Annotated in this window: 62 protein-coding genes; 54 read left to right on the top strand and 8 right to left on the bottom strand. The window is 33.4% G+C overall.

The annotated features are described in order from the left end of the window. The first annotated feature begins 234 nt into the window (after positions 1-234). The 5 genes from glmS to IEU88_RS12900 all read left to right on the top strand — a co-directional run bounded on the left by glmS (position 235) and on the right by IEU88_RS12900 (position 4,386). Positions 235-2,040, top strand: a complete 1,806-nt coding sequence (gene glmS, locus IEU88_RS12915) for a glutamine--fructose-6-phosphate transaminase (isomerizing) (RefSeq protein WP_096808739.1) — start codon at positions 235-237, stop codon at positions 2,038-2,040. A 256-nt stretch (positions 2,041-2,296) separates the two neighbouring features. Then, complete coding sequence (locus IEU88_RS13795) at positions 2,297-2,437, top strand: DUF2200 family protein (protein WP_250644972.1); 141 nt, start codon at positions 2,297-2,299, stop codon at positions 2,435-2,437. A 113-nt stretch (positions 2,438-2,550) separates the two neighbouring features. After that, positions 2,551-2,652: a DUF2200 family protein gene (locus IEU88_RS13790; protein ID WP_255201769.1), complete on the top strand. Its 102-nt coding sequence runs from the start codon at positions 2,551-2,553 to the stop codon at positions 2,650-2,652. 31 nt (positions 2,653-2,683) lie between these two features. Then, on the top strand, positions 2,684-3,484 hold the full coding sequence (locus tag IEU88_RS12905; protein ID WP_096808740.1) for an ABC transporter ATP-binding protein: 801 nt from the start codon (positions 2,684-2,686) through the stop codon (positions 3,482-3,484). Positions 3,485-3,534: 50 nt separating this feature from the next. Then, positions 3,535-4,386 (top strand): HAD family hydrolase, encoded by an 852-nt coding sequence (locus IEU88_RS12900; protein WP_115359562.1) that lies wholly within the window; start codon positions 3,535-3,537, stop codon positions 4,384-4,386. 96 nt (positions 4,387-4,482) lie between these two features. On the opposite strand, the gene IEU88_RS12895 is transcribed toward IEU88_RS12900, so the two are convergent. Then, entirely contained in the window at positions 4,483-5,571 is a 1,089-nt protein-coding gene (locus tag IEU88_RS12895) for a hypothetical protein (protein WP_108909225.1), read from the bottom strand. Positions 5,572-5,702: 131 nt separating this feature from the next. On the opposite strand from IEU88_RS12895, the gene IEU88_RS12890 reads away from it, so the two are divergent. Further along, complete coding sequence (locus tag IEU88_RS12890) at positions 5,703-6,434, top strand: metallophosphoesterase family protein (protein WP_096808743.1); 732 nt, start codon at positions 5,703-5,705, stop codon at positions 6,432-6,434. A 141-nt stretch (positions 6,435-6,575) separates the two neighbouring features. Here IEU88_RS12890 and czrB read toward each other — a convergent pair whose 3' ends face one another. After that, positions 6,576-7,526, bottom strand: coding sequence for a CDF family zinc efflux transporter CzrB (czrB, locus tag IEU88_RS12885; RefSeq protein WP_096808744.1), 951 nt, complete (start codon positions 7,524-7,526; stop codon positions 6,576-6,578). A gap of 17 nt (positions 7,527-7,543) precedes the next feature. Further along, on the bottom strand, positions 7,544-7,807 hold the full coding sequence (locus tag IEU88_RS12880; protein WP_174221777.1) for an ArsR/SmtB family transcription factor: 264 nt from the start codon (positions 7,805-7,807) through the stop codon (positions 7,544-7,546). Positions 7,808-7,994: 187 nt separating this feature from the next. On the opposite strand from IEU88_RS12880, the gene IEU88_RS12875 reads away from it, so the two are divergent. The 9 genes from IEU88_RS12875 to IEU88_RS12835 all read left to right on the top strand — a co-directional run bounded on the left by IEU88_RS12875 (position 7,995) and on the right by IEU88_RS12835 (position 16,305). Further along, positions 7,995-8,654 (top strand): SDR family oxidoreductase, encoded by a 660-nt coding sequence (locus IEU88_RS12875; RefSeq protein ID WP_096808746.1) that lies wholly within the window; start codon positions 7,995-7,997, stop codon positions 8,652-8,654. A gap of 329 nt (positions 8,655-8,983) precedes the next feature. Next, positions 8,984-9,682, top strand: coding sequence for a FadR/GntR family transcriptional regulator (locus IEU88_RS12870; RefSeq protein WP_096808747.1), 699 nt, complete (start codon positions 8,984-8,986; stop codon positions 9,680-9,682). A 556-nt stretch (positions 9,683-10,238) separates the two neighbouring features. After that, complete coding sequence (locus IEU88_RS12865; RefSeq protein ID WP_103373706.1) at positions 10,239-11,177, top strand: type I phosphomannose isomerase catalytic subunit; 939 nt, start codon at positions 10,239-10,241, stop codon at positions 11,175-11,177. Between the two features lie 23 nt (positions 11,178-11,200). Continuing rightward, on the top strand, positions 11,201-11,431 hold the full coding sequence (locus IEU88_RS12860; protein ID WP_096808749.1) for a hypothetical protein: 231 nt from the start codon (positions 11,201-11,203) through the stop codon (positions 11,429-11,431). Positions 11,432-11,639: 208 nt separating this feature from the next. Then, on the top strand, positions 11,640-12,620 hold the full coding sequence (locus tag IEU88_RS12855; protein ID WP_096808750.1) for a YeiH family protein: 981 nt from the start codon (positions 11,640-11,642) through the stop codon (positions 12,618-12,620). 71 nt (positions 12,621-12,691) lie between these two features. Beyond that, complete coding sequence (locus IEU88_RS12850) at positions 12,692-14,062, top strand: EVE domain-containing protein (RefSeq protein WP_096808751.1); 1,371 nt, start codon at positions 12,692-12,694, stop codon at positions 14,060-14,062. Positions 14,063-14,407: 345 nt separating this feature from the next. Further along, a complete protein-coding gene (locus IEU88_RS12845; RefSeq protein ID WP_096808752.1) occupies positions 14,408-14,791 on the top strand; it encodes a thiol-disulfide oxidoreductase DCC family protein in 384 nt (127 codons plus the stop codon). Between the two features lie 19 nt (positions 14,792-14,810). After that, positions 14,811-15,674, top strand: coding sequence for a ribokinase (gene rbsK / locus IEU88_RS12840; protein WP_096808753.1), 864 nt, complete (start codon positions 14,811-14,813; stop codon positions 15,672-15,674). Between the two features lie 181 nt (positions 15,675-15,855). After that, positions 15,856-16,305: a Dps family protein gene (locus IEU88_RS12835; protein ID WP_103373234.1), complete on the top strand. Its 450-nt coding sequence runs from the start codon at positions 15,856-15,858 to the stop codon at positions 16,303-16,305. A 410-nt stretch (positions 16,306-16,715) separates the two neighbouring features. Here IEU88_RS12835 and deoD read toward each other — a convergent pair whose 3' ends face one another. Next, a complete protein-coding gene (deoD, locus tag IEU88_RS12830; protein WP_103373233.1) occupies positions 16,716-17,426 on the bottom strand; it encodes a purine-nucleoside phosphorylase in 711 nt (236 codons plus the stop codon). A gap of 181 nt (positions 17,427-17,607) precedes the next feature. Between deoD and deoC the strand changes: the two genes are divergently transcribed. From deoC to IEU88_RS12810, 4 genes are all read left to right on the top strand, one after another. Next, positions 17,608-18,270: a deoxyribose-phosphate aldolase gene (deoC, locus tag IEU88_RS12825; RefSeq protein WP_096808756.1), complete on the top strand. Its 663-nt coding sequence runs from the start codon at positions 17,608-17,610 to the stop codon at positions 18,268-18,270. A 63-nt stretch (positions 18,271-18,333) separates the two neighbouring features. After that, positions 18,334-19,635 (top strand): pyrimidine-nucleoside phosphorylase, encoded by a 1,302-nt coding sequence (locus IEU88_RS12820; RefSeq protein ID WP_103372838.1) that lies wholly within the window; start codon positions 18,334-18,336, stop codon positions 19,633-19,635. Positions 19,636-19,646: 11 nt separating this feature from the next. Further along, entirely contained in the window at positions 19,647-20,834 is a 1,188-nt protein-coding gene (gene deoB / locus IEU88_RS12815; protein WP_096808758.1) for a phosphopentomutase, read from the top strand. Next, positions 20,831-21,184 (top strand): DoxX family protein, encoded by a 354-nt coding sequence (locus tag IEU88_RS12810; RefSeq protein WP_096808759.1) that lies wholly within the window; start codon positions 20,831-20,833, stop codon positions 21,182-21,184. Before deoB ends, IEU88_RS12810 begins: the two co-directional genes overlap by 4 nt. Positions 21,185-21,318: 134 nt before the next feature. Here the strand turns inward: IEU88_RS12810 and IEU88_RS12805 are convergent, their stop codons facing one another. Then, a complete protein-coding gene (locus tag IEU88_RS12805; RefSeq protein ID WP_096808760.1) occupies positions 21,319-21,789 on the bottom strand; it encodes an S-ribosylhomocysteine lyase in 471 nt (156 codons plus the stop codon). 253 nt (positions 21,790-22,042) lie between these two features. On the opposite strand from IEU88_RS12805, the gene IEU88_RS12800 reads away from it, so the two are divergent. The 3 genes from IEU88_RS12800 to IEU88_RS12790 all read left to right on the top strand — a co-directional run bounded on the left by IEU88_RS12800 (position 22,043) and on the right by IEU88_RS12790 (position 25,249). After that, entirely contained in the window at positions 22,043-23,227 is a 1,185-nt protein-coding gene (locus tag IEU88_RS12800) for a M20 family metallopeptidase (protein ID WP_103373480.1), read from the top strand. Then, positions 23,224-24,417 (top strand): L-aspartate--L-methionine ligase LdmS, encoded by a 1,194-nt coding sequence (ldmS, locus tag IEU88_RS12795; protein ID WP_103373481.1) that lies wholly within the window; start codon positions 23,224-23,226, stop codon positions 24,415-24,417. Before IEU88_RS12800 ends, ldmS begins: the two co-directional genes overlap by 4 nt. 166 nt (positions 24,418-24,583) lie before the next feature. Next, on the top strand, positions 24,584-25,249 hold the full coding sequence (locus IEU88_RS12790) for a DUF2750 domain-containing protein (RefSeq protein ID WP_103373367.1): 666 nt from the start codon (positions 24,584-24,586) through the stop codon (positions 25,247-25,249). A gap of 139 nt (positions 25,250-25,388) precedes the next feature. Here the strand turns inward: IEU88_RS12790 and coaW are convergent, their stop codons facing one another. Beyond that, positions 25,389-26,186: a type II pantothenate kinase gene (coaW, locus tag IEU88_RS12785; protein WP_096808763.1), complete on the bottom strand. Its 798-nt coding sequence runs from the start codon at positions 26,184-26,186 to the stop codon at positions 25,389-25,391. Positions 26,187-26,701: 515 nt separating this feature from the next. On the opposite strand from coaW, the gene IEU88_RS12780 reads away from it, so the two are divergent. The 3 genes from IEU88_RS12780 (at position 26,702) to pyrG (ending at position 30,174) form a co-directional block, all read left to right on the top strand. Next, positions 26,702-27,565, top strand: coding sequence for a GNAT family N-acetyltransferase (locus tag IEU88_RS12780; RefSeq protein WP_107644387.1), 864 nt, complete (start codon positions 26,702-26,704; stop codon positions 27,563-27,565). Between the two features lie 115 nt (positions 27,566-27,680). Next, positions 27,681-28,238: a DNA-directed RNA polymerase subunit delta gene (gene rpoE, locus IEU88_RS12775; protein WP_103373671.1), complete on the top strand. Its 558-nt coding sequence runs from the start codon at positions 27,681-27,683 to the stop codon at positions 28,236-28,238. 325 nt (positions 28,239-28,563) lie between these two features. Further along, entirely contained in the window at positions 28,564-30,174 is a 1,611-nt protein-coding gene (pyrG, locus tag IEU88_RS12770; protein WP_096808766.1) for a CTP synthase, read from the top strand. A gap of 281 nt (positions 30,175-30,455) precedes the next feature. On the opposite strand, the gene IEU88_RS12765 is transcribed toward pyrG, so the two are convergent. Further along, positions 30,456-30,977, bottom strand: a complete 522-nt coding sequence (locus IEU88_RS12765) for a DUF2529 family protein (RefSeq protein WP_103373673.1) — start codon at positions 30,975-30,977, stop codon at positions 30,456-30,458. Between the two features lie 213 nt (positions 30,978-31,190). On the opposite strand from IEU88_RS12765, the gene fdaB reads away from it, so the two are divergent. The 27 genes from fdaB (at position 31,191) to fabZ (ending at position 55,440) form a co-directional block, all read left to right on the top strand. Continuing rightward, the gene (fdaB, locus tag IEU88_RS12760) at positions 31,191-32,051 is read left to right on the top strand and encodes a class IIb fructose-bisphosphate aldolase FdaB (protein ID WP_096808768.1); all 861 of its coding nucleotides are present in this window, start codon (positions 31,191-31,193) and stop codon (positions 32,049-32,051) included. A 457-nt stretch (positions 32,052-32,508) separates the two neighbouring features. Next, on the top strand, positions 32,509-33,768 hold the full coding sequence (gene murA / locus IEU88_RS12755) for a UDP-N-acetylglucosamine 1-carboxyvinyltransferase (protein WP_096808769.1): 1,260 nt from the start codon (positions 32,509-32,511) through the stop codon (positions 33,766-33,768). A 90-nt stretch (positions 33,769-33,858) separates the two neighbouring features. Further along, the gene (locus IEU88_RS12750; protein WP_096808770.1) at positions 33,859-34,179 is read left to right on the top strand and encodes a winged helix-turn-helix transcriptional regulator; all 321 of its coding nucleotides are present in this window, start codon (positions 33,859-33,861) and stop codon (positions 34,177-34,179) included. Between the two features lie 404 nt (positions 34,180-34,583). Next, positions 34,584-36,014, top strand: a complete 1,431-nt coding sequence (locus tag IEU88_RS12745; protein ID WP_096808771.1) for an aldehyde dehydrogenase family protein — start codon at positions 34,584-34,586, stop codon at positions 36,012-36,014. A gap of 288 nt (positions 36,015-36,302) precedes the next feature. Continuing rightward, the gene (gene rho, locus IEU88_RS12740) at positions 36,303-37,619 is read left to right on the top strand and encodes a transcription termination factor Rho (protein WP_096808772.1); all 1,317 of its coding nucleotides are present in this window, start codon (positions 36,303-36,305) and stop codon (positions 37,617-37,619) included. Between the two features lie 131 nt (positions 37,620-37,750). Continuing rightward, complete coding sequence (locus tag IEU88_RS12735; protein WP_096808773.1) at positions 37,751-38,008, top strand: type B 50S ribosomal protein L31; 258 nt, start codon at positions 37,751-37,753, stop codon at positions 38,006-38,008. Between the two features lie 203 nt (positions 38,009-38,211). After that, entirely contained in the window at positions 38,212-38,811 is a 600-nt protein-coding gene (locus IEU88_RS12730) for a thymidine kinase (protein WP_096808774.1), read from the top strand. Continuing rightward, positions 38,811-39,887, top strand: a complete 1,077-nt coding sequence (prfA, locus tag IEU88_RS12725; RefSeq protein ID WP_103372577.1) for a peptide chain release factor 1 — start codon at positions 38,811-38,813, stop codon at positions 39,885-39,887. The genes IEU88_RS12730 and prfA overlap by 1 nt, the downstream gene beginning before the upstream one ends. Beyond that, complete coding sequence (gene prmC, locus IEU88_RS12720) at positions 39,874-40,710, top strand: peptide chain release factor N(5)-glutamine methyltransferase (RefSeq protein WP_103372578.1); 837 nt, start codon at positions 39,874-39,876, stop codon at positions 40,708-40,710. The genes prfA and prmC overlap by 14 nt, the downstream gene beginning before the upstream one ends. 96 nt (positions 40,711-40,806) lie before the next feature. Further along, positions 40,807-41,850 carry an L-threonylcarbamoyladenylate synthase gene (locus tag IEU88_RS12715; protein ID WP_103372579.1) on the top strand — a complete coding sequence of 348 codons (1,044 nt, stop codon included), beginning with the start codon at positions 40,807-40,809 and terminating at the stop codon, positions 41,848-41,850. Next, positions 41,847-42,269, top strand: a complete 423-nt coding sequence (locus IEU88_RS12710) for a low molecular weight protein arginine phosphatase (RefSeq protein WP_096808778.1) — start codon at positions 41,847-41,849, stop codon at positions 42,267-42,269. The genes IEU88_RS12715 and IEU88_RS12710 overlap by 4 nt, the downstream gene beginning before the upstream one ends. A gap of 142 nt (positions 42,270-42,411) precedes the next feature. Further along, on the top strand, positions 42,412-42,936 hold the full coding sequence (locus IEU88_RS12705; RefSeq protein ID WP_096808779.1) for a TIGR01440 family protein: 525 nt from the start codon (positions 42,412-42,414) through the stop codon (positions 42,934-42,936). Between the two features lie 22 nt (positions 42,937-42,958). Continuing rightward, a complete protein-coding gene (glyA, locus tag IEU88_RS12700; RefSeq protein WP_096808780.1) occupies positions 42,959-44,197 on the top strand; it encodes a serine hydroxymethyltransferase in 1,239 nt (412 codons plus the stop codon). 16 nt (positions 44,198-44,213) lie between these two features. Further along, entirely contained in the window at positions 44,214-44,843 is a 630-nt protein-coding gene (upp, locus tag IEU88_RS12695) for a uracil phosphoribosyltransferase (protein WP_096808781.1), read from the top strand. 22 nt (positions 44,844-44,865) lie between these two features. Then, positions 44,866-45,996 (top strand): non-hydrolyzing UDP-N-acetylglucosamine 2-epimerase, encoded by a 1,131-nt coding sequence (gene wecB / locus IEU88_RS12690; RefSeq protein ID WP_103372580.1) that lies wholly within the window; start codon positions 44,866-44,868, stop codon positions 45,994-45,996. A gap of 154 nt (positions 45,997-46,150) precedes the next feature. Next, entirely contained in the window at positions 46,151-46,501 is a 351-nt protein-coding gene (locus IEU88_RS12685; RefSeq protein WP_096808783.1) for an ATP synthase subunit I, read from the top strand. A 27-nt stretch (positions 46,502-46,528) separates the two neighbouring features. Then, on the top strand, positions 46,529-47,251 hold the full coding sequence (atpB, locus tag IEU88_RS12680; protein WP_096808784.1) for a F0F1 ATP synthase subunit A: 723 nt from the start codon (positions 46,529-46,531) through the stop codon (positions 47,249-47,251). A 40-nt stretch (positions 47,252-47,291) separates the two neighbouring features. Next, positions 47,292-47,498 (top strand): F0F1 ATP synthase subunit C, encoded by a 207-nt coding sequence (gene atpE / locus IEU88_RS12675; protein WP_002482721.1) that lies wholly within the window; start codon positions 47,292-47,294, stop codon positions 47,496-47,498. A gap of 97 nt (positions 47,499-47,595) precedes the next feature. Further along, positions 47,596-48,123, top strand: a complete 528-nt coding sequence (locus IEU88_RS12670) for a F0F1 ATP synthase subunit B (RefSeq protein WP_096811202.1) — start codon at positions 47,596-47,598, stop codon at positions 48,121-48,123. Continuing rightward, positions 48,123-48,662: a F0F1 ATP synthase subunit delta gene (locus IEU88_RS12665; RefSeq protein ID WP_096808785.1), complete on the top strand. Its 540-nt coding sequence runs from the start codon at positions 48,123-48,125 to the stop codon at positions 48,660-48,662. The genes IEU88_RS12670 and IEU88_RS12665 overlap by 1 nt, the downstream gene beginning before the upstream one ends. Before the next feature lie 20 nt (positions 48,663-48,682). Then, positions 48,683-50,197 (top strand): F0F1 ATP synthase subunit alpha, encoded by a 1,515-nt coding sequence (atpA, locus tag IEU88_RS12660; protein ID WP_096808786.1) that lies wholly within the window; start codon positions 48,683-48,685, stop codon positions 50,195-50,197. A 30-nt stretch (positions 50,198-50,227) separates the two neighbouring features. Continuing rightward, positions 50,228-51,094 (top strand): ATP synthase F1 subunit gamma, encoded by an 867-nt coding sequence (atpG, locus tag IEU88_RS12655; protein WP_096808787.1) that lies wholly within the window; start codon positions 50,228-50,230, stop codon positions 51,092-51,094. A 21-nt stretch (positions 51,095-51,115) separates the two neighbouring features. After that, the gene (gene atpD, locus IEU88_RS12650; protein ID WP_096808788.1) at positions 51,116-52,528 is read left to right on the top strand and encodes a F0F1 ATP synthase subunit beta; all 1,413 of its coding nucleotides are present in this window, start codon (positions 51,116-51,118) and stop codon (positions 52,526-52,528) included. 18 nt (positions 52,529-52,546) lie between these two features. After that, complete coding sequence (locus IEU88_RS12645) at positions 52,547-52,951, top strand: F0F1 ATP synthase subunit epsilon (RefSeq protein ID WP_096808789.1); 405 nt, start codon at positions 52,547-52,549, stop codon at positions 52,949-52,951. Positions 52,952-53,343: 392 nt separating this feature from the next. Continuing rightward, positions 53,344-53,577, top strand: coding sequence for a DUF1146 family protein (locus IEU88_RS12640; protein WP_096808790.1), 234 nt, complete (start codon positions 53,344-53,346; stop codon positions 53,575-53,577). A 99-nt stretch (positions 53,578-53,676) separates the two neighbouring features. Next, the gene (gene murA, locus IEU88_RS12635; RefSeq protein WP_096808791.1) at positions 53,677-54,942 is read left to right on the top strand and encodes a UDP-N-acetylglucosamine 1-carboxyvinyltransferase; all 1,266 of its coding nucleotides are present in this window, start codon (positions 53,677-53,679) and stop codon (positions 54,940-54,942) included. Positions 54,943-54,999: 57 nt separating this feature from the next. After that, positions 55,000-55,440: a 3-hydroxyacyl-ACP dehydratase FabZ gene (gene fabZ, locus IEU88_RS12630; protein WP_096808792.1), complete on the top strand. Its 441-nt coding sequence runs from the start codon at positions 55,000-55,002 to the stop codon at positions 55,438-55,440. 269 nt (positions 55,441-55,709) lie between these two features. On the opposite strand, the gene IEU88_RS12625 is transcribed toward fabZ, so the two are convergent. Beyond that, positions 55,710-56,150, bottom strand: coding sequence for a YwpF-like family protein (locus IEU88_RS12625; RefSeq protein WP_096808793.1), 441 nt, complete (start codon positions 56,148-56,150; stop codon positions 55,710-55,712). A 189-nt stretch (positions 56,151-56,339) separates the two neighbouring features. On the opposite strand from IEU88_RS12625, the gene IEU88_RS12620 reads away from it, so the two are divergent. Together IEU88_RS12620 and IEU88_RS12615 are read left to right on the top strand one after the other, a co-directional pair. Then, a complete protein-coding gene (locus IEU88_RS12620) occupies positions 56,340-56,759 on the top strand; it encodes a single-stranded DNA-binding protein (RefSeq protein ID WP_103372581.1) in 420 nt (139 codons plus the stop codon). A gap of 420 nt (positions 56,760-57,179) precedes the next feature. After that, on the top strand, positions 57,180-57,671 hold a 492-nt coding region (locus IEU88_RS12615), incomplete at its 3' end, for a PilV family protein (protein WP_188350420.1).

Here is a 57,671-nt window from a genome sequence, read left to right as displayed (position 1 = left end):
TCGTAAACTTATTAAGGAAAACATTAGGGCGACCTAGTGCACAAAGTTAATAAGATAGCCAAATTTAATAAAAATTAAAATTATAAGGTGGATGGGATTTCTGTGCCTATTTTGTTATTCCTTGTTATTGAACAAATAAAAGGAATTTATTTGAATTGGCCTATTTTATATTGAACAGGTTCCTATACGCCGAACGTTCAATACCCGTCACCATTACATTGGAGGAATATGTATATGTGTGGAATTGTTGGATATATAGGGCATGATAATGCCAAAGAATTATTGTTGAAAGGTTTAGAAAAGTTAGAATATAGAGGTTATGACTCTGCAGGTATCGCCGTTGTTAATGATGAAGGTACAAATGTATTTAAATCAAAAGGGCGCATTGCAGAACTTAGAAAAGTTGCAGACAGTGAAGATATTGATGGCAACGTAGGTATTGGTCATACACGTTGGGCAACACATGGTGTACCCAATTATGAAAATTCACACCCTCACCAATCTGCGACCAACCGATTTACTTTAGTGCATAATGGTGTGATTGAAAATTACGAAGAATTAAGTGATGCGTACTTATCAAATGTTACATTCTTATCTGAAACGGATACAGAAATTATCGTTCAATTAGTTGAATACTTCTCAGATAAAGGTCTTTCTACAGAAGCTGCATTTACCAAAGTCGTATCTTTATTAGAGGGTTCTTACGCATTAGGCTTAATTGATAGTCAAGATAGAGATACTATGTATGTGGCTAAAAACAAATCACCACTATTAATTGGTGTAGGTGATGGTTTTAATGTTATTGCTTCAGATGCGCTTGCAATGTTACAAGTCACAAATCAATATAAAGAAATTCATGATCATGAAATTGTTATTGTAAAACGAGACGAAGTGGTTATTAAAGACCAAGAGGGTAACATTCAAAATAGAGAAGCATATACTGCACAAATTGATGCTGCAGATGCTGAAAAAGGTGTCTATGATCATTACATGTTAAAAGAAATTCATGAGCAACCAGCAGTAATGCGCCGTATTATTCAAGAATATCAAGATGATGAAGGTAATCTGAAAATGGATGCAGATATTACAAGAGATGTGGCTAATGCAGATAGAATTTATATTATTGCTGCTGGCACAAGTTATCATGCAGGATTGGTCGGTAAAGAATATTTAGAAAAATGGGCTGGCGTACCCACAGAAGTACATGTAGCTTCAGAGTTTGTATATAATATGCCGCTACTTTCAGAAAAACCATTATTTATTTATATTTCACAATCAGGTGAAACAGCTGATAGCCGTGCTGTTTTAGTAGAAACTAAAAAACTAGGTCATAAATCATTAACAATTACAAATGTTCCAGGTTCTACATTATCACGTGAAGCGGATCATACGTTACTGTTACATGCAGGACCTGAAATTGCTGTTGCATCTACAAAAGCTTATACAGCACAAATTGCAGTGCTTTCAATCTTGTCACAAATTGTAGCTAAAGAACATGGTAGAGAAGCTGACGTAGCGCTATTACGTGAACTTGCAAAAGTGACTACAGCGATTGAAACAATCGTAGATGATGCAGATGTTATGGAACAAATTGCGACAGATTTCTTAGAAACAACTAGAAACGCATTCTTTATTGGTCGTACAATAGATTATAATGTTAGTTTAGAAGGCGCATTAAAATTAAAAGAAATTTCTTACATTCAAGCAGAAGGGTTTGCAGGCGGAGAGTTAAAACACGGTACAATAGCATTAATCGAAGAAGGCACGCCAGTGATCGCCTTAGCAACACAAGAAAATGTTAATCCTTCTATTCGTGGTAATGTAAAAGAAGTTGCAGCGCGAGGCGCAAATCCATGTATTATTTCAATGGATGGATTGAATAAAGATGGAGATACTTATGTCATCCCTCATGTACATGAACTATTAACACCGTTAGTAGCTGTTGTTGCAATGCAGTTAATTTCTTATTATGCAGCTTTACACAGAGATTTAGATGTGGATAAACCACGTAATTTAGCTAAATCTGTCACAGTTGAATAAATGCTGAATCTTTTACTAGTTTGCTAATAGAGATGAAATCTAAGAAGTTCAACTATTGGCAATTTATTATGAAAAGATAACTTCTGAATAAATTATGGAGTATAATATAAGACAGGAATAAAATCGAATGATGATTTTATTCCTGCTTTTTTAATACATAAAATTTTATTATTATTAACAGAATTTTATGAAAATAACCTTGTTTATTTATGTTAAAATATAGTTTACTATGAGCAATTAAAGAAAAGCGCATTTAATGACTAAACCTAATATTTATAATATGAAATTTGGAAAAGTTTATCCTCATTTAGTTAGAAAAGCTAAGAAAAAAGGTAGAACGCAAGATGGAGTAAATGAAATTATACATTGGATGACTGGTTACACCAAGCGCAATTAAATGCTCTAATTGAAGATGGTATGACATATGAAATATTTATTAAACGAGCACTTTAGTTAAACTCTGACAGAACTAAAATGCGTGGCGTCGTTTGTAGGATAAGTGTTGAACTTATGGAAAATTCGATAATGAAAGCAATCAGGCGTTTAAATACAATAATCGATGAATTAACCAAAGGAAAAACACTAACAAAGCTATTTAGAGTGAACGAATAATAATTTAAAGTTTTAAAAGGGGAATTTATTTATGCTTATTGATTTGAAACATATTGCAAGAAGAAAACAGGGAAATGAAATTATCAAAGACGTTAGTTGGCAAATAAATGAAGGAGAAAAATGGATGCTTTATGGGTTAAATGGCGCAGGCAAGACAACACTATTAAATATTTTAAATGCATATGAGCCTAATACCTCTGGAGAGATGACATTATTCGGTATGAAACCAGGTAAAAAAGGATATTCTGCAGATAATGTGCGTAACCAAATTGGATTCGTATCCAATAGTTTAATGGATCGCTTTCAAGATGGAGAAATTGTCTTAGATGTTGTAATCAGTGGTATATTTAAATCTATTGGTGTATTCCAAGAGGTGCCACAGCAATATGAAAATACGGCAAAGCAGTATTTAAAACAAATGGGGATGTCTCACTTTGAAAATCAATATTATGGATATCTTTCTACTGGAGAACGTCAAAAAGTTTTGATAGCAAGAGCATTGATGGGGGACCCTAAGTTATTAATTTTAGATGAGCCGGCTTCTGGTTTAGATTTTATTGCTAGAGAAGATTTATTAAGTGCATTGACACAATTATATAGACAAAATCCTCAATTAGCTGTTATTTATGTTACACATTTTGTAGAAGAAATTACTAAAGATATAGATTACGGATTTTTATTAAAAAATGGCAAAACTTTTAAACAAGGGTCAATTACTGAAATACTCAATAGTCATACATTAAGTTCTTTTTTTAAAAGAAATGTTAACATAACGTATCATGATGAACGCTATGCATTATTTTTAAATGAAGAGAAGATTGCAGAAAAATAGATTACATGCCATAATTTAAGACGATAATACTTGATGGAGGACTTGTTTAAATGGATAATGTGAAAGCAATATTTTTAGATATGGATGGCACAATTTTACATAAAGATAATCGTGTAGATTCTGAAACAGCAGAGATTATTCAAACGTTAAGAGATTGTGGGTATAAAGTATTTTTAGCGACTGGTAGGGCACATGATGAAATTGGTTATCTTGTACCTAAAGGGTTTGCAGTAGATGGCATTATAAGTTCTAACGGTACTTTTGGTGTTGTGCAAAATGAAATAATATTTAAGCATAGCTTATCTTTTGAAACAGTAAATGAAATTGTGAAAAGGGCGAAAGAACAAGAGATTTATTATGAAGTTTTTCCATTTGGCCGTGACCGAATTATTCTTAATGAAGACAAAGCGTGGGCAGAAGCTTTATTTGCTCAACCAACACCGCCAGGAAACGTGGGATATAGCGAATGGACTTCAAGAAGAGCTTCTATAGTAGAAAAAGTTGATTGGGAGTCTACTATTCCTCATACATCATTTTCAAAAATTTATTTATTCTCACCAGAATATGACAAGATTACACAATTTCGTAATCAATTAATGGAAGATCAATCATCGCTTCAAATAAGTGTATCGAATTCTTCTCGCTTTAATGCAGAAACGATGGCTTTTGGTATTGATAAAGGTACTGGAATTAAAGAAATGATAGACCATTTTGATATAAAACAAGAAGAGACACTAGTGATAGGCGATAGTGACAATGATAGAGCTATGTTTGCATTTGGTAATTACACTGTTGCAATGAAGAATGCAAGACCAGAAATACAAGTTTTAGCTGATGATGTCACTTCACTTACTAATGAAGAAAACGGGGCAGCATTATACTTAAAAACACATTTCTTATAGAATATAAGTGTTATATAGTTCAACATAATACGAAAACGAGAAACGGGTCAGAAATCCCAATTATTTAATGGTTTCTGACCCGTTTCTTTATTTTAATTAGTCATTTTTCTTATCAATTTGATCTTTTACATCTGAAGATTTTTCTTTAGCTGTATCTTGAATATTGTCTGATGTACGCTCGATATTTGACTTAGTTTTTTCAGTTGTGTTGTTTACACTATTTGTAACTTTATCTGTTTGATTAGATTGCTCTGAAGTTTTAGCTTTAGTTATTTCTGATTTATCTATCTTTTCACCATTTTTATTATAGTATTGTATAATTGCTAATAAGTTTGTGTAGTATACAAATAATCTTATAATAATTACAATTACAGATACGATATAAATAATTGTCATAGCTACCGTTTGTGAGATGCTGCCAGTACTTATTGAAATTAACTGACTAACTGGATTTGCTAAAATAATAACAATTAAATTTAATAGTAAAATACCTAGATAGAATTTAAACCATGTTTTATTACCATTTTTAATTGCTTTAAAGCCACGTTTAACTGTTGACCAAGCACCAACGCTAGGATTTTTAACAAAAGATAAAGTGTAATTAATAATTAAGATTGCAAAGAACCAATATACAAATGATAATATAAATATTTGTAATGTAGCAGCGATAATTTGGAATGTTAACGACCATCCAAGCGCATGATCGGAACTGCTTAACGGCCCTTGTAATGCTGTAAATAATTGCACAATGCCTAACTGTAGTAGTTTACCGATTAAAATATTAAGTATTAATATAATAATAATAAATAGCAATGTGATTAAAGATAATTTTAATGATTTAGCATATTTGCCTTTTTTAAAAATTGAAAATAAATCTTTAAATTTAACCTTGTCTTTATTAATTGCATTGTCTATAGTGTATATAGTTCCAGCAATAAGTTGATAACCAACAAATATAAAAACAACTAATGGAATCAATAACGATAATACCAATGTGAATATTGCACTTCCAATAGGTTGTTGCATAGCCATTGACATTAGAAATTTATAGATTGCTGGTTGTACTGGTATAAACGTTAGCACAGTCAAAGCAAACAATATGATAAAACTTACAATTGTAAAAAGTAAAATTTTAGCATTTTGCGGTTTTGCATTTTGTAACGCTAGTTTATGAAATTTAAACAAATTTTAAGCACTCCTTTTTAGTGATAAGAATACGATATCAAAAAATTGAAGATTTTAAAATTAATAGGTAACAAAATGGCTATAAAATGTTAAAATATCCAAATGAGAAAATGTTGAAAGGAGATATCATCATGAAATTTGCAATTCTTACTGATGTACATGGCAATTTTGATGCTTTAGACACAGTGTTGGATGATATTGATAGTAGAAAAGATATTAAAAAAATATATAATTTAGGCGATAATATCGGTGTCGGTCATGAAACGAATAAAGTACTTGATGAAATATTTGAAAGAGATGATATGGAAATCATTGCAGGCAATCATGATGAAGCGGTTATGTCAATTGTAAATGATACGCCTTACCCTGAAGACTTAAAAGATAAGTTTTATGAACATCACCAATGGATTGAAAGCCATTTAGATGAAGATTATTATGACAAATTAAACGCATTGCCCCGTGTGATTGAAAAGACGCTAAATAATAAAAAAGTAATGTTTATACATTATGAAATTCCAAATGACAAATTAGATACACCAATCGATGGACAACCTTTTAGTCCTATTGTAGAACCGACCGAAGAAAATATTAAATCACTTTTCGAGGATAAAGACGCAGATTTAATTGTTTTTGGTCATAATCATACAGTTCATTTGTTTGATGACAAATCAAAAGTGTATTTTAATCCTGGATCTGTAGGTTTAAATAATGGCGCTTACGCTGTATATGGTATTGTTACTATTGATGAAAATGAAATTTCCTTTGAACGTGTGAAAATACCTTATGATAACGAAGAATTTTTAAGAGGTTTTAAAGAAAAACAAGTACCAGCTAAAGAACTCATATTTGATAAATTTTTATAACTAACAACATATTAGATAATAATCATATTTATAGTATTGCATTGAATAGAAAAAAGTGACTAGATTTAAAAAGCTTGATATAAGCATATAAATCTAGTCACTTTTTTAATATGAAGTGGATATTTAAGCGTTTAGCAATAATTATTTTCCTGCATAAACTGCTGAACATAATGTATCATCATCATGTTTATGATGCGGCGTTTCAAATTGAATGGTCATATGTTGGATATTGAGATGTTCTAATCGATGTTCGAGCCGATTTAAAAGCTGTTCTCCTTCTTCAATGGTCATGTCGTTTGGCACTACAGCGTGACAACTTAACGCGTTCATCTCATTTGATATGGTCCAAATGTGACAATCATGTACATTTACTATTTGTGGTTCGTTTGTAATAGTATTAATGGTTTCATTCATATTTACATCGCTTGGTGTACCTTCCATTAAAATATTGATAGAAGATTTCGTTATACCCCAACTGCTTTTTATAATAAGTAGAGACACAATAATACTTGCAATAGGGTCAGCAATCGTCCAGTTAAAGAACCAAATAAGAATAGCTGCTGCAATCGCACCGACAGAGCCTAATAAATCGCCAATAACATGGAGAAAAGCACCGCGCATATTTATATTATGATGCGTGTCGCCTCCTTTAAACATTAAAGTAGCAACAACAATATTAACAATTAAGCCAATAGTACTAATAATAAGCATGTCGGCTGATTTGACTGTCATTGGGTTAAAGAAACGATCCACCGCTTCAAAGATAATAAAGATACCAATAACAAATAAAGTTACGCCATTAAATAAGGCTGCTAAAATTTCAAAACGTTTATACCCAAACGTTTTATTTTTGGTAGCATGCTTCTCGGCATAGATAAAAGCAAGTAAAGCTACGCCTAATGAGATTGTATCACTAAACATGTGTAAACCATCAGATAATAAAGCTAAACTATTAGCTACAAAGCCGCCAATGATTTCGACAATCATAAAAATGCCTATAATGAGAAAGCTGATGAGCAATATTTTTTTATTATTGGTGTGTACATGGCCATGTGTATGATTGTGTGAGTGATTATGTTCAGATTGAGACATATATGACATCACCTTTCTTATAATTTGTGGTTAGCATGATGAATTGCTTGTTTTAATAAGGTGGTTACATGTGTATCATCAATTGCATATATCATCGATTGACCATCCCGATTTGATTTTACTAAGTGGGCTTGTTTTAATATACGTAATTGATGAGAGACATTGGACTGACTCATGTTCAAAGTATGTGCGATATGACCGACACTACTTGAACTTTGTGATAATAAATGCATGATGCGTATACGGTTTGTTTCACTTAAGGCTTTAAATATATCAGTCATGTGATTTAAAGTTTCTGTATTGATAGATGATTCCAAGAAATGCACCCCTTTTATATGAATATATTAATACATATTCATATCTTAATATGGTTCTTTGCTAGTGTCAATAGATAATGCATTTTAGTTTTAAACACCTACAAAAGTGGTAGACTTTTAAGTAATCGAATTTTTAGAGGAGGTTTAAAGTATGAGTATTTTAGTTATTGGAGCAAATGGTGGCGTTGGTCATTATTTAATAGAGCAATTAAAGGCTGAAGGTGAAGATTTTACAGCTGGTGTAAGAAAAGAAGCACAAGTAGAGCAATTAAAAGAAAAAAATATTAACGCAACGTTAATAGATGTTGAAAAAGATGATGTCCAATCTCTGACTGAAAAATTTAAAGGCTACAACCGAATAGTTTTTTCTGTAGGTTCAGGTGGTAGTACAGGTGCAGATAAAACAATTATTGTAGATTTAGATGGTGCTGTGAAAGCGATTAAAGCGAGCGAAGCGAATAAAGCGCAACAATTTGTTATGGTGTCAACGTATGATTCAAGAAGAGAAGCGTTTGATTCAAGCGGCGATTTGAAGCCATATACAATTGCAAAACATTATGCAGATGAATATTTAAAACAGGCAACGATACCATATACAATTATTCATCCTGGTGGCTTACTAGACGATGACGGGACAAATAAAATTGAAGTAGGCGCCTTTTTTGAAGGCAGAGGCACTATTCCAAGAGAAGATGTTGCTTCAGTGTTGAAAGAAGTTGTGACTACTGACGATTATTTAAATACTGAATTCCAAATTGTTAGTGGTGAAAAAGATATTCCACAAGCCTTAACTGATTTTAAAAATAAATAATAGTAGTTATTTTTAACCATAAGATTGGAAATATAATGTCTTAGTCTTAAGTATAGTATTGATATTGGTTAACTGAAATGAAACTACATTTATATTAAACTTTTAAAGGACTTGTCTCTTGTATACATTGTTTTTGAGTTAGTAATTCTTATATAAAGACTTTGTGCCAAGGGTTATATTTCGAATCATATTTTCCAGGGCGGGATAATGAAATCATTTAAAATCAAATGATTTCTGTCTCGTCTTTATTTTATTTAAAATATCTATAACTTTTAATAAATTTTATTGAGAAAATTTGGTATAATAATAGATATCGTTTGGAGGTAACTATGAAGATTTCAAACAGTAAAATTTATGAGCAAGTTGCAGATAATTTATTGGAGAGCATCAAAACAGGTGACTATCAAGTCGGCGATAAAATACCATCTATACAAAAACTAAGTCAACATTATGGTGTAAGCGTGGCATCGGTGAGAGAAGCACTGAATGCATTGAGAACAATAGGTGTATTAGAAATTAAACAAGGTTATGGTACGTTTGTAAAACAAGTAGAACCAACGTTTTTTGAATTAGGAGATAAATTTACGTCGTTAGTTCAAATAAAAGAATTATTAGAATTAAGAGAAATTGTTGAAGGTGCAACAGTTAAAATGGCTGCTTGTCACCATACTGAAGAGGACTTGGTTGAATTAAAAACTGCTTTAAATGAAATGGGTGAAGCTATAACTGACGGAACATCAGGTGAAAGAGCTGATTTAGAGTTTCATTTGGCGATTGCAAAAGCAGCCAATAATTCTTTGTTAGTAGAGTTATTAAATAATATTTCAGAACTAATGCAAGATTCTATGAAAGAAACAAGGAAAATATTTATTTATAGTAAACAAAAGACTATGAATAAATTACTAGAAGAACATGTGGTTATTTATAATGCAATTGCTGACCGAGACGATGAACAAGCAGTGAAAGCAATGCAGTCACACTTATTCGAAGTTAAAGAAACGATATTAGCTAACTTTAAAGAAAAGTAGGCTGGGATCATCTAACGTTTGTAGTTGTCGAGCATTTTAACGCTTTCCATCAATTTGAATTTTACTGCACTAGTTGTTTAAATTTGAGAAACATAAAAAAGCCCAAACTAAAAAAGTTTGGGCTTTTATTGCAAATTTTTATTTTGAAAAAGGAATCAACTTTTCCAAATAATCATAATTCATTACCTTATATGTAAAAGAATCAGAGTCAATGATTAACTCTAACCATATTATAATGTCAAATATGATTAGATGGCAAGTATTTATTCGAAAAAATTTATAACAATTATATAATTTTATTGTTAAATTTATGAGAATGTAATTGAACAGTATTAATTAAACTACCACTCCATTTAAAGAATTGATATAATAATTAATGATTTGAATATAACAAAACGTTGCAGTGACAGTTTATAATGCGTCAACATATATGATACAATTTCAATAGTTCTTTGAATCAAGATTAAATTCTAATAGTAAATGATACGGTATATATTTATTTCAAAAATAAATTTTAAATTAAAATTTATGATAAGAAAGTTTGGAGGTGTGATGGATGCCGTTATTTTTAAAGCCAGTATTACATGAAAAAATATGGGGCGGCACTAAGTTAAAAGAACTAGGTTACGATTTGCCTACTAATAATATTGGAGAAGCTTGGGGAATTTCAGCACACCCAAATGGTAGATGTGAAGTAATGAATGGACCTTATAAAGGACAGACACTAGACAAAGTTTGGCATGACCATAGAGAATTATTTGGTGATTTTCCAAGCCAAGAATTTCCACTGATGACGAAAATTATAGATGCCAAAGAAGCTTTATCAATACACGTTCATCCAGACGATGCATATGCTTATGAACATGAAAACGGTCAATACGGTAAATCAGAATGTTGGTATATTATAGATGCTGAAGAAGGAGCGGAAATAATATATGGTACGAATGCGGATTCTAAAAAAAACGCTATGGCACAAATAGATGACGAAAATTATGACCAGTTATTTAATAGAGTAAAAGTGCAACCAGGTGAATTTTATTTTATACCTGCAGGGACGATTCATTCAATTGGCGCTGGCGTACTTGTGTATGAAACGATGCAATCTTCAGATGTTACATACCGTGTCTACGATTTTGATAGAGAAAAAGAAACAAATGACAGGCGAAGTTTAAATCAAGAGAAAGCTAAAGCGGTGGTAGAGGTTACTCAAGAAAATATTAATATAGCAACTGATACAGAAATTATTGAAAATCATAAGCGTATCCAACTGGTATCGAATGATTTTTTTACAATGGTTAAGTGGGAAATTTCAGGCACATTAAATTATATGAAACCTAGAGAATTTGTATTAGTATCAATCCTAAAAGGAGCAGGGCAAGTAATCATTGATGGCGATGTTTATAATGTAACACAAGGTCAGAATTTCATTTTAACTTCAGATGATTTAGATACTATTTTTGAAGGCGATTATGAACTAATTATTAGTTATTTATAGATAATAAAACGGAGTGTTTCAAAATGTATAAATATTTATATGTATCATTAATATGCGGTATGTTAGCTGGTGCAGGTATATTTTTAAAATTACCTATTTTTCCTTCATTATTTTTACCAGTTATGATTGGTATCATCGGTATCATTGCTGCATTAATAACGATACCTAACAAAGAGATAAATGGATTATTAAAATTCGGTGGTGTTTTAATCAATTTCATGCCGATTATGGGTGCGTTAACGCTCGCACAATAATTAATAAATTTAGTATCTTTACTTTTAGTAAAAGGTACTTTTTTTATGGGCAAGCTTTGATAAACGAATTAAGTATATATTAAAAATACAAGAATATAGATGTGTGTTTGAGGATTAAATCTACTAAAACCACTTTAAAATAGTAAGGATTTTTCTTTAGTGTTAAAATATTTGTGGTAAAATAGAACTTAAATTGGAGGTGGCCTAAATGCCGAAAACTAGAGGTATAATCATGACTTTTGTAATTGCACTCGTTGCAACAATTATGGGAAGTAAGTTTCCTGTAGTGGGAAGTGCAATATTTGCTATTGTCATCGGGATCCTTTTAAATAATATTTTTGAAATACCTAAAAAGTATCAGGCTGGAATCCAATTTAGCAGTAAAAAAATATTGCATTATAGCATTATTGTGCTTGGGTTTACATTAAGCTTTAAATCGATAGGCGCTATTGGTTGGAAATCATTACCAATTATTATTATTACTTTATTAGCTGCATTTATTGTAGTGTATCTTTTAATGAAAGTATTTAAAATAAATGAAAATTTAAGTATTCTCATTGGCGTAGGCACATCTATTTGTGGTGGTTCTGCTATTGCAGCAACAAGCCCAGTCATTAAAGCTAAAGAAAATGAAGTAGCATTTGCTATTTCAACAATATTCTTATTTAATTTAATAGCAGTTTTTGTATTTCCACCACTCGGTCATTTATTAAATATGGGAGAAACTGCATTTGGCTATTTTGGTGGCACAGCCATAAATGATACATCCAGTGTGATAGCTGCAACATCAAACTATGGAAGCACGGCATTGGAAACGGGTGCAATCGTAAAATTAACACGTACGTTAATGATCGTACCAGTAGTATTATTTTTTACATATAGAACAATCCGTAAAGAAAAATCAAAACAAACTGATACATCAATTACGAAGATATTTCCATGGTTCATTGTTTGGTTTATTGCTGCTTCTATAATTAGTACAATTTTTAATTTTTCGCCTACTGTTATTAATATATTCCAGCAATTATCATTATTCTTAATTACGATGGCAATGGCAGGCATAGGTTTGAGTGTTAATTTTAGACAATTTAGAAAAGCCGGCGCAAAACCAATTTTATTAGGTTTAGTGACATGGATAGTTGTAATTGTAACAAGTTTAATATCAATGAAATTGGTTCATTTATTATAATAATTGTTTGAGAGCATTTTTTTGAATATAATGAGAAAATAGAATTTTTATATGAGATAAGGAGTATCTAAATGGCAGAGGAAACAAGTTATTTTTGGTTAAATTGCGGGTATAATCGCTGGAATCATAACGAACCCTTAGTTGGTCAAACGACATTATTTGAATCAGGTGCACAATTTAATCCGTCACAGGGTTTCCGGTCTTTTAAACAAGCTAAAGTTGGAGATAAAGTTATATTTTACCAAGTACAAATGGATACAGGCTTACTTGGATTTGGGGAGATCACTAGTGTACAGTCAGGCGCTCAAAATAAAATACGCGTTCATTTCGAATTATTGGAACAGTTGAAGCCTTTAACTACTGATTATTTAAAAAGAAGTGAACAGTTAGAGTTTCGAATAAGCAATATGAAAGAAAAATTATTTAACCAAATCACGCAAAATGAATTTGAATTAATTGTGAGTTTAGGAAAAGGTGAAACTAAAATTCCTAGGTACTTCTTTATGTCAGAAGAACATGAGTTTGAGCCTAATTCATACAATACGATTTACACACACACATATAACGGAATCAAACGAAACGGTTATCATTTTTATACCCAACTAGAAATTGGTGACCTATTAGTCTTTTATAATAAACATAGAGATCAATCAGTGATTGGTATTGGAGAAGTGAGTCAACACATTCATGAAAAATCGCCAATCCCTGGGCGTACAAATAGTACTGCTATTGAAGTTTATTTTGAAAAAGAAATCGAGCCTGTAACGTTAAGTACATTAAATAAACATCCTAAATTAAAGAATTTATATTATTTACAAGAAAATGCCAAACAAGCGATTGCTAGTATGTCTCGTGCTCAGTTTGAAGCTATACTTGAAATGAGCGAAAATGATGGGATGAAATCACAGTTTGAAGCAGTTAAAAGTGACTACATTATTGATAAATCTGAAGATGATATCAAGCCATTCATACTTTTAGTTGTTGATAAAGGTGAAGGATTAAAAGCTGCAGAAAACTTATTACAAAAGACAAATGCCAACCCAGTGATTACAGCTGGACACCCTGATTTTACAGAAGACATGCTTTATGGTAAATACTTACCAAACGAAGCGGGAGCATTATATTATAGAGAAGGTTTTATTACAAGTCTCATGCCTAGGAATGATAAAAGTTACTTAGTCATAGATAATTTTAACCGTATCGACCCTGATATCTTTCAAACGTTTATTAACGTATTAGAAGGTTATGAGATGACCTTACCAAGATACAATCGAGATGGAAGTATGATTAAATGGTCTAGAAAAAGAGACTCATTTTATCATTTTAATCCTAATTGGCATATTGTTGGCATCACATACGACAGTTTAAACGAAATAAAACAAAAGTACACAGAACAGTTTTTAAAATATACAAGAATCGTTAAAGTAAACCAAGATTCATAACGCGCCCAGACTGTTAATAAAAAATGTTGAAAATATAACATATGCTGAGATTAGCTATGACGAAATCTATGATGGTAGATTTTCTCGTAGCTAATTTTTAGTTATAGAGAGAAGTAAGTCAAGCGGTCTCTCGGATGCTTTCTACTTATTAAGTTAACAAACGCGTTTTAAAAAATGGGTGTCCTAGACCTTTTCATTTAGCTTCATTAGCCGCTGACAATATATAAGAGATATGGGTATAATATATTTAATGATTTATTTTTATCAATTTAGGATATAATAGAAATGTAAATGCATAAAGTTGAATCTTGAATTAAGATAGACAGTAATAAAGGAGAGATATATATGCCAATAATTTATTATGATGGCAACTGTGTGTATTGTTACAATTATGCAATTTGGCTTATCCAAAAAGGTTTGTCTAGACGTTACCAATTCGCCAAACTACAAGGTGATACAGCACAAGGTATGTTTTATAATTATCCAGAAACTAAAGAACACGATAGTGTTATTTTGCAAGAAGGAGATCATTTCAAATATAAATCAGATGCAATTGCTTCATTGATTTCATCTTTGACAAGTTATAAATGGTTGGGTGTTCTATTATATTTAACACCTAAATTTTTAAGAGATTTTGGTTATCAACTTTTTGCAGATAATAGAAATAGAATGTGGAAAACACATTGGCATAAGCCTAATGATTATGAAAAATCATTTTTTATTGACTGAATAGATGGAGGAAAAGAACATGGGGAACATAATTGTGATTGGTAGCGCATCAATTGATTTAGTAGTAGAAACGGATATTTTACCTAATACAGGAGAAACAGTAATGGGTAAATCATTTTTTACAACACCAGGTGGGAAAGGCGCTAACCAAGCAGTCGCTGCTGCACGTTTAAGCAATAATGTGTATATGATTGGAGCAGTAGGTGATGATGACAACGGCACACAAATCCTTTCGAATCTTGAAAAAAATAATGTGAATATTGATTATATGGATAAAATTGAAAGTGAAGCATCTGGAACTGCGCATATCACATTATTTGATGATGACAACCGTATTATTGTAGTGCCGGCAGCAAATGATTATGTAACGCCTGAAAAAGTAATACCAAAACTTAAATATTTTGAAGCTGGCGATATCATTTTGATGCAACATGAAATACCAAAAGAAACAATAAATGAAGTAGTAGACTTTGCAGTAAATCACGATATGCGGGTGATGTTAAACCCTGCGCCATATCGTCGTTTAGATCAAGAAGTAATTGAAAAAGTTAACTGGCTGACACCGAATGAATCAGAAAGTGAATTATTATTTAAAAACGAGGTTGACCGGGCATTAATGGCTTATCCTAGAAAACTTATTGTAACAAAAGGAGCTACAGGTGCTGTGTTTTATAGTGATTCTCAACAACTAGTTAAGGGTTACAAAAAAGAAGTTATTGATACTACAGGTGCTGGTGATACATTTAATGGTGCATTAGCTGTAGCACTAATTGAAAATAAGCCATTAGAAGAAGCGGTTAATTTCGCTAATTTAGCAGCTGCTTTTTCTGTTACAGGATTAGGTGCTCAAAGTGCGATGCCATACAGAAAAGAATTGGATTAAATATTGTGTGTATGGGTATAATAGTAGTGGATAATTAAGTGATAGATTAAATTATAATAATTATAAAGAAGGTTCTAAAATAGCTTTACAGATTATAACTATTATAATATAATAATTATTATAATAAAGAAATTGAGTATCGCTTAATTATAATCATAACTTAAAAGGAGAGATTTTTAATATGTCAAAAAATAATGAAGAAGTTGTAAAAGTATTAAACCAACAAGTAGCAAACTGGACTGTTGCATTTACCAAATTACACAATTTTCATTGGTACGTAAAAGGACCAAATTTCTTCTCATTACACACAAAATTTGAAGAATTGTATGATGAAGCAAGTCAATATATAGATGATTTAGCTGAACGTATTTTAGCGGTTAATGGTAACCCAGTAGCGACTTTAAAAGAAAGTTTAGAATTATCAATTATCGAAGAAGCTGGAAAAGACTACACAGCTGAACAAATGGTTGAAGAATTATCTAATGACTTTGACAATATTTCAAAACAATTAGTAAATGCAATTGAAGTTGCTTCTGATACTGAAGATGATGTAACAGAAGATATGTTCATCGGTATGCAAACAGATATTGATAAACATAACTGGATGTTAAAATCTTATTTAGGAAAATAAACAATTACAGTGAAATGATTGATAAAAAGGTGAGGCCGAAACATTATATAATGTTTCGGCCTCACCTTTGGTATGAACGATAGATGATTACAATAATAGGGAGATGTATCAAATTTTGATTTTGGAGTTATAATTTTTAGGAAAAGTGATGGTAAGAGACGAAGACTTCCGTCTCATTTTTTAAAATATTTGATACGACTTCAGTGTTGTTCCTAATTTTTAAAGCAAAAAGCCAAAGTCAAGTTTCTTTGACTTTGGCTTTTTGGTTCCTCAATTTTGAAATAGCTCATTTTAAGATTTAAATCGCAGTCTGTGCTTATTTACATCTTAATTGTGGCGTATTTGTCATGGATTGATTACTTGTTATTACAATAACCAAACTTAAGTCATCCATATAGGATATCAATGATTTACTCAGCGATTTCTAACGCAATTTCCATCATTTGTGTAAATGAGTTTTGACGCTCTTCAGCTGTTGTTGCTTCATCACGTAAAATATGGTCACTTACAGTAAAGATACCTAAAGCTTTTTTATTAGCGTAAGTAGCATTTAAGTAAAGTGCAGCAGATTCCATTTCGATGCCTAAGATACCCATGCGTTGCCATTTTTCATTAAATGTTGAGTCTGCATTGTAAAATGTATCTGAGGAAAGGATATTACCAACATGCGTATTAGCGCCAATTTCATCTGCTTTTTGTTTCGCTTTTAAAATTAAGTCGAAATCAGCCAAAGGTGCAAAGTGGCCAGGAATATTATATTGTTCAACATAGCTAGAGTTTGTAGATGCCCCTTGAGCAATGATAACGTCATATAAGTTTACATTTTCTTGTAATGCGCCACATGATCCAATACGGATAATCGTTTCAACATCGAAGAAATTATAGAGTTCATACGAATAAATACCAATACTTGGGACGCCCATGCCAGATCCCATCACAGAAACTGTTTTACCTTTGTAAGTGCCTGTGTAGCCAAACATATTTCTAACTTCATTAAATTGTTCAACGTTTTCTAAGTAATTATCTGCGATATATTTTGCGCGTAATGGATCTCCGGGCATTAAAACAGTTTTAGCAATTTTTGCTCCGTTAGGTTGAATGTGTGGTGTAGATTTTGTCATAGTCTTCTTCTCCTTTAAATTCTTTTATCAAAATAAAGATAACATTTGTTTATTATTTTTGCGAATTTTTGTAATATAGAGATAAAGCCCATGTTGTGATTTTATTAAATTTATTTGAATATATTATAATTTTAAAGAATAAAAGTAATTTCATACATATAATATTTTAGGAGGAATTAGAATGAATTATGCAAAATATATAGATCATACACTACTAAAGCCGGAGTCTACAAGAACTCAAATTGATAAAATACTTGATGAAGCGAGCGAATATCACTTTAAATCAGTATGTATTAACCCGACTCATGTAAAATATGCTGCTGATAAATTGAAGGGCACTGACGTTTTAGTATGTACAGTAATTGGCTTCCCGTTAGGCGCATCAACAACAGCTGTAAAAGTATTTGAAGTTGAAGATGCTATTAAAAACGGTGCATCAGAAATAGATATGGTTATCAATATCGGCGCTTTAAAAGATGGGCGTTATGAAGTAGTTCAAAAAGATATTGAAGGTGTAGTGGCAGCAGCAAATGGCAAAACGGTAAAAGTGATCATTGAGACATGTCTTCTAACTGATGAAGAGAAAGTAAAAGCTTGTGAGTTAAGTCAAGCTGCAGGCGCAGATTTCGTCAAAACTTCAACTGGATTTGCTGGCGGCGGCGCAACACCTGAAGATGTGAAATTAATGAAAGATACTGTAGGTAATGCATTAGAAGTTAAAGCATCTGGCGGGGTAAGAAACTTAGAAGATTTTAATAAAATGATTGAAGCTGGAGCAACGCGTATTGGTGCAAGTGCAGGGATTCAAATTATTCAAGGTTTAGAAAGTGATACTGATTATTAAAGTTATCTAAACTATAAAATAGACACAGTATAATTTGTGTTTTTTTGGGGGAGGCCAACTCATATGAGAATGGTAGATATTATTGAAAAAAAACGTGATGGTCAAGCATTAGATAAAGACGAAATTGAATTTTTTATTAATGGTTATACCAACGGTGAGATTCCAGACTATCAAGCGTCGAGTTTAGCAATGGCAATTTATTTCCAAGATATGAATGATGATGAGAGAGCGGCACTTACAATGGCAATGGTCAACTCAGGTGACGTTATTGATTTATCAGCGATTAATGGTATGAAAGTAGATAAACATTCAACAGGTGGCGTAGGCGACACAACAACACTCGTATTAGCACCATTAGTTGCTTCTGTTGGTGTGCCAGTAGCTAAGATGAGTGGTAGAGGCTTAGGCCACACCGGGGGCACAATTGATAAATTAGAATCTGTAAAAGGATTTCACGTTGAAATTAGTGAAGATAAATTTGTGAAATTAGTAAATGAATCTAAAGTAGCTGTTATTGGACAAACTGGTAATTTAACGCCAGCTGATAAGAAACTTTATGGATTACGTGATGTTACTGGAACTGTTAATTCAATTCCACTAATTGCTTCTTCAATTATGAGTAAAAAAATAGCTGCTGGAGCAGACGCTATCGTATTAGATGTTAAGACAGGCAATGGCGCTTTTATGAAAACATTAGAAGATGCTGAGGCATTAGCCCGAGCAATGGTGAATATTGGCAATAATGTTGGTAGAAACACGATGGCCATTATCTCAGATATGGGACAACCATTAGGTAACGCCATTGGAAATGCTTTAGAAGTCAAAGAAGCCATTGAAACTTTACAAGGTAAAGGGCCAAAAGACCTTACAGAATTAGTGATGACATTAGGTTCACAAATGGTCGTTGTAGGTGGTAAAGCTAAGGATTTAGATGAAGCTCGCCTACTATTAGAAAAGGCAATCAATGACGGTTCAGCTTTAGAGGCTTTCCGTACATTTTTAGAAAATCAAGATGGAGATGGTTCAGTAGTCGACGATGTTAATCGATTACCACAAGCACGTTTCCAAATTGATTTACCATCGCAAAAATCAGGTACTGTAACTGAAATTATTGCAAATGAAATTGGCGTTGCATCGATGATGTTAGGCGCCGGTAGACAAACAAAAGAAGATGATATCGATTTAAGTGTTGGTATCGTCTTGAATAAAAAAGTAGGAGATTTTGTTAGTGAAGGTGAATCTTTATTAACGATTCACAGTAACTGTGAACAAATTGATGAAGTTAAAGCAAAATTAAATCAAAGTATTACGATAAGTTCACATGGAGAAATTCCTACGTTGATTCATAAAATAATTACTGAATAGGAGATGGAACGATGACTATACCATTTAAAAGGGTGCATTTAATTGTCATGGATTCAGTGGGTATAGGAGAAGGCCCAGATGCTAAAGCATTTGACGATGAAGGCAGCCACACGTTGAAACATACGCTCGAAGGTTTTGGCCAAACGCTACCTAATTTACAGCGATTAGGGTTAGGTAATATTGCACCCTTACCTGTTATTGAACAGGTAGCTAAACCTGGTGCGTTTTATACTAAGATGAGTGAAGCTTCCGTTGGTAAGGACACTATGACCGGTCATTGGGAAATTATGGGATTAAATATTATGCAACCCTTTAAAGTTTATCCTAATGGTTTTCCAAATGAACTAATCAACGAAATTGAAACAATGACAGGTCGTAAAGTAGTAGCTAATAGACCTGCTTCAGGTACACAAATTATTGATGAGTGGGGAGAGCACCAAATGAAGACGGGTGATTTAATTGTTTATACATCAGCAGACCCAGTGCTTCAAATTGCTGCTCACGAAGATATTATCCCACTAGAAGAATTATATGATATTTGTGAGAAAATTAGAGAATTGACAAAAGACCCTAAATATCTAATTGGTCGAATTATTGCTCGTCCATATGTTGGCGAGCCGGGTGATTTCACAAGAACATCTAATCGACATGATTATGCTTTAAAGCCATTCGGTAAAACGGTAATGAATGAATTAAAAGACAAGGATTATGATGTGATTGCTTTAGGAAAAATTAATGATATTTACGATGGAGAAGGCGTAACTGAAGCCATTCGTACTAAAGATAATATGGATGGTATGGATAAATTGGTTGAAACGGTACAACGAGATTTTACAGGCTTAAGTTTCTTGAATTTAGTAGATTTTGATGCGTTATATGGTCACCGTCGTGATAAAGATGGGTACGCGCAAGCTATTAAAGATTTTGATGATCGTTTGCCAGAACTTATCGATCATCTGCAAGAAGATGATTTAGTTATCATTACTGCAGATCATGGTAATGACCCAACAGCTACAGGAACAGACCATACAAGAGAATATATTCCAGTACTTATGTTTAGCCCTAAAATAACGAAATATCATGAACTATCTATGGATGATACATTCAGTTCAATTGGCGCGACAATTGCAGATAATTTTGGCGTTAAACTGCCAGAATTCGGAAGAAGTTATTTAAAAGAAATGGGTGTTGATAAATGAAACGTTTAATGAGAACCATTTTAGGTATAATATTTAGTACTGCTGGCGTATTACATTTTTGTCATGAGTCTAATTTCAGAAAGATCGTACCTGAATATTTACCATTTAGAAAATCTGCAGTCTTAATAACAGGTGTTTTTGAAATTGTTTTTGGCATAGTATTAATAGTTAAACAACCTACACGTGGCTTTAAGAAACTTATTAATAGCTTTTTATTAGCAGTACTGCCTGCTAACATTTATATGGCTAGAAAAAATATAGCGCTAGGTGATAAACAATTACCTACATGGTTATTATATAGTCGCGTCCCGCTACAATTTGTATTAATAAAAATGATTAATAAATTATAAAAAAGATAGAAATAATTACGTAGAATAACCATTTTGCTTTAGTTATCTATTACAAATAAAAAAGAAAGGCTAAGATATCATACCTTAGCCTTTCTTTTTTATTATTGTTAATTTCCATTTAACGTGATTATCGTTTATTGGCCTTTACCGTATATATCGTTCCACTGATTTTTTTTATCTAAAAAGACTTGTGCAATTGTTTTAGCGCCTTCTAATGAATGACTAGCAGCCCACCCACATTGGACTTCATTACATGCTGGTACTTCTGTAGCCGTTAACACATCTTGAATTGTATTTTCAATGATATTTAACACATCATCATAATCATTATGGTTGATGAATGATACATAAAAACCAGTTTGACAACCCATTGGACTGATATCAACTACTTTATCTGAATGGTTTCTAATATTTTCAGCCATTAAATGCTCAAGTGAATGTAAACCAGGCATATCCATATGCTCTTTATTAGGTTGTTTAAAACGGATGTCATATTTATGAATAACATCTCCATTAGCACCTTCCATTTTACCTGCAAGTCTAACAAATGGTGCCACTACAATTGTATGATCTAAATTAAAACTTTCAACGTTCATTTTTGGCATATGATATCCTCCTAAAATTAATTATTAATGTAATTGTAACAAGAGCGGGTGGTATTTACAATTTCTATAAATTATAAAGATAAAGATAATACTATTATTTTTGAAATTCAAAAAAATAATGACAGAATTAAATAAACCCGATAAAATGAGTAATAATTAAAATATATTTTGCACATCTGTTATTGATGATGTATCGTTCAAAAACATAATTAATAGATAATACAATGAACTTGAATACAGGGGGATATTGAAAATGAGACATGAACAAACAGTGTTAGATTATATAGAAAATGAAAAATTAACATATGTAGAAATGAGCCATCAAATTCATCAAAGACCTGAATTAGGAAATGAAGAAATATTTGCTTCAAGAACATTAATTGAAGATTTAACAAAACATGGCTTTGAAGTTGAAACGAATATTGCAGGTCATGCGACTGGTTTCATCGCTCGTTATGATTCAGGATTAACTGGCCCAACAATTGGGTTTTTAGCTGAATATGATGCTTTACCTGGTCTAGGTCACGCATGTGGTCATAATATTATTGGAACAGCGAGTGTTTTAGCAGGCGTTGGATTGAAACAGGTAATTAACAAACTTGGTGGAGAAATTATCATCCTTGGCTGTCCTGCTGAAGAAGGTGGTGTCAATGGTAGCGCTAAAGCCTCCTATGTAAAAGAAGGTATTATTGATGAATTAGATGTCGCGCTCATGGTACACCCCGGCAATGAAACTTATAGGACAATCAATACTTTGGCGGTAGATGTTTTAGATATTAAATTTTATGGTAGAAGTACACATGCTTCTGAAAATGCTGAAGAAGCTAGAAATGCTTTAGATGCCATGATATCTTACTTTAATGGTGTGGCTCAATTGAGGCAACATATTAAAAAAAGCCAAAAAGTTCATGGTGTTATTTTAGATGGCGGGAAAGCAGCAAATATTATTCCAGATTATACACATGCTCGTTTTTACACACGAGCAACATCTCGTAAAGAATTAGATGTATTAACAGAAAGGGTAGGCCAAATTGCAAAAGGCGCTGCGATTCAAACTGGATGTGATTATGAATTTGGTCCTATTCAAAACGGCGTAAATGAATTTATAAAATCTTCAAAATTGGATGATTTATTTGTTAAGTACGCAACAAAAGTAGGAGAAGCAGTTATTGACGATGATTTTGGTTATGGTTCTACAGATACTGGAAATGTAAGTCATATTGTCCCAACCATTCACCCTCATATTAAAATTGGTTCTAGAAACTTAGTAGGCCACACGCACCGTTTCAGAGAAGCAGCAGGTAATAAACATGGTGACCAAGCTTTAATCAGAGGAGCAAAAATCCTTGCATTAATGGGATTAGAATTAATAGAAAATAAGTCAGTATTTAACGCGATTATTGAGGAGCACCATTATACAAAGGGGTACAAAAAATGAAAAAACTAAGCATGCAACACCCTAAATTAACACTTAGTGATATATATAACAATGACGTAGTATATACTGCTAGACCATCTTATGTTTCAAATCCATGGTTAAACCCAGAAGAACACCAATCCAATTTTTTAACAGGTAGAGAGCTTATTATCGCTGATCAAATACCTGTTATAGTGCATGAAGCGAATGTTACAGATAAATTGAAAATTTTATTTGATACAATCGGCAAAACGATGCCTACAAATATTTATACTTTTTATGACCAACAAAGTTACGAGCAAACGATAAATAAATTAGCTAAGCAAGACCGTAAACGCATTTATTTTCAATATATCCATAACGAATCGATTTTAGAGCAAAAATATTATGCTATAGATAAAGATGTCTTTGTAGCTTTAAATAATAAAGCACGCATACCAGAATGGACAAACCATAAATATTTACCCGCACGTGATGTTGTGAATATTTGCGATTTTGAAGATGCAGTATCACATTGGCGATTCCCTTTTGTCGTGAAGCCGGGCGATGATTTGCCGACAGCTGGGGGTTATGGGGTTATGATTTGTTATAATGAGTCAGATTTAACTAAAGCTAAATCTCGAATCGCAGAAGCACAGGAAGAAACACATACATTGATTATTGAACAAAAAATAGAAGAAATAGCCAACTATTGTGTGCAATTTGCATATGAAAAAGATGAAGGCATTCGTTATATTGGAACTTCAGAGCAATTAACAGATGAATACGGACATTATAACGGCAACGAAAATGTACATGATGTGCCTGAATCCATTATTCAAGCTGGAAGAGAAATTATGGAAATTGGCGTATCCAAAGGTTTTATTGGAATTGCAGGATTTGATTTATTGTTAGATAAAAATGGAGATATTTTTGCGATTGATTTAAATTTTAGACAAAATGGTTCTACCAGCATGTTGTTGTTAGAGCCAGTCATACAAGATGGATACCAAAAGTTTTATAGTTATATCGCACCAGATAATAATGAACATTTTTTTAATACAATTTTAAAGTATGTGAAAAATAATCATTTATTTCCATTAGCTTATTATGATGGAGACTGGTATGAAAACGGGCATGTGTCTTCAAGATGCGCTTGTATTTGGCATGGGAAGGACAAAAAAGAAGTAGCTTGTTTAGAGCAACAATTTTTAAATGAATTAAAAGTCTAATAAGTGAAAAATTACAAATGATGTTTGATTATTGTAGAAATCTGAGTATATTTATTGGATGCTTTAAAATTTCGAAGTGAATTGTGTGGCGTTAATTGACTCTAGCAATAGACTCATTTATATTCTAAATATGGTTAAATAATATAAATGAATTGAAGGTGTAATTATGTCTTATAAAGCAAGTTCATTTTTTCAAGATATACTAGTAAATGAATTTTTTTATGTAGCAACAAAATCAAAACAACTCATTAGACATGAAGTATTAGGAAAGGAAATTATCTGTGTTTGGACAAATAAAGAAACAGCTGAGACTTTCTTAACTAAACATGACACCGATTATGACCAAATTAAAAAAATTGATATTGATCGTTTTGTAACATATGAAATAGACGATGTGTTCGAAGAAGGTGAGGAAGTATTGATGGATCCTTCCTCACAAACTGATGGAGATTTAGTTAATATTGTTGAAGCAACGAATGAATTAATGTCAGATTTGGATGAAATTCGGTTAAAAGAATTTGTAATGGATGTTGCTAAAGAAGATGCTGTATTCGGTCTCTCTAATAAAGAGGCTAAGCAATTTATAATGATCAGTGATGATGAACACCAAAAACCGCACATCATGCCGGTGTGGAGTATCCGAAATAGGGCTGAAAAAGTAAGAAATGAAGATTTTGAAGAATGCGATATTATCGAAGTAGAAGGCGAAGTATTTGCAGAATGGTTAGATATTTTGAGAGATGATGACAAAGCAGTAGCTGTTGATTTGAAACCGGGCGTAGTAGGCACTGTAGTATCAGCGCAAAAAATGTTAGATCAATTACCGTTTTAGTCGAGAAATATATGAAGTGATGGATCTAGTTACTAGTTATAAATATGCAGCATATTTAAGACAGTAACTGTTCCTATTTTTTACCATGAAATAAGTATTGAATCCATTTCAGCGTACTTATTTCATGGTAATAATTGTTTTAAAGATGTATTGCGCCTAACGCACCAGAAAATGCCCCGTGTTCAATATAATAGGGTTTAAAACCACGTAATACAGTGTAATCTTCAACAACTTCTTTTAGTAAGTCATTATTATGGAATGAAGACCCAATGTAAGCTACATTTTCAGTTTGATATTCTCTTGCGACTGTAATAGACATCGTAGTAATGACTTCACCTACAACTCCAATCAATGATGCTAATTTATCAGCGTTAGAGAAGCTTTTATCTAAGTTATGTAATACATGGCCAAAATTTGCAGCAGTTAAATCACCTGAAATAGGTGGTTCACTATCTTTATAAATGTGTTTTACTTTTAAATCAATGAATTCACGATCGCCTTTTTGGGCTGTGTCTGTTAATTGTTTATAGTCTTTCAGTCCAGTCAGCAAGTAACCAAGGCCTTGTATCATTCCGCCGCCTGCGCCTACACCGCCGACACGTTGTTGTTTTTTACCGTCTGAAAAATGAAGTGATGTGCCCGTCCCTACATTGGTAAATATATAATTGTCTAATTGGTGTCCTTGCTCCTCTAATAAAATTTCAAGTCCATTTGCAGCAGCATCAAACTCTACAAAAATCCGAGATGGGCACGTTAACCTATCTCTTATAGTACCAGCTTGTCCTCCTGTTAAACTAATACTTTCACACACTTGTCGGTCTAACCACTCGATGACTTCATTAATTTCAGTGGTTAATCTGGTAGAATATTCACGTTTTCCATCATAATCTTGGACAATTTTTATGAGCGTTCCACCGGCATCAATGCCTATTTTCATCTATTTATCCTCCTAAAATATTTACGTTATAACTTATATTATAATAAAATTTAGGAAAATCAAATATAGAGAATTGGAAAGGGATAATTTGAACGATGTCTAGCCTTTTTATTAGAATAGCAAGATAAACAAAGCATACTTTTTACAAAAACGTATTTGGTAGTACAAAGGAAAAAACTATATTCTAAACGGCTAGTAGATGGTAATAACCTCACAAATTAACGTCCCGGGCGTATAAATGTAAATGCGTCATGATACGCATAGTATCATGATTAACGTTCGACGGTTTGTCTCCTTAAAAAAATGTATAATTCATAAAGTAAGGTCAAGTATGGTGATATTCCTAAAGCATTCTAAAATGATGGGCATGATGAAGTGAAAAGTAACCTGGAGTAAATTGGAATGTGAACTGTTTTTTGAACTATTAGTAATTTGAAATATTCATATTTCGATTATTTTAAATCAAATGTGGTATTAATAACTAATTAACAAGTTAAAATAATAGGGGATAAGATATGTTTATTAAAGAATCGTTTGAAAATATTACGATACAAGTATTTGAAAATAAGTATAAAACTGCATTACATCATTTTAAATTAAGTGAGCGGCAACAAATATACTCCTCGTTACCTAAAGATGTACTCGACGATGCGCTCAGTGATAAAGATAGAATAGCTAATATTGCATTAAATGAAGATGGAGAAGTAGTAGGCTTCTTTGTGCTACATCAATATTATCAACACGAGGGTTATGACACACCCAAACAAGTCATATATGTGCGATCTTTATCTGTAAATGAACGTTTCCAAGGATATGGGTATGGTACAAAAATGATGATGCATTTACCACAATACGTACAAAAGTTATTTCCGAGTTTTAATCATTTGTATTTAGTCGTAGATGCTGAAAATAAAGGCGCATGGAATGTATACGAACGGGCAGGCTTTATGCATACTGCTACAAAAGAAGAAGGACCTATTGGTAAGGAACGTTTATATTATTTAGATTTAGATTCGAAGCATGTATCTTCATTAAAATTAAAACCTAATGATAACGAATCACCTTTCGAAACGCATCATATGATTGATATGATTAAGGATGGCAGTAAAGTTGGTTTTATTGCAATCGAGCAACATCAGCAACGAATTAATATAAATTCTATTGAAGTGAATAAAGGTGAGAGACATAACGGTATTGCTGAAAGTGCATTAAGACAACTGCCAACCTATATTCGAAAAAAATTTGTAGGTGCGCAATTTGTTACGATAACGCTGTACGGGGAACGTAATGAATTAAAACCGTTATGTATAAACAGTAACTTTGTTGAAATTGAAAGCGGCGAAGATTTTGCTGTATTTGAAAAATATATAAATTATTAAATGCGTTTGCGAAATCAAGGATTGTCATTTATAATTTACTTTTGTTATTATTACTTAAGATGAACAGTACTGATTTGGATAAATGCATAAATGCCTCTGAAAGGAAGAATAAATAATGAGAATTCAAGATTACACAAAAGAAATGGTTGATGAGAAATCATTTATCGATATGGCCTATACGTTATTACTTGAAAAAGGCGATACAATGAATTTATATGATATCATAGATGAATTTAAAGCGCTTGGTCATTACGAAGATAATGAGATTGAAAATAGAATCGTACAATTCTATACTGATTTGAATACAGATGGTCGTTTCTTAAATGTTGGGGAAAATATTTGGGGACTACGTGACTGGTATTCAGTAGCAGACATTGAAGAAAAAATAGCGCCAACGATTCAAAAATTCGATATTTTAGAAGAAGAAGATGAAGAAGATAAAACATTGAAATTACTTGGCGAAGATGATGCAGACGAAGATGATGATATCCCGACAGCGACGGATGACCAAGAAACTTTAGAAGATCCAGAAGACCCAGATGAAGAAGAAGTTGACGAAGAAATTCCTGAGAATGAAATCGTGATCGACGAAGAAGAGGAAGAAGAGGAAGATTTAGAAGAAGAAGAGGAATATGAAGAAAATGAAGATGACGAAGAAGAGGAAGAAAAATAATTCATTATCTACTAATATTCATTTGACTTTTCCCGTGAAAATGATAAAATTTTATTCGGGCTCCTTAAATTAGGACGACGTGTATAAATGTTATACGCTCCCCCTTACAAATACTGTGAGAGGGAGCGATTTTTTTATTTGAATTACTATATAAAGTTTATAAAATATTAATTTATGACGCTATTTTCCGGGGTTATGCTTTTATCATATGAACAATAGGAAATAGGCGTTTACATAAATGATAATTACTTCAATGTTTAATAGTACATGCCATATATTTTGTTGGTATTGAATGAATTACTGTTTTAATAATAGGAGGCAGAAAATGACAAAATTTATTTTTGTAACTGGTGGAGTTGTATCTTCACTAGGTAAAGGTATCACAGCAGCATCTTTAGGACGTTTATTAAAAGATAGAGGATTAAAAGTTACAATCCAAAAATTTGATCCATATTTAAATGTTGATCCTGGCACTATGAGTCCATATCAACACGGTGAAGTTTTTGTGACAGATGATGGTGCAGAAACAGATTTAGATTTAGGTCACTATGAAAGATTTATCGACATTAATTTAAATAAATATTCAAACGTTACTGCTGGTAAAGTTTATTCGCACGTCTTGAAAAAAGAGCGTCGCGGTGATTATCTGGGAGGCACAGTCCAAGTTATCCCACATATTACCAACGAAATTAAAGAACGTTTGCTTTTAGCAGGCGAAAGTACAAATGCTGATGTAGTTATTACTGAAATAGGCGGTACAACGGGTGATATAGAATCATTACCATTTATCGAAGCAATTAGACAAATACGTAGTGATTTAGGACGCGAAAATGTAATGTACGTACATTGTACACTTTTACCATTTATTAAAGCTGCTGGTGAAATGAAAACGAAGCCTACACAACATAGCGTTAAAGAACTTCGTGGGTTAGGTATTCAACCAGACCTAATTGTAGTACGTACAGAATATGAATTAACACAAGATTTAAAAGATAAAATTGCATTGTTCTGCGATATTAATAAAGAAAGTGTAATTGAATGTCGTGACGCAGAATCATTATATGAAATACCGCTACAACTGAGCCAACAGGATATGGATGATATTGTAATCCGTCGTTTAGAGCTAAATCCAAAATATGATACGCAATTAGATGAATGGCAATACTTATTAGATACAGTGAATAGTTTAGATGGTAAAATAACGATTGGTTTAGTAGGGAAATATGTAAGTTTACAAGACGCATATTTATCAGTAGTCGAATCACTTAAACACGCGGGTTATCCATTTAAAAAAGATATTGATGTGAGATGGATTGACTCAAGTGAAGTTACTGATGACAATGTTAAAGAGGTACTTAGCGATGTTGATGGTATTTTAGTGCCTGGTGGCTTTGGTTTCAGAGCAAGTGAAGGTAAAATATCAGCTATTAAATATGCTAGAGAAAACAATGTACCGTACTTCGGCATTTGTTTAGGCATGCAACTTGCTACAGTAGAATTTGCAAGAAATGTAATTGGTTTAGATAATGCGCATTCTGCAGAACTAGATCCATCAACGCCACATCCTATTATTGATTTATTACCAGAACAAAAAGATATTGAAGATTTAGGAGGCACGTTAAGATTAGGGCTATATCCTTGTCATATTAAAGAGAACACATTAGCACATAAAATTTATGATGAAGTAGATATAGAAGAAAGACATCGTCATCGTTATGAATTCAATAATGAATATAGAGATCAACTAGAAGAAAATGGCATGGTTTTCTCAGGTACAAGCCCAGATGGACGATTAATTGAAATGGTAGAAATTCCGAAAAATGATTTCTTTGTTGCTTGCCAATTTCACCCAGAATTCTTATCAAGACCGAATAGACCACAGCCTATTTTTAAAGCGTTTATTGAAGCGTCATTAAAGTATCAACAAACAAAATAAAGATATTAACATGATAATAGCAAAGTTATGAGTGCTTTCGAAACGTAGCGTAGATATAATTACGTTGACCTCTTATAATTATCACTAACTTTGCCAAAAAACTTCATGATTTAATATTCATGAAGTTTCGAATGCGGCTAATTACTATTACTGGCATTTATGATTTTAGTGTAACAAACTTAAAAAGCGCATCTTCATTTTTGAAATGAAGGTGCGCTTTTTATATTTGGACAATTTGTAGAGGTTAAAGTGTAGTATATGTAAAAAATCGTTTTATTATTCTAAAGATCTAGATCTCTAACCATTTCAATCATTTGTGTATATATATCATAATAAATATAGCTAAAAGCAATTGGATGAGGCGTAACAATTTTATCGTAATCCTCAGTATACACAATCGGTCTCGGTGTGCTTAAATTGATGAAATGAAATAGATGGTCTTGAAAGATTTCTGTTTTGGGTTTATTACAAATTAAGACAAAATCAACATCACAATCAATTAAAGTTTCAACATCTCTTTTTAATTGTTCTGTATAATAAGGCGAAAACAATAAAACTCTATCAGTAGTATCAATATCTTTAAATGTGTTGATTGAAGCTAGCGGGGCGCTAGACTTGAGTTTTTCATTACTATTTAGGACATAATCTTCAAAAAAATTTAAATCTTCATACCCTTTAACATATACAGTACCCTCACCTCCGATTGCTTGAATTAAACATTGCGCAGCCATTTGAACGTCTAACGCTTGGGCTTCGATGCGATTAAAAACGCCGTTTAATTGTGTATTTAAAATTTTAGACATGTATGTACCTCCGTTCTATTCACTCATTGTAATTAATGGTAAAAAATATTGCAATTTTATATAAAAAAAGAAATTTAAAGGGTAATTTAAAAGGAATAAAATAAAAAAATAAATTAAAAACGCTTACAATTGAATAGAAGAATGCAAAATGCTTGTGGTTTTGATATAATTAGATTGTAAAAATATGTGCAAATGCACTAAGGAGGAACTTTCATGCCTTTAGTTTCAATGAAAGAAATGTTAATCGATGCGAAAGAAAATGGTTATGCGGTTGGTCAATACAACTTAAATAACTTGGAATTTACACAAGCTATATTAGAAGCTTCACAAGAAGAAAACGCTCCAGTTATTTTAGGAGTTTCTGAAGGTGCTGCGCGTTATATGGGTGGATTCTACACAGTAGTTAAAATGGTTGAAGGATTAATGCACGATAAAGCAATTACAATTCCAGTTGCAATCCACTTAGACCATGGTTCAAGTTTTGATAAATGTAAAGAAGCGATTGATGCTGGATTTACTTCAGTTATGATCGATGCTTCACACGAACCATTCGAAGACAACATAGCAACTACTTCAAAAGTTGTTGAATATGCTCACGAACATGGTGTGTCAGTAGAAGCTGAACTAGGCACTGTAGGCGGACAAGAAGATGATGTGATTGCTGAAGGCGTTATCTACGCAGATCCTAAAGAGTGTCAAGAACTTGTTGAAAGAACTGGTATCGATACTTTAGCCCCAGCATTAGGCTCAGTTCACGGACCGTATAAAGGTGAACCGAAATTAGGATTTAAAGAAATGGAAGAAATCGGTGCTTCAACTGGTTTACCATTAGTATTGCACGGTGGTACTGGTATCCCAACAAAAGATATTCAAAAAGCGATTCCATTCGGAACTGCGAAAATCAATGTCAATACAGAAAACCAAATTGCTTCTGCTAAAGCAGTACGTGAAGCTTTAGATAAAGATAAAGAAATGTACGATCCTCGTAAATATTTAGGGCCAGCACGTGAAGCAATTAAAGCGACAGTAATTGGTAAAATTAAAGAATTTGGCACTTCAAATAGAGCTAAATAATATTATTATTTTAAAGTGGAGTAGTGCAGAAATCCACTTTATCTAATATCATTTCATTGTTCCATTAAGGCATTAATAATTGGAAGGAAAATCCTGTTACACCGGTGTTTTCAATCCAGTAGCTACTGCCAATTTAACGAATAAGCCTGAGACAAAAAGTAATGTCTCAGGCTTATTTATTTATGTTATAATTTATTAGCATGTATTGATTAACTGTAAGTCTGAACATAAGTTATTTACATAGTATTTAAATAAAACATACAAATAGGATTTAACCTTTAATAAACTGGGAATAAAAATAGTATTACCAAATATATATAAGTGAAGTAATACATAATATTAATTTAAAAAGATTTTGTTTCATAGGTGTGTTTTGCAAACTATAAATTTTTAATTTATAATGCAAATAATGTAACAAAATTGAAATATTGATTGAAAGGTAAAGGAGATCAAGCGAATGGCTCAAGAAGTGATAAAAATCAGAGGTGGTCAAACACTTAAAGGTGAAGTTAATAATCATGGCGCAAAAAACAGTGCCGTGGCTATAATCCCTGCAGCAATATTGGCAGAAGAAAAAGTAACGATAGAAGGTCTTCCACAGATTTCAGATGTAGAAACGCTAGTGAGTTTATTGGGCGATTTAAATATAAAAACCAATTTAAACGGAATGACGCTAGAAGTGAATCCAAATGAAATTAAAAATGCCCCCTTGCCAAATAATAAAGTAGAATCATTGCGCGCTTCATATTATATGATGGGCGCGATGCTAGGCAGATTTAAAAAATGCGTCATTGGTTTGCCAGGCGGTTGTCCTTTAGGTCCAAGACCAATCGACCAACACATTAAAGGATTTAAAGCATTGGGTGCACGCATTGATGAATCTAGTGAAACATCTATGAAGATTGAAGCTGACCGCTTAATAGGTGCTAATATATTTTTAGACATTGTAAGTGTAGGCGCTACTATAAATATCATGCTAGCAGCAGTTCGTGCAGAAGGACAAACAGTAATTGAAAACGCAGCGAAAGAGCCCGAAGTAGTTGACGTGGCTAACTTTTTAACAAGTTTAGGTGCTAATATTAAAGGTGCAGGTACAAGTACAATCAAAATCAAAGGTGTAGACCAACTTCATGGGTCTCATCATCAAGTCATTCCAGATAGAATTGAAGCTGGTACTTATATGTGTATAGCGGCTGCTTGTGGAGAAGACATTGCGATTAACAATATTATTCCTACTCATGTTGAGCCATTAACCGTTAAATTAAAGGAGCTTGGTGTAGACATCCAAGTTGGGGAAGACAGCGCGATTATCAAGAGAAACGCCCCGTACTTAAGCGTTGATATCAAGACGTTGGTGTACCCTGGATTTGCTACAGACTTACAACAACCAATTACACCATTGTTGTTTATGGCTGATGGTGTTTCATTTGTAACTGAAACAATTTATCCAGCGCGTTTTAAACACGTTGACGAATTGAGAAATATGGGCGCTAACATTTCATCCGATAACGGTACTGCAACAATAAAACCATCTAAATTAACTGGCGCAGAAGTATATGCAAGTGATTTGCGTGCTGGTGCTTGCCTTATAGTAGCTGGTCTATTAGCAGAAGGGGTTACTACAATTTATAACGTAAAACATATTTATCGTGGTTATACAAATATAGTTGAAACATTAAAATCACTTGGCGCAGACATTTGGACTGAAAAAATTTAATACATGTGGTATACTAAATATACTGATTTTTTGTAGGTTGTGATTTCCGTTTTCTATTATGAAAAATATAAATGATATGAGGTGATGACCATGGAGGTTTGCCCTTATCTCGAAGAAACCTTTAAAATTGTAGGTAGAAGTTGGAACGGTCTTATAATAAATTACTTATCTAGATGTACAGAAAAATCTGCTCATTTTTCTGATATGAAGCGTGATTTGAAAACAATCACGCCTCGCGCGCTAAGTATAAAATTAACAGATTTATGTGAATGGGGCCTTGTAGAGAAAAAAATTATTTCTACGAGCCCGATGAACATTTTATACCAACTTACAGATAAAGGTGATGCCTTAGCAACGGCATTGGTCCCTATGGAAAAGTGGGCGCAAGAATATATTGAATTAGAGAGTTAAATGATATTGATTTTTTGGATTGATTTCTTAATCAATGTATTATTTCAAAACATACTTTATATTTCGTTTATTTTAATAGAACCTGAGGTATTAATTAATATCTCAGGTTCTTCTTATGGCATTGCTGATTGCCTATTGGAAAAATATACTTGTGATTCATTTTATAAAATAGCTTTTTAATTATAAGAACTTTAGCGAGATAGAAATTTTTTAACATTTGGACCTCTGTTCTGCTTCTTTAGTGAGAAATTATATGTTTTTCCTATCGTCTATAGAAGTGTTATAAAAGAGGAGAAAGCGCATAATAACAACGTTTGTAAAGCGCCGACGTGAGCAAATATGTTTAAAAATGTGAAATCTCGGTTACAATATAATTATCAACACAGTTAAGGAGTGAATCATTGATGAGAAATTTCACTAAACAGTATATCAACGGTGAATGGGTTGAAAGTACAAGTGGAGAAACAATTGAAGTAATCAACCCTGCAACAGAAGAAGTAACAGGTATTATTGCGAAAGGTAATAAAGAAGATGTTGATAAAGCAGTAGATGCTGCTGAAAATGTATATTTTGAATTTAGACACAGTTCAGTTCAAGAAAGAAAAGAATTATTAGATAAAATTGTTCAAGAATATAAAAATAGAAAAGAAGATATTATTGAAGCGATTACGGATGAATTAGGTTCTCCGTTAAAAGTTTCAGAAAATGTCCATTATCAAATGGGATTAGATCATTTCCAAGCTGCACGTGATGCATTGGATAATTTTGAATTTGAAGAGCGCCGTGGGGATGATTTAGTTGTTAAAGAAGCTATTGGTGTTGCAGGTTTAATCACACCATGGAATTTCCCAACAAACCAAACTTCTCTTAAATTGTCTGCAGCATTAGCAGCAGGCAGTCCTGTAGTATTAAAACCGTCAGAAGAGACGCCATTTGCAGCGATTATTTTAGCAGAAATATTTGATAAAGCCGGCGTTCCAAAAGGAGTATTCAACTTAGTAAATGGTGATGGCCAAGGTGTTGGTAATCCACTAAGTGAACATCCAAAAGTAAGAATGATGTCATTTACTGGTTCTGGCCCTACAGGTGCTAGCATCATGAGAAAAGCAGCAGAAGATTTCAAAAAAGTGTCGCTAGAGTTAGGTGGTAAATCACCATATATTATCTTGGATGATGCTGATATTGACGGTGCAGCGAGTGCAGCTACTGGTAAAGTAGTAACCAATACAGGTCAAGTTTGTACAGCAGGCACAAGAACATTAGTACCAGAAAGTATTAAAGAAGAATTTTTAACAGCTGTAAAAGAAAAATTCAGCCAAGTTAAAGTAGGCGACCCACGTGCAGAAGGTACGCAAGTTGGCCCGATTATTAGTAAAAAACAATTTGACCAAGTTCAATCATATATTGATAAAGGTGTAGAAGAAGGCGCAGAATTATTCTATGGTGGCCCTGGTAAACCTGAAGGGTTGGATAAAGGATATTTCGCACGTCCAACGATCTTTAATAACGTGGATAATGATATGACAATCGCGCGAGAAGAAATTTTTGGACCTGTAATGTCAATTATCACTTATAATGATGTGGACGAAGCCATCAAAATCGCAAATGATACAGAATATGGGCTAGCGTCATACGTATATGGTAAAGATAAAGACACATTACACAAGGTAGCGCGTTCGATTGAAGCAGGTACAGTTGAAATTAACGAAGCTGGACGTAAACCAGACTTACCATTCGGCGGTTATAAACAATCAGGTTTAGGACGCGAATGGGGAGACTATGGTATAGAAGAGTTCTTAGAAGTTAAATCTATTGCTGGTTATTACAAAGCATAGTTTAATAAAATAAAGTTAAAATGTTTAAGTTAAAAGTCTAGTTTAAAGGGCAGCCAAACGATATAATTGGTTGCCCTTATTTTAATATTATGGAGCTTTGAACCATCATTTGACACATGGTATGGTTATGTACTGTTTTAACAGTGTGTTAGCTTCAGAGCTATTTTTATAAATTTCAAAAAGTGAAATACATTTTGTAATTAAATAAGAAATTTGCTATAGTAATAAAAGTAAGTAGCGTAGCTCTCTATGTTATTTAAAACTTTTTTATGAAATGGGTGCAAGATAATGCCTGATAAAGTACGGACATCACCTCAGTACGAATCGTTCCACGAGCTATACAAAAATTACACTACTAAAGATCTTACTCAAAAGGCAAAATCACTTAAATTAACAAATTATAGTAAATTAAATAAAAAAGAATTAGTTCTTGCTATTATGGAAGCCCAAATGGAAAAAGACGGAAACTATTATATGGAGGGTATCTTAGACGATATTCAACAAGATGGTTATGGTTTTTTAAGAACTGTCAATTATTCAAAGGGTGAAAAAGATATTTATATATCAGCTAGTCAAATACGTCGCTTTGAAATTAAACGTGGCGATAAAGTTACTGGTAAAGTCAGAAAACCTAAGGATAATGAGAAATATTATGGTTTACTGCAAGTTGATTTTGTCAATGATGAGAATGCAGAGGAAGTTAAAAAAAGACCACATTTCCAAGCGTTAACACCATTATATCCAGAAGAGCGTATCAAGTTAGAAACAACAAAAACAAATTATTCTACGCGTATAATGGATTTGATTACGCCTATTGGTTTGGGACAACGAGGTTTGATTGTTGCACCTCCAAAAGCGGGGAAAACGTCATTACTAAAAGAAATTGCTAATGCTGTAGCAACAAATAAACCTGATGCAGAACTGTTTGTATTACTTGTAGGTGAACGACCAGAAGAGGTAACAGATATAGAACGTTCTGTTGAATCAGCAGAAGTTGTGCATTCAACATTTGATGAACCGCCACAACATCATGTTAAAGTAGCGGAATTATTATTAGAGCGTGCAAAACGTTTAGTAGAAATTGGTAAAGACGTCATTATTTTGATGGATTCTATTACTAGACTTGCACGTGCATATAATTTAGTTATGCCACCAAGCGGGCGTACGTTATCCGGTGGTTTGGATCCAGCTTCATTGCATAAACCGAAAGCTTTTTTTGGTGCTGCAAGAAATATTGAAGCTGGCGGAAGTATGACTATATTAGCCACAGCATTAGTAGATACTGGTTCGCGTATGGATGACATGATATATGAAGAATTTAAAGGGACAGGTAACATGGAATTACACCTTGACCGTAAATTAGCTGAACGTCGTGTCTTTCCAGCTATTGATATCGGTAGAAGTTCAACTCGTAAGGAAGAGTTGCTAATTTCACCAAAAGATCTAGAATCGCTTTGGCAGCTACGTAATATGTTTACTGATTCAATTGATTTTACTGAAAGATTTGTAAGAAAGCTAAAACGAACAAAAACAAATCAAGAATTTTTCGAACAGTTACAAGAAGCGGCTAAAGAAAGTACTAAAACTGGTAAACCAATTATTTAATGTGAGTTATGGTTTAAATATATGATTTAGGGTTGCGTTTTAGTTTTATAGCAATTATAATTATCAAGTATTGGGTAAAAACTCACAAAAAACTCTGTTCCAGATGGTTCAGGGCAAAGGAGCTGAAAAACATGCAACAAAATATTCATCCTGAATACCACAAAGTTATCTTTTTAGATACAACTACTGATTTTAAATTTTTAAGTGGTTCAACACAATCTTCATCTGAAACTATGGAATGGGAAGATGGAAATGAATACCCAGTTATTCGTTTAGATATTTCGTCTGATTCACATCCATTCTACACAGGACGTCAAAAATTCGCTGCTGCGGATGGACGTGTGGAACGTTTCAACAAGAAATTCGGATTCAAATCAAGCAACGAATAATTGTTGTAATAAGGCATTCTCATTTTATGAGAATGCTTTTTTATTTAATATAAGATATAGGCTATTTTAAAATTTTATGTGGCTAAGCGTTTAGAAATAAGATTACATACAAAATTACAAATATCTTGTGGGAAATTGATATTTTGAAAGAAAAAATATGATATAATAAATCGATTATGTTTTGAAAAAAGGTGGAACGCATAATGAATGAAACTTATCACTCCGGTTGGATTGAATGTATTACTGGAAGCATGTTTAGTGGTAAATCTGAAGAATTAATCCGTCGTTTGAGACGTGGGTTGTATGCTAAGCAAAAAGTAGTTGTATTTAAGCCAGCAATAGATGACCGCTATCATAAAGATAAGATTGTGTCTCATAATGGTAATGCAATTGAAGCTATTAATATTTCAACTGCAGCTGAAATTTACAAACACGATTTATCAAATTTTGATATTATAGCAATAGATGAAGTTCAGTTTTTCGAAAATAATATAGTTCATATTGTTGAAGCATTAGCTGCAAAAGGACATAGAGTTATTACTGCAGGTTTAGATATGGATTTTAGAGGTGAACCATTTGAACCTATACCGTATTTATTAGCAGTAAGTGAAGAAGTGACAAAACTACAAGCTGTTTGTGCTGTTTGTGGCTCATCTTCCAGCCGTACACAACGGTTAATTGACGGTAATCCAGCAAAAATAGATGACCCAGTGATATTAGTTGGTGCAAATGAAAGTTATGAGCCAAGATGCAGAGCACACCATATTGTTGCTCCAAGTGATAATGAGAAGGAGGAAATGTAGTGTTTGATCAATTAGATATTGTAGAAGAAAGATATGAACAATTAAATGAATTGTTAAGCGACCCTGAAGTCGTGAATAACCCTGACAACTTACGAAAGTATTCAAAAGAACAAGCTGATTTACAAAAAACTGTTGAAGTTTACCGTGAATACAAACAAACTAAAGAAGATGAAAATGAAATCGATGAAATGTTAAGAGAAACAAAAGACGAAGAAGAAGTTGAAATGCTTAAAAGTGAAAAACAAGTGCTTACTCAAAAAATACCGAAACTTGAAGAAGAATTGAAATTCTTGTTAATTCCCAAAGATCCTAACGACGAAAAAGACGTAATTGTTGAAATTCGTGCCGCAGCAGGTGGAGATGAAGCTGCTATATTTGCTGGTGATTTGTTTAGAATGTATTCTAGATACGCTGAAGCATATAGTTTCAAAACTGATATAGTTGAGGCTACTGAAAGTGATCACGGCGGCTATAAAGAAATTAGTTTCTCTGTTTCAGGTACAGGGGCCTATAGTAAATTAAAATATGAAAATGGCGCCCATCGTGTCCAACGTGTGCCAGCGACAGAATCAGGTGGCCGTATCCATACATCTACAGCAACGGTAGCAGTATTACCAGAAGTAGAAGATGTTGAAATAGAAATTCGCAATGAAGATATAAAAATAGATACGTACCGTTCAAGTGGTGCGGGTGGACAGCACGTTAATACGACTGATTCAGCTGTACGTATCACCCATCTTCCAACCGGAGTAATTGCTACTTCATCAGAAAAATCACAAATTCAAAACCGTGAAAAAGCGATGAAAGTGTTGAAAGCACGTTTATTTGATATGAAATTGCAAGAAGAACAACAAAAATATGCAGCGCAACGTAAGTCAGCAGTAGGTTCTGGAGACCGTTCAGAAAGAATTAGAACATATAATTATCCGCAAAGTCGTGTAACTGATCATCGTATTGGGTTAACATTACAGAAGTTAGAACAAGTAATGGAAGGTAAATTAGATGAAATTATTGATGCATTAACTTTAGCAGAACAAACAGATAAATTGAAAGAACTGAATGATGGTGAACTATAGAGATAGATTAAAAAAAGCTCAAGCTAAATGTGTTGAAAAAGGCATCGAACCAACACGACCTGAGTGGTTGATGCTTGACTTGTTTCAGTGGCAGAAGTCAGATTATTTAATGCATTCTAATGATGAAATGACTAAAGCTCATCAAATATTATTTGATAATGCAGAAAGCAGAATGCTAGATGGTGAACCTATACAATATATCGTTGGAACGCAATCTTTTTATGGTGAAATATTCAAAGTAAACGAACATTGCTTAATCCCACGTCCAGAAACAGAAGAAGTATTGCTACATTTCTATAAGTCAGTGCATTCTGGTGACAAAGTTGTAGACATTGGTACAGGTAGTGGCAATATTCCTATTGTACTTAAGAAATTAAATAGTAATCTGGAAGTCTTAGCTACAGATTTATATGAAGCTGCACTCTCTGTAGCTAAGGAAAATGCTGATGCTCATGGAGTAGATATTGCATTTTTACAGGGTGATGCTTTAGCACCATTAATTGAGCGAAATATTAAAGTCAATGGTTTAATCTCAAACCCGCCTTATATAGACAATAGTGAAGCGGATCTAATGGATGATACAGTTCTAAAATACGAACCGTATACTGCGCTATTTGCTGAAGACAATGGTTATCAAGTATATGATACGATTTTACGCCAATTACCAGAGGTATTGTTACCAGGCGCTGCTGTAGTTTTTGAAATTGGTTATAAACAGGGCCCTACTTTAAAAAGAAAAATCGAAGAAAAATACCCAACAGTAGATGTTCAAATAATCAAAGACATTAATAATAATGATAGAATGATTTCTTTCAAATGGTAACTTTAAGAAGTTATGTGCTGAACATGATATGTCATGAAGGTGCATAACTTCTTATTTTGTTTTAAAATTAGCATTAAGATGAAAGGGTGTGTATAAATGAATACAAAAATATGGAACTTACGGCAGGATATTACACAAGAAGATAACACCTATATATATAATGAGATAAAAAATATTTTTGAAAATGGTGGGCTTGTCGCTATCCCGACTGAAACGGTCTATGGTTTAGGCGGCGATGCTAGAAATGAAGCAGCTATAAAAAAAATATATTCTGCTAAAGGTAGACCTTCAGATAATCCTCTGATCGTACATATTCACGATATAAAACAATTAGAATGTTTCACACAGCATATCACCCAAGAAGTGAAGACATTAATGCAACGCTTTTGGCCAGGCCCAATTTCATTTATTTTACCGTTGAAAAAGGGATATTTATGTGAAAGTGTCAGTGGTGGTTTATCATCGATAGCTGTTAGAATGCCGAGTCATCCAGTAGGCAGAAAAGTACTAAAATTTGTAGATTTACCAATCGCTGCGCCTAGCGCTAATTTAAGTGGGAGACCGTCTCCTACTCAATTTGAACATGTGTATAATGATTTGAATCAACGTATTGATGGTATTATTGATGGTGATCAAAGTGAAGAGGGCCTTGAAAGCACGGTGTTGGACTGTACACAATATCCATTTAAAATTGCAAGACCTGGATCAATCACAAAGACAATGATTGAAAGTGTTTTACCAGATAGCATTTCATCAGTAGAGGATTTAAACCATGAAAAACCCATCGCACCAGGTATGAAGTATAAACATTATGCACCAGATACGCCAATTACAATTGTGCAATCTATTTATAAACGACCTTCTTCAGAGAAAAATTGGCAAGATACGGCATTTATATTTCCGAAAAACAAGCGTGACTTGGTACCGAAAGAAGCAATATTTATGCCTTTATGTGAAAATGAGAAAGATATAAAAGGAGCAAATCGTCACTTATACCAGGTTTTGCATGATATAGATCAAAACAACCATATTAACCATGCTTATATATTTTGTTTTGAAAATAATGATGATACGACCGCTATAATGAATAGAATGTTAAAAGCTGCAAACTATACAGTTGTTAAAGGGGAAGAACTATGAAAATCGTTTTTGTTTGTACAGGAAATACTTGTAGAAGTCCGATGGCTGAAAGTATTGCAAGAGCTAAGATGCCTAACTTAGATATTGTGTCACGTGGTTTATTTGCATTAGACGGCGCCCCTGTATCACAGCATACTTTATCTATATTAGAAGAAAATCAATTACCTTTTCCAGAAAATGCAAAAGCCTTTACTGAAGATGATATAAACGCAGACTTAATTTTAACTATGTCTGCATCACACCGAGACACAATCAAACGTATGTATGGCAGTGAAGCACACGTGTTCACAATCAATGAATATGCATCAAATAGCGGTGATGTGTCTGATCCATTTGGAGGCAACAAATTAGAATATCTTAAAATTTTCAATGAATTAAACCCATTGATTGATAAAATAAAAATTAAAATATTAAAGTAATAAATATGTGAAATTAGTATGAGTAACTTACTAAATACGTTATAATAATAACGTGTAGCAAATTTGCTATCAATTAAATTTGTATGTATTGAACTTTTGTATATTGGCTTACTTTTTTAATCAAAAGAAAAGGGGTGTTAATATGGAGGATTTAAAAGCATTATTAAGTGAATTAAAATCTAAATCTTTCTTTAAAGCAAATGAGCTTTGTATTATAGGATGTTCTACATCTGAAGTGATTGGTGAACGCATCGGTAGTGTTGGATCTATGGAAGTAGCGAAAGACATATATGACGCATTAAAAGAAATCGAATCTGAAACAGGGGTTTCCTTTGTATTTCAAGGCTGCGAACATATAAATAGAGCGATAACTATAGAACGAGCGAAGTTCAACCCTTTAACGATGGAAGAAGTAACCGTTGTACCTGATGTTCACGCTGGAGGCAGTTTAGCAACTTATGCATATCAGCATATGGATAATCCGATGGTAGTAGAAGCAATCACTGTTTCTAAAGGGATAGATATTGGCCAAACACTCATCGGTATGCATATCCAACATGTCGCAATTCCGGAGCGTACAAGTATTAAACAAATTGGTGAAGCAATTGTTACAATCGCTTCTTCAAGACCTAAAAAAATTGGTGGCGAAAGAGCAAAATATAACTAATACAGAAACGAGGGGTTTACTAATGTCATTTATTGAAAAGCAAGATAAAGAAATATATGAAGTAATTCAAAATGAGTTTAACCGTCAAAATAATAATATAGAGTTAATCGCTTCTGAAAATTTTGTATCAGAAGCAGTGATGGAAGCTCAAGGCTCAGTATTAACAAATAAGTATGCTGAAGGCTATCCTAACAGAAGATATTATGGTGGTTGTGAATTTGTTGATGTGTCTGAAACATTAGCTATCGAACGAGCTAAACAATTATTTGGTGCTGAACATGTCAATGTCCAACCACACTCTGGTTCTCAAGCAAATATGGCTGTTTATCTCGTAGCATTAGAACATGGTGATACTGTATTAGGTATGAATTTAAGTCATGGTGGCCACTTAACGCATGGCGCACCAGTAAACTTTAGTGGACAATTTTACAACTTTGTTGAATATGGTGTCGATAAAGATAGCGAACAAATAGACTACGATGAAGTTTTAAAAGTGGCTAAAGAACATCAACCTAAATTAATTGTTGCTGGCGCATCTGCATACTCAAAAACGATTGATTTCAAACGTTTTAGAGAAATAGCTGATGAAGTCGGAGCTAAATTGATGGTAGATATGGCACATATCGCTGGATTAGTAGCTGTTGGTTTACATCCAAGCCCTGTAGCATACGCTGATTTTGTAACTACAACAACGCATAAAACATTGCGCGGCCCTCGTGGTGGAATGATTTTATGTAAAGAAGAATACAAAAAGCAAATTGATAAAACCATTTTCCCTGGTATTCAAGGTGGACCTTTAGAGCATGTTATTGCTGCAAAAGCAGTAGCATTTGGTGAGGCTTTGCAAGACGATTTCAAAACTTACCAACAACAAGTTGTAAAAAACGCTAAAGTATTAGCTGACACTTTAAGCCAAGAAGGATTTAGAGTCGTATCAGGCGGTACCGATAATCATCTAGTATGTGTAGATGTAAAAGGATCTGTAAATATAACAGGTAAAGTAGCAGAAGAAACACTTGATGCAATTGGCATAACTTGTAATAAAAATACAATTCCATTTGATCAGGAAAAACCTTTTGTAACTAGTGGTTTACGCCTTGGTACTCCAGCGGCGACTACGCGAGGTTTTGACGAACAAGCATTTGAAGAAGTAGCGAAAATCATTAGTTTAGTATTAAAAGATCCTGAAAATGAAACAACATTAAAAGAAGGACAAGAAAGAGTTAAAGCATTAACTACTAAACATCCTTTATACAATTAAATTGGAGGAAGTAATTATGAGCAACGTACATGTTTTTGATCACCCACTTATTCAACATAAATTAAGTTACATTCGAGATGTACATACAGGTACAAAGGAGTTTAGAGAGCTTGTAGATGAAGTCGGTATGCTAATGGCTTATGAAGTGACTAGAAATTTAGAATTACAGGATGTAGAAATTGAAACACCAGTAACTAAAATGATTGCTCAAAGACTAACTGGAAAAAAATTGGCATTTATTCCAATTCTTAGAGCAGGGTTAGGTATGACTCAAGGCATCTTGAATTTAGTGCCAGCGGCTAGAATAGGCCATGTTGGTTTATATAGAGACCCAGAGACTTTAGAAGCGGTTGAATACTTTGTGAAATTGCCACAAGATATTGAAGAAAGAGAGATTGTTGTGGTTGATCCAATGCTAGCTACAGGCGCATCTGCCATCGAAGCGATTAATTCCCTTAAAAAACGTGGCGCTAGACATATTCGATTTATGTGTCTTATTGCAGCACCAGAGGGTGTAGAAAAATTACAAGAAGCACATGAAGATGTAGATATTTATATTGCGGCATTAGACGAAAAATTAGATGACCATGCTTATATTACACCTGGTTTAGGTGATGCTGGCGACCGTTTATTCGGTACAAAATAGTTTGGCCCAGGAGTGGAGTAATATGAAAAAAATTATGACTGTCTTTGGGACGCGTCCTGAAGCGATAAAAATGGCGCCTCTTGTTTTAGAATTAGAGAATGATGTCGAATTAGAGCCAATCGTGGTTGTAACGGCACAACATAGAGAAATGTTAGATTCTGTTTTGACTAGCTTTAATATAACCCCTAATTATGATCTAAACATTATGAAGCAAGGTCAATCATTATCAGAAATCACTTCCCGTATACTCATTCGATTAGAGGGGGTCATTAAAGAAGAACAACCAGATATGATACTTGTTCATGGTGATACGATGAGCACATTCGCTGGAAGTTTAGCAGCATTATATAATCAAGTACCAATAGGCCATGTTGAAGCAGGCTTACGTACTTGGGATAAATATGCTCCATTTCCTGAAGAAATGAATAGACAAATGGTAGGAGTAATGGCTGATTTGAACTTTGCTCCTACTAATAATGCTGCAAAAAATTTAATTTCTGAAAATAAGCCAAAGGATGCTATTGTAGTAACAGGGAACACAGCTATTGATGCTATGAAAACAACAATTCACAAAGATTATCATTCAGAAATAATTGATAAGCATAAAGATAAACGTATTATCTTATTGACAGCGCATAGGCGAGAAAATATTGGAGCGCCTATGTCTCATATTTTTAAGGCAGTACGAGCTATTGTCGATACTTATGATGATGTTGTTGTTGTTTACCCAGTACATAAAAATCCTAAAGTACGAGCCATTGCAGATTATTATTTATCTAATCATGCTCGTATTGAACTGGTAGAACCGTTAGAGGTGGTAGACTTCCATAATTTTGCCCACCAATCTTATCTAATTTTAACGGATTCTGGTGGTGTTCAAGAAGAAGCACCTTCATTAGGTAAACCAGTGCTTGTATTAAGGGATGTAACAGAAAGGCCTGAAGGTGTCGAAGCGGGGACACTTAAAATTGTAGGTACAAACGAAAACAACATATTCGAAGCAACAAAAGCTTTATTAGACAACAAAAATTTGTATAAGACAATGAGCACAGCACGAAATCCGTATGGCGATGGCGACGCAGCCAACAGAATTTGTCAAAATATTAAGTATTTTTTTGGACTAATTGATAAAAAACCTTCATCTTTCAAATAATAATAGTTTAATGTGTCATTTTTGTGACATTTGTGTAAAAAATTGAATTACAATTTGAATAGAATTGACACGTTAACTACCCTATATTATTATTAAAATTGTATGATTGGAATGGTTTTCATATACGAAAGATAAGGTGAAACGAGGCACTGAAATGAAACGTTTCAACATCATTTTTAACCAGTACATTCAATACTATTTATACAGTATCATTGTGCTAGTTATTGTGTTTATTTTCACATACTCCGAGTTTATATTAGGTCTTTTAATAGGTACAAGTGGATCACTATGCATTACTTTTACTTTTGAATATTATTTGGCGAGAGCAAAAGAAGAAGACAACATACATATTTCAACGGGCAACATATGGAGATATTTGATTGTGATTTTAGCTTGTACATTATGGTATTTTTATAAAGATTATATAAACGTGATTGGAGTAGTTGTTGGTTTAATGATTTCTTATGTTTTAATTGTTTTCAAACCATTTTTACACAAGAAATAAATTTTATAATGAAAGAGGTGAGAAGACATGGATCATAAAGACCCTCTAGTCAGTTGGAATGTATTCGGTTTAGACATCGTGTTTAATCTGTCATCAATCATGATGATGTTGATTACGGCGCTTATTGTTTTTGTCATAGCTATTATTTGTACACGGAACCTCAAGAAACGTCCAACAGGCAAACAAAATTTTATAGAGTGGGTTTTTGATTTCGTAAGAGGAATTATTGAAAGTAACATGGCATGGTCCAAAGGCGGTCAGTTCCATTTCCTAGCAGTTACTTTAATCTTTTTCATATTCGTTAGTAATATGGTTGGATTACCTTTTCAATTGGTTGCAGGTGATACGCTTTGGTGGAAATCACCAACAGCAGACCCAACCGTTACATTGACATTGTCAACGTTGATTATACTCTTAACACATTATTATGGCGTTAAGATGGTTGGTACTAAAGGTTATTTCCAAAACTATACTAAGCCAATTTTCCTATTACCGATTAATATTTTTGAAGAGTTTACTTCAACCTTAACATTGGGTCTACGTTTGTATGGAAATATTTTTGCGGGAGAATTATTACTTGGTTTATTAGCAAGTTTAGTGTTCAGTTTCCCAGCATGGGGTTGGGCAATCGGTTTACCTGGCCTAGTGATATGGCAAGGGTTCTCAATTTTCATTGGTACGATTCAGGCATATATTTTTGTAATGCTTTCAATGGTGTATATGTCACACAAAGTACAAAAAAGTCATTAAGTTAAAAAATTAAAAAAGAAATAATTAGGAGGATTTTTAAATGAATTTAATCGCAGCAGCAATCGCAATCGGGTTATCAGCACTTGGGGCAGGTATTGGTAATGGTCTTATCGTTTCTAGAACAGTAGAAGGTGTCGCTCGCCAACCAGAAGCACGTGGTCAATTAATGGGTATTATGTTCATCGGTATCGGTTTAGTTGAGGCGTTACCTATCATCGGTGTAGTTATCGCTTTCATGTCACTATAATTAAACTAGTATTTATGGCGAGGTCTTATCGGCTTTCGCCGTTCGTTTTTATCAAAATGTCTTATAACCATATCGTATGAAAGGAGTGTCTATGGAAGTGACTGCTACGACAAATATGTTCGTGCTTGGTGCAGCCAGTGGCGGTGGCGTTGGATGGGGGACCATCTTCGTTACACTTATAACGTTTATCGTTTTATTAACCTTATTGAAAAAATTTGCGTGGGGCCCACTTAAGGATGTAATGGACCAACGTGAACGCGATATTAATAAAGATATCGACGACGCTGAGCAAGCTAAATTAAATGCACAGAAATTAGAAGCACAAAATAAACAAACTTTAAAAGAAACCCAAGAAGAGGTTCATAAAATATTAGAAGAATCTAAGGTTCAAGCGCGTAAACAACATGAAGAAATCATTCATGAAGCTAACATCAGAGCAAATGGTATGATTGAAACTGCTCAAAATGAAATTAATAGTGAAAAAGAACGTGCACTTGCAGATATTAATAATCAAGTTTCTGAGCTTTCAGTACTGATTGCTTCAAAAGTACTTCAAAAAGAAATCTCAGAAAAAGATCAAAAAGAATTAGTTGAAAAGTACATTAAAGAGGCGGGCGATAAATAATGGCTAACGTAGCAAAAAAATATGCCAAAGCGTTATTTGATACTGCTAAGGAAAAAGAAATGCTCGATCTAATGTATGAAGAATTTTCAACAATTGACCAAGCAGTACAACCTGAATTAGAAAACTTAAAAGAATTAGATACTGACCCTCAACAAGATGTGACACAGCGCAATCGTTTTGTAGCTATCATTTTTGGGCAAGCTAATCAATATTTGCAAAATATGTTAATGGTTCTTGCGAGTAATCGCCATCTTGCATATATACACGAAATATTTATAGCTTTCGAAACATTGTTTAATCAGCATTATAATCAAGATTTTGCTGTTATTGAATCAGTTTATGAATTATCCGAGGATGAATTAACAAGTATTGATTCAATTATAAAGTCACGTACAAAACTTTCAAAATTAAAGATATCAAATGAAGTAAACCCAGATCTTATCGGAGGTATCCGTGTTAAGGTTGGTACAAAAGTGATGGATGCAAGTATTAAAAATGATCTTGCAAAACTTGAAAAGCAATTTATTAGAGTGAAATAAAAATCGGAGGAGTGACATAGATGGCCATTAAAGCTGAAGAAATCAGTGCTTTACTTCGCTCACAAATAGAAAATTATGAGTCAGAAATGGCTGTTACTGATGTAGGTACAGTTCTACAAATAGGTGATGGCATAGCTTTAATCCACGGATTAAATGATGTTATGGCTGGTGAGCTTATTGAATTTAATAACGGCGTTCTAGGTTTAGCACAAAACCTTGAAGAATCCAATGTTGGTGTAGTAATTTTAGGACCATATACGGATATCAAAGAAGGAGATGAAGTCAAACGTACTGGGCGTATTATGGAAGTCCCAGTTGGAGACGAATTACTTGGTCGTGTCGTTAATCCATTAGGGCAAGCTATTGATGGACAAGGGCCGCTCAATACTACGAAAACACGCCCTGTAGAGAAAAAAGCTACTGGCGTCATGGATCGTAAATCAGTTGATGAACCATTGCAAACTGGTATTAAAGCAATTGATGCGCTTGTACCTATTGGCCGTGGTCAGCGTGAATTGATTATCGGAGACCGTCAAACAGGTAAAACAACCGTTGCGATCGATACGATTTTAAATCAAAAAGATCAAGACACAATTTGTATATATGTTGCAATCGGACAAAAAGACTCAACAGTACGCGCAAATGTTGAAAAACTTCGTCAAGAAGGCGCACTTGATTATACAATTATTGTTTCAGCATCAGCAGCAGATCCAGCACCTATGCTCTACATCGCACCTTACTCTGGCGTAGCCATGGGTGAAGAGTTCATGTTTGCAGGTAAGGATGTTTTAATTGTTTATGACGATTTAACAAAACAAGCTGCAGCTTATCGTGAATTATCATTATTATTACGTAGACCTCCAGGCCGTGAAGCTTACCCTGGTGATGTGTTCTACTTACATAGTAGATTATTAGAAAGAGCAGCTAAATTAAATGATGATTTAGGTGGCGGTTCAATCACAGCGTTACCTATTATTGAAACACAAGCAGGAGATATCGCAGCGTATGTACCTACCAACGTAATTTCTATTACAGATGGACAAATATTCTTGCAATCTGACTTGTTCTTCTCTGGTGTTAGACCAGCGATTAATGCAGGTCAATCCGTATCTCGTGTTGGTGGCTCTGCGCAGATTAAAGCAATGAAAAAAGTCGCAGGTACTTTACGTTTAGATTTAGCGTCATATCGTGAATTAGAATCATTTGCACAATTCGGTTCTGATTTAGATGAATTTACTGCTAAAAAATTAGACCGCGGTAAAAGAACGGTTGAAATTCTAAAACAAGACAAAAACAAACCACTACCTGTAGAAAATCAAGTTTTAATTATTTATGCTTTAACCAAAGGTCATTTAGACGATATTCCAGTAGTTGATATTACACGTTTTGAAGATGAGTTAAATCAATGGGCTAAAACAAATGCTTCTGATTTATTAAATGAAATCAAAACATCCGGCGCTTTACCAAATGATGAATCATTTGAATCAGCTATTAATGAATTTAAGAAGAGTTTTAGTAAAACTGAAGAAGCATAATAGTTAATGTAGATAAAAGGTGGTGAGATAATGGCATCTCTTAAAGAAATTGATACACGAATAAAATCAACGAAAAAGATGAAACAGATTACAAAAGCAATGAACATGGTTTCCAGTTCAAAATTGCGTCGTGCTGAGCAGAATACAAATCAATTTAGACCATATATGGTGAAAATGCAAGATGCAATTACAGCAGTTGCTGGCGCAGATAAAAATTCACATCATCCAATGTTACGACAACGTGAAGTGAATAAAAGTGGTTATATAGTAATTACAAGTGACCAAGGGCTTGCAGGTGCTTATAATGCAAATGTATTAAAACACCTATTAAAAGATATTGAAAATAAACATAACAGCAGTGAAGAATACTCAATCTTAGTTTTGGGTCAATCAGGTGTTGATTTTCTAAAAAATAAAGGCTACGACATTCATGATTCCTTAACGGAAGTGCCTGACCAACCTTCATTTAAAGAAATTCAAGCGATCGCTAAAAAAGCTATAGACTTATATAGCGATGAAGCTGTGGATGAGGTAAAAATTTATTACAGCCATTTCGTAAGTGTATTAGAAAACACACCTTCGATGAAAACTGTACTTCCATTGTCTCCAGAAGATTCAAGTTTAGGGCATGGTCAAATGTCTTCGTATGAATTTGAACCAGACAAAGAAGCTATATTAAGCGTGATTTTACCTCAATATGTGGAAAGTTTAATATATGGAACGATTTTAGATGCAAAAGCAAGTGAACATGCAACACGTATGACGGCTATGAAAAATGCATCTGATAATGCGACGGATATTATTGATGATTTATCTATCGAATATAACAGAGCTAGACAAGCAGCAATCACGCAACAAATCACAGAAATTGTTGGTGGCGCAGTTGCACTTGAATAACGATTAAAGGAGGAAAATAGCATGGGATTAGGCCGTGTAACACAAGTTATGGGTCCAGTAATTGATGTTCGCTTTGAGCACAATGAAGTTCCAGAAATTAATAATGCCTTAGTTCTTGACGTAGAAAGAGACGAAGGTACTGTTCAATTAACGCTAGAAGTTGCATTACAACTTGGTGATGACGTTGTACGCACAATCGCAATGGATTCAACTGATGGTGTTAAACGTGGTACAGAAGTTAGAGATAACGGACGAAGTATTAGTGTTCCAGTTGGAGATGAAACTTTAGGTAGAGTATTTAATGTGTTGGGTGACACAATTGATTTAGAAGAAAATATCGAAGACTCAGTTCGTCGCGATCCAATTCATAGAGAAGCACCTGCATTTGATCAATTATCTACAAAAGTTGAAATATTAGAAACTGGTATTAAGGTTATTGACTTATTAGCGCCTTATATTAAAGGGGGTAAAGTCGGGTTATTTGGTGGTGCCGGTGTTGGTAAAACGGTATTAATCCAGGAGTTAATTAATAATATCGCTCAAGAACACGGTGGTATTTCAGTATTTGCTGGTGTAGGTGAACGTACACGTGAAGGTAATGACCTATACTATGAAATGAGTGATAGTGGTGTTATTAAAAAGACAGCTATGGTGTTTGGTCAAATGAATGAACCGCCTGGTGCACGTATGCGTGTAGCGCTTTCTGGTTTAACTATGGCTGAATATTTCCGTGATGAACAAGGACAAGATGTTCTATTGTTTATCGATAACATTTTCAGATTTACACAAGCTGGTTCAGAAGTTTCTGCGCTTTTAGGTCGTATGCCTTCAGCAGTAGGATATCAACCTACATTAGCTACTGAAATGGGTCAGTTACAAGAACGTATTACATCAACAACTAAAGGTTCTGTAACCTCTATTCAAGCAGTATTCGTACCTGCCGATGACTATACTGACCCAGCACCAGCTGCAGTTTTCGCACATTTGGATTCAACTACAAACTTAGAACGTAAGTTAACAGAAATGGGTATTTATCCTGCAGTAGACCCGTTAGCATCTACTTCAAGAGCACTTGATCCATCAATCGTTGGTCAAGAACATTATGAAATTGCACGTGATGTTCAATCTACGTTGCAAAAATATAGAGAATTACAAGATATCATTGCTATTTTAGGTATGGATGAATTGTCTGAAGAAGATAAACAAACTGTAGAACGTGCGCGTCGTATTCAGTTCTTCTTATCACAAAACTTCCACGTGGCTGAACAATTTACTGGCCAAAAAGGATCATATGTACCTGTACAAAAAACAGTAGAAGGCTTCAAAGCCATTTTAAATGGTGATTATGACCATATTCCAGAAGATGCATTCCGTCTTGTTGGCAGTATGGAAGAAGTAATTGAAAAAGCTAAAGATATGGGTGTTGAAGTTTAAAATTAGGAGGTATGGATAATGAATACATTAAGCCTAAATATTGTCACTCCTAATGGTTCTGTTTACGACCGAGAAGATGTCACTCTGGCAGTATTACAAACTACTGCTGGAGAAATCGGTGTCATGTATGGACATATTCCAACAGTTGCAGCACTTGAAATTGGCTATGCCAAAATTAATTTTGACGGTGGTTCAGAATATATTGCAGTGAGTGAAGGTTTTGTTGAAGTAAGACAAGATAAATTATCAATCATCGTTCAAACTGCAGAGCCTGCTAAGGAGATTGATGTAGCTAGAGCAGAGTTAGCAAAATCGAGAGCAGAGTCTCATTTGAATAGTGAAGAAGATAACAGTGACATAAATAGAGCCAAACGCGCATTAGATCGTGCTAATAACCGTCTTCGTGTCGCTGAATTACAATAATGCGTAAAGAAGTCCCTTTTAGGGCTTCTTTTTTTTGAGAACAAGTCAGAAATAATATCTCGGTTATAAATATACTATGTTCAGTAGGTGGTTGTAATGAAACATTGCTGGATTTAAGTTTTTCAATATCGTAATAGCTAAATTAAAACTATAATTTCGTTTCGATTGCATTGTTACTAACCGTTTGAAAGATACATCATGATACGTAGTCAATTTACAAAATAACCATCATTATTTAATTACAATAGTTATGCATAAAACATATCCATAAAGGGAAAGTATCAGTTAATCAAACATTTATCATTTACAAGATGTTTATCTCATTCTTAAGTATCTTTTACTATGTCTTTCGTGTAAAATATATAAATAGTGTTTATCAAGGAGAATGACTTATGGAATATTTAGGGCAGTTTTCAATTGTACATCTCATATTACATTTGTTTTGTATTTGTATCGCTTATTGGGCGCTTAATGCAGTGAGATTAGAACAATTTTTTAAAAAAGGGTATCCGTTACAAGTTCAAATTTGTATGATATTTTTGGCAATATTAATCGGAACATCAGTAAGTAATTTTATTGTAGATTTGCTACAATTTTCTACACAAATAAAATATTTAGCACAATAATTCAAATAATTGTATATCATTGATGTTTATCGATATAATTTAGTAGTACGTTTGATTAAAATAATGGCAATTTATAAGTAGTTAAGTGGAGGATTTAAGATGGATAAGATAGAAATTAATGGTGGTAAAAAATTAATTGGTGAAGTTAAAGTTTCAGGAGCTAAAAATGCTGTGTTACCAGTATTAACAGCGTCACTATTAGCGTCGGAAGGCGTTAGTGAATTACAAAATGTACCAGCACTTAGTGACGTAGAAACAATTAATAACGTAATATCAACATTAAATGCAGATGTTTCGTATGATAAAGATAAAGAAATCGTTACTGTAGATGCAACCAAACAATTAAATGAAGAAGCACCATATGAGTACGTGAGCAAGATGAGAGCAAGTATTCTTGTTATGGGGCCGTTGTTAGCTCGTTTAGGGCATGCCAAAGTTGCTTTGCCAGGTGGTTGTGCCATTGGTTCAAGACCAATTGAACAACATATCAAAGGCTTTGAAGAGCTAGGTGCAGAAATCCATATGGATGGTGGCTTTATTTATGCTAGTACAACTAACGGGTTAAAAGGCGCAACGATTCACTTAGATTTTCCTAGTGTGGGTGCAACGCAAAATATTATTATGGCTGCCTCTTTAGCTAAAGGTAAAACCGTATTAGAAAACGTAGCGCGCGAACCAGAAATTGTTGATTTAGCTAATTATATCAATGAAATGGGGGGTAATGTATTAGGCGCTGGTACTGATACAATTACGATTGAAGGTGTAGAGACTTTACGAGGGGTAACACATTCAATTATACCTGATAGAATTGAAGCAGGTACCTTACTTATTGCTGGTGCAATCACAAGAGGTAATGTGCTAGTTAATGGCGCGATTAAAGAGCATATGACTAGCTTAGTTTATAAACTTGAGGAAATGGGCGTTCATTTAGAGTACCTAGATGATGCAATCCGTGTCAGTGTAGAAAATTCATTGAAACCAGTTGATATTAAAACATTGCCACACCCAGGCTTCCCTACTGATATGCAGTCTCAAATGATGGCTTTATTACTAACTGCAGATGGCCATAAAGTAGTGACTGAAACAGTTTTTGAAAATAGATTTATGCACGTTGGAGAATTCAAACGAATGAATGCTAAAATTACTGTGGAAGGTAGAAGTGCTAAAATTGAAGGTAAAAGTGAACTTCAAGGTGCTCAAGTCAAAGCCACAGACTTACGTGCAGCAGCAGCACTTATTTTAGCAGGACTCGTAGCTGATGGGACAACGTACGTTACTGAGTTGAAACATTTAGATAGAGGATATGTTGATTTACATGGTAAATTAAAATCATTAGGTGCAGATATCAAAAGAACACAAGATTAACGATATAATACATTAACAGGATTAACATAATAGCAACAAAGTTGGAGGAAACAAAATATGGAAACAATTTTTGACTATAATCAAATTAAAGAGATTATTCCGCATAGACAACCATTCTTATTGATTGATCGAGTAGTAGAATATGAAGAAGGTCAACGATGTGTAGCAATTAAACAAGTTTCAGGTAATGAACCATTTTTCCAAGGGCATTTCCCAGAGTATGCTGTGATGCCTGGCGTATTAATCACTGAAGCTTTAGCTCAGACAGGAGCTGTTGCAATGTTAAATAGTGAAGCGAATAAAGGCAAACTTGCATTATTTGCTGGTATTGATAAATGCCGATTTAAAAAACAAGTAACACCTGGAGATACATTACGTTTAGAAGTTGAAATAACTAAACTTAGAGGTCCTATTGGCAAAGGCACTGCTAAAGCAACCGTAGATGGACAATTAGCTTGTAGCTGTGAGTTAACTTTTGCACTTCAAGATAAACAATAATGGCTAGAACATAAATTTATGTTTTCTAAAATAGTTCGTCCTCCTACCATAGTAAAGGTGACTAAAAACATACAAGAGCTAAAATATTTGTGTAAGAACTACCAATCTTCATAGAAATGAGCACACTTTAACTTTAGAAAATAGTAGTTCTTTAAATAAAAAGAGACCCAATCAGGCCTCTTTTTATAAGTATATTTTCATACTAGTCAGCTAACATCTATGTAATATTCGAGCCCGAGACGTAAACAACGTCTTGGGCTCGTTCATTTTTATTTATCTATTTTTTCATCTTTTAATCTTGGTTTAGATTGCATCATTCGGTTAAATGATTTTTTCAATGTGTCACCAGTTAAGCCTTCATCGATTAATTGTTCTAATAAACTTTCTGCATAAACTTGTCTTAAAGTATAGATATGACATTCACAAACCACAGAGATTGTATGATTTAACTGAATAATATTTTTGATAGTTGCATCAAACAATGCAGGATCGTTAGCAGGTCTAGTGATTACTACGCGTATATCTAATAATGTTTCATCTTCCATATATTTTTTCATAGTTTCATAATGATAATCTGAAATGACGATTTCAAGCAACCAGCCAGTGCCACTGTTTTCCTTATTGATAATGACACCATCTTCTAATTCGTATTCAGTAACACCACCATTCTCTGATACGATTTGAAATCGAACGGCTTTAAATGTTTTCATCGTCTCACATCCAATTAATTAATTTAAATTCTACAAAAAATTTATTTATATAATCATTATAACGTAATTTTATGTTAGAAAGGTAAAAAAAGTAAAATTTAGTAGGTGATTACTTTTTGAAATATTTAAAATTGTATTTTGACGCGTATGGGTAAATTTTTTATGATTAGTTTATAAAGGAGGTGACGTATGATTAATAGCATTGTCATTGTAGGGCGACTAACAAAGGACCCTAAAATATATGAGAAGGAGGGGAATAAACGAGCCACATTTTGTGTAGCTGTATCTAGAAATTATAAGGATAAAAATCAAAATATTGTTTGTGATTATTTATTTTGTAAAGCTTTTGGAAAAATGGCTAATAATGTTGAAAAATATATCAGCCAAGGTTCACTTGTTGGTATAACAGGACAGATGCAATCACGTAAATTTGAAAAAGAAGGACAGATGCACTTTGTATCAGAGCTTTTTATTGAAACCATTCAATTCATGTCCCCACGTATTAAAAAGGAAACAGAAGCATTTTTTGAACCACCGACTATAGAAACAAATGAACCATCTATAAGTGAATTCCATTTAGAAGAAAATGATATATATGAAATTGTATAAAATGCCATCCACACCTAACTCCCCTTTAATATAACCCATCAAATCTAATATACATTATATCCTACTATTAAATTATACTTCTATCAGGCTATTCCTTCTAACTTAATATTTATTTCGTTTAGATAGGAATAGCTTAATACATAATTTAGCCAATATTGATATCTAATATAACAGAATAATCAGACAAATTACAAATGTATTACATTAGATAATTTTCCATATTAAGCAAAAGCACTTTCATAACAGTTTTTTAGAATAAAGTTAGACTATTATAACTTTGGATAAATGTAACTAGCATGTAAAGAAAGTATACACTTTTTTATTTGACTGTAACCTACTACTATTTTTTAGATGTTATAGTTGTACTTGCAAATTAATCATAACTAAAAATTATTTACCTTATAGGAGGAATTATTAACAATGAAAAAAACAGTATTAGCATCAACATTAGCAGTAGGTTTAGGCGTTACAGGATTCGCAGCAGGAAACTCAGTAGACGCAGCCGAACAAGGCGTTGACAAAGCACAATTAGCACAATTAGCACAATCTAATCCAGAACAATTAGATGCATCTCCAGTTCAAGAGGGTGCATATAACTATAACTTTAATCATAATGGACAAAATTTCAATTTTGAATCAGATGGCCAAAATTGGTCATGGAGCTTTGGCGAAGGTTCTAGTTCAAGCGACGTTTCATCAGAACAATCTACTACTGAAGAACAACCACAACAAACTGAGCAAGCATCAACTGAACAACCAGCTCAACAAGCTGCGCCCCAAACTGAACAAACACAACAACCAAAACAAGAAGCTACAACAAAAGCTTCAACTCAATCATCAAGCTCAAATGAAGCTTCAAGTGGTTCATCAGTAAACGTTAATTCACATTTACAAGCAATTGCACAACGTGAA

The sequence above is a fragment of the Staphylococcus nepalensis genome (genome assembly GCF_014635045.1).
GTDB classification, from domain to species: domain Bacteria; phylum Bacillota; class Bacilli; order Staphylococcales; family Staphylococcaceae; genus Staphylococcus; species Staphylococcus nepalensis.
The sequence above is the reverse complement of the archived record's forward strand: the minus strand, read 5'-3'. Positions and strand labels throughout refer to the sequence as shown.

What these genes read in the sequence shown, in the direction of transcription:
- IEU88_RS12685 (WP_096808783.1), top strand. Translation starts at nt 46,151, where the DNA reads ATGAAACGTTTCAACATCATTTTTAACCAGTACATTCAATACTATTTA.
- murA (WP_096808769.1), top strand. Translation starts at nt 32,509, where the DNA reads ATGGCTCAAGAAGTGATAAAAATCAGAGGTGGTCAAACACTTAAAGGT.
- IEU88_RS12850 (WP_096808751.1), top strand. Translation starts at nt 12,692, where the DNA reads ATGGCAGAGGAAACAAGTTATTTTTGGTTAAATTGCGGGTATAATCGC.
- IEU88_RS12820 (WP_103372838.1), top strand. Translation starts at nt 18,334, where the DNA reads ATGAGAATGGTAGATATTATTGAAAAAAAACGTGATGGTCAAGCATTA.
- IEU88_RS12875 (WP_096808746.1), top strand. Translation starts at nt 7,995, where the DNA reads ATGAGTATTTTAGTTATTGGAGCAAATGGTGGCGTTGGTCATTATTTA.
- atpB (WP_096808784.1), top strand. Translation starts at nt 46,529, where the DNA reads ATGGATCATAAAGACCCTCTAGTCAGTTGGAATGTATTCGGTTTAGAC.
- IEU88_RS12625 (WP_096808793.1), bottom strand. Translation starts at nt 56,150, where the DNA reads ATGAAAACATTTAAAGCCGTTCGATTTCAAATCGTATCAGAGAATGGT.
- IEU88_RS12790 (WP_103373367.1), top strand. Translation starts at nt 24,584, where the DNA reads ATGTCTTATAAAGCAAGTTCATTTTTTCAAGATATACTAGTAAATGAA.
- deoD (WP_103373233.1), bottom strand. Translation starts at nt 17,426, where the DNA reads ATGACAAAATCTACACCACACATTCAACCTAACGGAGCAAAAATTGCT.
- coaW (WP_096808763.1), bottom strand. Translation starts at nt 26,186, where the DNA reads ATGAAAATAGGCATTGATGCCGGTGGAACGCTCATAAAAATTGTCCAA.
- IEU88_RS12640 (WP_096808790.1), top strand. Translation starts at nt 53,344, where the DNA reads ATGGAATATTTAGGGCAGTTTTCAATTGTACATCTCATATTACATTTG.
- IEU88_RS12750 (WP_096808770.1), top strand. Translation starts at nt 33,859, where the DNA reads ATGGAGGTTTGCCCTTATCTCGAAGAAACCTTTAAAATTGTAGGTAGA.
- IEU88_RS12780 (WP_107644387.1), top strand. Translation starts at nt 26,702, where the DNA reads ATGTTTATTAAAGAATCGTTTGAAAATATTACGATACAAGTATTTGAA.
- rho (WP_096808772.1), top strand. Translation starts at nt 36,303, where the DNA reads ATGCCTGATAAAGTACGGACATCACCTCAGTACGAATCGTTCCACGAG.
- IEU88_RS12870 (WP_096808747.1), top strand. Translation starts at nt 8,984, where the DNA reads ATGAAGATTTCAAACAGTAAAATTTATGAGCAAGTTGCAGATAATTTA.
- IEU88_RS12620 (WP_103372581.1), top strand. Translation starts at nt 56,340, where the DNA reads ATGATTAATAGCATTGTCATTGTAGGGCGACTAACAAAGGACCCTAAA.
- pyrG (WP_096808766.1), top strand. Translation starts at nt 28,564, where the DNA reads ATGACAAAATTTATTTTTGTAACTGGTGGAGTTGTATCTTCACTAGGT.
- deoB (WP_096808758.1), top strand. Translation starts at nt 19,647, where the DNA reads ATGACTATACCATTTAAAAGGGTGCATTTAATTGTCATGGATTCAGTG.
- atpA (WP_096808786.1), top strand. Translation starts at nt 48,683, where the DNA reads ATGGCCATTAAAGCTGAAGAAATCAGTGCTTTACTTCGCTCACAAATA.
- IEU88_RS12845 (WP_096808752.1), top strand. Translation starts at nt 14,408, where the DNA reads ATGCCAATAATTTATTATGATGGCAACTGTGTGTATTGTTACAATTAT.
- glyA (WP_096808780.1), top strand. Translation starts at nt 42,959, where the DNA reads ATGTCATTTATTGAAAAGCAAGATAAAGAAATATATGAAGTAATTCAA.
- IEU88_RS12645 (WP_096808789.1), top strand. Translation starts at nt 52,547, where the DNA reads ATGAATACATTAAGCCTAAATATTGTCACTCCTAATGGTTCTGTTTAC.
- fabZ (WP_096808792.1), top strand. Translation starts at nt 55,000, where the DNA reads ATGGAAACAATTTTTGACTATAATCAAATTAAAGAGATTATTCCGCAT.
- czrB (WP_096808744.1), bottom strand. Translation starts at nt 7,526, where the DNA reads ATGTCTCAATCTGAACATAATCACTCACACAATCATACACATGGCCAT.
- deoC (WP_096808756.1), top strand. Translation starts at nt 17,608, where the DNA reads ATGAATTATGCAAAATATATAGATCATACACTACTAAAGCCGGAGTCT.
- IEU88_RS13790 (WP_255201769.1), top strand. Translation starts at nt 2,551, where the DNA reads ATGGAAAATTCGATAATGAAAGCAATCAGGCGTTTAAATACAATAATC.
- IEU88_RS12865 (WP_103373706.1), top strand. Translation starts at nt 10,239, where the DNA reads ATGCCGTTATTTTTAAAGCCAGTATTACATGAAAAAATATGGGGCGGC.
- IEU88_RS12900 (WP_115359562.1), top strand. Translation starts at nt 3,535, where the DNA reads ATGGATAATGTGAAAGCAATATTTTTAGATATGGATGGCACAATTTTA.
- IEU88_RS13795 (WP_250644972.1), top strand. Translation starts at nt 2,297, where the DNA reads ATGACTAAACCTAATATTTATAATATGAAATTTGGAAAAGTTTATCCT.
- fdaB (WP_096808768.1), top strand. Translation starts at nt 31,191, where the DNA reads ATGCCTTTAGTTTCAATGAAAGAAATGTTAATCGATGCGAAAGAAAAT.
- IEU88_RS12745 (WP_096808771.1), top strand. Translation starts at nt 34,584, where the DNA reads ATGAGAAATTTCACTAAACAGTATATCAACGGTGAATGGGTTGAAAGT.
- upp (WP_096808781.1), top strand. Translation starts at nt 44,214, where the DNA reads ATGAGCAACGTACATGTTTTTGATCACCCACTTATTCAACATAAATTA.
- rbsK (WP_096808753.1), top strand. Translation starts at nt 14,811, where the DNA reads ATGGGGAACATAATTGTGATTGGTAGCGCATCAATTGATTTAGTAGTA.
- IEU88_RS12860 (WP_096808749.1), top strand. Translation starts at nt 11,201, where the DNA reads ATGTATAAATATTTATATGTATCATTAATATGCGGTATGTTAGCTGGT.
- IEU88_RS12765 (WP_103373673.1), bottom strand. Translation starts at nt 30,977, where the DNA reads ATGTCTAAAATTTTAAATACACAATTAAACGGCGTTTTTAATCGCATC.
- rpoE (WP_103373671.1), top strand. Translation starts at nt 27,681, where the DNA reads ATGAGAATTCAAGATTACACAAAAGAAATGGTTGATGAGAAATCATTT.
- atpG (WP_096808787.1), top strand. Translation starts at nt 50,228, where the DNA reads ATGGCATCTCTTAAAGAAATTGATACACGAATAAAATCAACGAAAAAG.
- IEU88_RS12855 (WP_096808750.1), top strand. Translation starts at nt 11,640, where the DNA reads ATGCCGAAAACTAGAGGTATAATCATGACTTTTGTAATTGCACTCGTT.
- atpD (WP_096808788.1), top strand. Translation starts at nt 51,116, where the DNA reads ATGGGATTAGGCCGTGTAACACAAGTTATGGGTCCAGTAATTGATGTT.
- IEU88_RS12890 (WP_096808743.1), top strand. Translation starts at nt 5,703, where the DNA reads ATGAAATTTGCAATTCTTACTGATGTACATGGCAATTTTGATGCTTTA.
- IEU88_RS12810 (WP_096808759.1), top strand. Translation starts at nt 20,831, where the DNA reads ATGAAACGTTTAATGAGAACCATTTTAGGTATAATATTTAGTACTGCT.
- IEU88_RS12735 (WP_096808773.1), top strand. Translation starts at nt 37,751, where the DNA reads ATGCAACAAAATATTCATCCTGAATACCACAAAGTTATCTTTTTAGAT.
- IEU88_RS12805 (WP_096808760.1), bottom strand. Translation starts at nt 21,789, where the DNA reads ATGCCAAAAATGAACGTTGAAAGTTTTAATTTAGATCATACAATTGTA.
- IEU88_RS12835 (WP_103373234.1), top strand. Translation starts at nt 15,856, where the DNA reads ATGTCAAAAAATAATGAAGAAGTTGTAAAAGTATTAAACCAACAAGTA.
- wecB (WP_103372580.1), top strand. Translation starts at nt 44,866, where the DNA reads ATGAAAAAAATTATGACTGTCTTTGGGACGCGTCCTGAAGCGATAAAA.
- IEU88_RS12905 (WP_096808740.1), top strand. Translation starts at nt 2,684, where the DNA reads ATGCTTATTGATTTGAAACATATTGCAAGAAGAAAACAGGGAAATGAA.
- IEU88_RS12800 (WP_103373480.1), top strand. Translation starts at nt 22,043, where the DNA reads ATGAGACATGAACAAACAGTGTTAGATTATATAGAAAATGAAAAATTA.
- glmS (WP_096808739.1), top strand. Translation starts at nt 235, where the DNA reads ATGTGTGGAATTGTTGGATATATAGGGCATGATAATGCCAAAGAATTA.
- ldmS (WP_103373481.1), top strand. Translation starts at nt 23,224, where the DNA reads ATGAAAAAACTAAGCATGCAACACCCTAAATTAACACTTAGTGATATA.
- murA (WP_096808791.1), top strand. Translation starts at nt 53,677, where the DNA reads ATGGATAAGATAGAAATTAATGGTGGTAAAAAATTAATTGGTGAAGTT.
- IEU88_RS12730 (WP_096808774.1), top strand. Translation starts at nt 38,212, where the DNA reads ATGAATGAAACTTATCACTCCGGTTGGATTGAATGTATTACTGGAAGC.
- IEU88_RS12665 (WP_096808785.1), top strand. Translation starts at nt 48,123, where the DNA reads ATGGCTAACGTAGCAAAAAAATATGCCAAAGCGTTATTTGATACTGCT.
- IEU88_RS12705 (WP_096808779.1), top strand. Translation starts at nt 42,412, where the DNA reads ATGGAGGATTTAAAAGCATTATTAAGTGAATTAAAATCTAAATCTTTC.
- prmC (WP_103372578.1), top strand. Translation starts at nt 39,874, where the DNA reads ATGGTGAACTATAGAGATAGATTAAAAAAAGCTCAAGCTAAATGTGTT.
- IEU88_RS12710 (WP_096808778.1), top strand. Translation starts at nt 41,847, where the DNA reads ATGAAAATCGTTTTTGTTTGTACAGGAAATACTTGTAGAAGTCCGATG.
- atpE (WP_002482721.1), top strand. Translation starts at nt 47,292, where the DNA reads ATGAATTTAATCGCAGCAGCAATCGCAATCGGGTTATCAGCACTTGGG.
- IEU88_RS12715 (WP_103372579.1), top strand. Translation starts at nt 40,807, where the DNA reads ATGAATACAAAAATATGGAACTTACGGCAGGATATTACACAAGAAGAT.
- IEU88_RS12880 (WP_174221777.1), bottom strand. Translation starts at nt 7,807, where the DNA reads ATGACTGATATATTTAAAGCCTTAAGTGAAACAAACCGTATACGCATC.